The following is a 57671-nucleotide window of genomic DNA, read 5'->3' as shown; positions in this document are numbered from 1 at the left end:
GCCGGAGTAGGAGTAATCGCCGTCACTAAAATGAGCTTTCCATCCTGATGATTTTCGAGTTTTTCATATAAATCAAGACTAATTTTTGCTTTGTATTTACCATATTGTTCAATATACTCAGATTCAATTCCCAGTTTTTCCGCTACCTGTTCTATCGGCAGCATTTTGGCTGCCTGGGCAATTTCAATATCACTAAGCATTATTACATCCTCCCGCTCCTTGGTTTGCGTCTGTTTTGTATTCGTGCTGACAATTAGCTTTCCTGCTGACTGGGACTACTAAATTTTCCTTAAGCTGCCTTTAGCAACTTGTCAGATCTAATCCAGTGAATACTGGCGGTCTGTTTTGTGCACCCCTTCGTTGTCGTCAGTTAGCATACATCCGGCATGCCTCCCTCCTCCGCCTTGGTTTGCATACAAACAGCCTCGCCATTATCTTACCGTTTTGACTTGACAAGGTACTAGTCGATTTTTGGAACGATTTAACATAACATAACGCGAATAAACATTATTTTTTCGACCAATACTAGTATCAGAAAATCAAGGAGGTGATTTCTTCATGGCACGTAGCAGAAAACCTGTCAATCCCGCTTCTGAAAACGCTCTCGATCGTATGAAATTCGAAGTTGCTTCCGAATTGGGTATTGCTGAACACGTTCGCTCCAATGGATGGGCTACTATGACTTCAGCCGACTGCGGTCGCGTTGGCGGTCAAATGGTCCGCAAAATGATTGAGCAATATGAATCTAACTTATCCTAAACTGCCGGCTCCACAGTGACTGGCGGTATGCAAAAAGGGTGGCCTAAGCCGCCCTTTTTGTTTTTATCGTTTTCGGGCAAGAATGTTAAAGAGGCTGGCTCCCTGATAAGTATTGACAATATCGCCAGCAGTCAATCCCCCTTTACGAGCCATCGCCACTCCATACATCATATTATCAATTTCATCAATACCATGAGCATCCGGATTGATAGAAAATAAAACACCCTGGCTTTTAGCCTGCTGGTAAAACCGCCAATCAAGATCAAGGCGGTAAGGATTAGCATTAATCTCGATAATAGTACCGGTTTCGCCTGCAGCGCGGATAACAGCTGCCAAATCGACATCATAACCTTGACGCGCCAATAAAATACGCCCAGTAGGATGCCCAAGCATAGTAACGAATTTATTTTCCATAGCCCGTTGAATGCGACGGGTCATATCAGCCTCACTCTGACGGAATGCCGAATGTACCGATGCAATAACGAAATCAAATTCAGCTAAAATTTCATCGGGATAATCCAGTGACCCATCAGGAAGAATGTCACTCTCAATTCCGGACAACACACAAAAATCACTGTTCTCTTCATTAAATCGAGCTATTTCCAACCGTTGTTCCCGTACTGTATCCACCCGTAATCCTCTGGCATATACGGCTGTCTGACTATGATCGGTAATGCCAAGATAGTGCCAGCCTTTTCGTTTACAAGCTCCAGCCATATCTGCAACACTTGCGTTTCCATCAGAATAAATGGTATGGGCATGGAACATTCCCTTAACATCATTCAAACAAACAAGCTCCGGCAAACGTTTCTGACGGGCAAGCTCAATTTCGTCGCGTCCTTCACGCAGCTCAGGTGCTATATAAGGCAGTCCAAACCTGAGGTATAACTCTTCTTCTGAAGCAATTGGTAACAGCTTGCCAACCGAGTCGGTTAATCCATATTCATTTATTTTCAAGTCCCGCTCTTTTGCCAGCCGGCGTAATTGTACATGATGTTCTTTACTGCCGGTGAAATGATGCAAGCAGCCAATAAATTGCTCAGAGGGCACTATACGAATATCCAGATTCATACCGGTAATCAGCTTAAGACTTATTTTGGTGGGCCCTTGACTCAAGAGCTGCTGTACTCCCGGCATCACAGCTGCGACTTCGCTCACCCTTTCAGGCTGAGAACTTGCAACAACAATGTCAATATCTTTGACTGTTTCCGCACAGCGCCGGATACTGCCTGCCACCAGTGCTTGTTCAATAAAGGAATGAGCACGTAAAAATTCAGCCAGCTTTTCGGCGATCGGCAAAGCGTCACACAATAAAAACTGTCCCTGGAACTTCTTAACATATTCAATGCCTTCAAGCAGCTTGCTTTGCGTTTTTTCGCCAAAGCCCGCTAAATCCTTTAACCGGTTCTCCCGGCAGGCATACTCCAGTTCACCTACAGAATTAATTCCCAGTTTCTCGTGGAGAATCAACGCCTTTTTCGGACCTAAGCCGGGGACCTTTACCAAGTCAAAAAGCACCGGCGGAACAGCTATTTTTAATTCTTCATGATAGGCCAGCCGCCCCGTAGCAGCAAACTCTTCCACCTGCTGACCAATCGTTTTACCGATTCCTTTAACCGTATCCCACTTTAAAGCGAGCTCAGCCATATCCATATCCACTTTGTCAATTGTCCGGGACGCTGTATGATAGGCCTTAATCTTAAAAGGGTTTTCTCCCTTTAATTCTAGGAAAACGGCGATTTCTTCCAACACCCTGGCTAGTTGGTGTTTATCGGACATAGTAAAGCCTCCTTTACTTTGTTTTCGCGCGAGGCCGTCTCTCGCTATTGTTCGAATGTTACTGTTATTTCTGCGCCGCTGCTGACGATGCTGTTTGCCTCCGACTTTTGGCTGACAGCCAATCCAGTTCCGACCGGAACGAAGGCTAAACCGGCTTTAGTCAGGATCTCTGCAGCTTCCCGTATGGTCTTACCTTTTACATTAGGGACAACTACTTTGCCTTGAGGGACATCTTTTATAACAGGGCTAGCCGGAGGAGCAATCTCCACCTTTTTCGCACTCACCGGAGGTGCAACCTGCGAAACAAGCTCAGGATGCACATTCAGATAGCGCATGACTTGCAGCATAATTTCACTGAAAATAGGTGCAACTATCTCTGCACCATAGTATGTACCGACAGGATCATCAATAACAATAAGCGCCACTACCTGTGGATCTTCAACTGGCCCAAAGCCTGTAAAAGACGATATATAGTGATTGTCTTCGTATCCCCCGCCTGATTCCTTCAGCTTCTCGGCCGTACCCGTTTTGCCGGCAAACCGGTAGCCTTTAACGGCTGCTTTTATACCCCCGCCCTCAGAAACTTCCTTTTCCATCATTGTTGTCATTATCTTGGCCATTTCTGGCGCAATTACTTGCCGAACCGGTGTAGTAACACTTACACTGGCAATAGAGTCATCGGCATTATGAATTTCCTTAATGATATGCGGTTTTAGCAATAATCCGTCATTTGCAATAGCAGCAAGCGCAGTTAACAGCTGCAGCGGGGTAACCGCAATCCCCTGACCGATAGACATGGTTGCTACATCGACATCACGCATATCACCGGGATTAAACAAAATACCTTCTTCTTCTCCAGGCAGTTCAATACCGGTAGCGTGGCCAAAACCAAAGTTGCGGGCATATTCCGTTATTTTCGTACTGCCCAGTCTGAGTCCGAGCTGAACCATACCCGTGTTAATTGAATTCTTTATAATATCAACGAGTCCAATATTGCCATAACTGTCGCCACTCCAGTTTTGAATGCGGCGGCCTGACACTTCTACATACCCATTATCAACAAATCGCTCGTCAGCCCGTACTTTTCCTTCTTCAAGGGCAGCTGCCGCTACAAGCGGCTTAAAAGTAGAGCCTGGCTCATAAACAATCGAAACCGCCCGGTTCTTGCGTTCTACTTCAGAGTAGCGGCTAAATGCATTCGGGTTATAGCCGGGGCGGCTGACCATTGCCAATATTTCGCCTGTCCGGGGATTCATTATAATTGCAGTTGCTGCTTTGGCTTTTGTTTTAGCCATTGCCTTGTCCAGGCTTTGTTCTACTATAAATTGAATAGTGTTGTCGATAGTCAAATACACACTTTTTCCCTGCAGACTAGGTGAAAAAGTAAGAATGGATTTAAAAATAGGAACACCGTACCCATCTGTCTCCAATTGCTGTTTCCGGCGGTCTCCCTTAATTGTCTTGTCCAAGACGGATTCAATACCATCAAGACCGATATCATCGGTACCGACAAAGCCTAGTATATGAGCGGCCAGGCTGTCATTGGGATAATAGCGTTTACTTTCTTCTACAAACTCTAGCCCTCTAAGATGATGCTGTTTAATAAGGTCGTCCACTAACTTGGCCTTATCAGGCTCCAAGGTGCGTTTCAGCCACATAAAGCTGCTGTCAACAGTCAGTCTTTCCTTTATGCCGCTCTCACTCATTTCCAATATAGGAGCCAGCCAGACAGCAACCTCACCAGCATCTTTATTGAGAAGTTTCGGATTAACATAGAGGGATTTTGTTACACCGCTGATAGCCAGTTCCCGGCCCATACGGTCATAAATCGTTCCTCGCGGTGATTGAAGTGCTCTGCTCTCCTGCAATTGCTGCCGGGTTTTCTCAGCTAATTTAGGACCTTGCACCAATTGCAGATAGCCCATACGGCCGCCGATAACCAATAAGCAGAGTAGTAAAATGAAAAAAAATACAGCAACCCGCTTTTGTGGGGTATCTGCCAGTTTTGCCATTGTCAAACAAGCCTCCAACAGTGGGGTTAAATAGAATTATAAAGCATATTCCCCGGGTTATAGTATTCGGTAGCAAGCCAGAGTTTTCCTCTTGCTGCAGTCTGTTCTTTTGCCTAATTAAAGAAAGCAAAGCTTTCGAAAACCCGTAAGAATACCGGTTCATATTCTTCCCGTCGCTCAAGTGGAGCAGTCGCAGTTAATACATACACATCGGGATAACGGATGATCAGCATTTGTTGTACAAAATATTGCTGCTCCCAGGACAGGCTCCAGGTAAATGTCAACCGGTAGTACGGCCCAAAAGCATGTTCTACCAACTGCTTATTTTGCAGCCGGTATTGCCACAACAGCTTAGCTTGATTAACCACCGTATTATTAACATAATCCGTCAGTGTATAACTCTCTGGTATTTGTTGATGAAACAGTGTAAGAATATTAATCTCATTCTGAAGCTCGGGCGCAACAATATAAACAAGAAACTCATTGTTAGTTTGGTCCAGGCTTTGCCAGTTATCAGGCATGGCAAATTCAAGCTTATGGTTATATTGCCGATAAAACTTGGCATCAACGGCAACAGGTATCAGCAGCAGTATCACAAGAAGTAGTATTGCAACCCGGGTCATAATATCCCCCTTTACCCACACTAGCCGGCATATTCGTATCATTAGATATTACATAAGATCAATAACTTTTCCTGCGAAAAAACAAAAAAGACTTGGAATTAATTCCCAAGCCTCTAGCAAACACTGTTTATAAACTATTTTATTGCACCGATTGACTAATTTTGGACTGACCCCTCTCGGCTCTCTTAACTTTACGGTAATGAGTGGTCCACACGCCAATTCCAAGAACAGCAGCTGTAATAGCAGCTGGTATCAGCCAACCCGGCAAAACATGTTCCAGTGAAGGACCGATTTTTGCGTCACTGATCATCATTTCCCCGGCAGTCCAGGCAATAAGTCCCGCGCCTGCATAAATGACAACCGGATACTTATCCATCACTTTCATTAGTAAGTTACTGCCAAAAACAATAAGCGGAATACTAAGTGCTAAACCAGCACTCAGCAATAGATAGTTGCCATCAGCAATTGCAGCGATAGCCAGCGTATTGTCCAAACTCATAACCAAATCAGCTATAATAATCGTTTTAATCGCCGCCCAGTAAGAAGCGGATGCCTCTACATTCTCCTGATGCTTTTCCTCAACCAGAAGCTTGGCAGCAATCCAAACCAGCAGTAATCCGCCGGTAAACTGAAGGTAAGGGATCTGTAACAGCATTACTGCTACGAGTGTTAATATGACCCGCAGCCCTATTGCCCCGGCACTACCCCACAGAATGGCCATCTTTTGTTGCTTTGGCGGGAGACAGCGACTGGCCATTGCAATAACCACCGCATTATCACCACTTAGCACGATGTTCACCATCATGATACCAAATAGTGCGATTAAGAACTCCATTTTCCTGCACTTCCTTTTCTACTAGCAAATTTATAAGGATAGATCCTTTTGCTTCGCCCGATACGGCACCGCCCTTTCAATCTTAGTACCACGTACTAAATATTAGTTTAGCAGACTAACCCTCAAAATGCAAGGTTTCTTGTATCGCCAATTCATGTATACAATTTCAAAAACGTATACTTATTCTTTATATTTACATTAATATGCTGTTTTTTCAGTATAATATGTCATTCAGCAGAAACAAAAATACCACCATGCAGTACTACCTCCTTGCAGCAACTATGTAAGGCCTGCCCCAATCGCTTACAGCAGCGATCAGAGCCCAGCCTGTCTTAACAGTCAAATTGAGTAAGATCATTCGCATGGATAGTAGCCAGGACCTTATCTTCATAGTCAGGATCAGTAGCATAAATCGGTGCCAGGGCTTGAATAAATTGCTCTGCATGATCCCGATAAGCCAGGCAGCCCTCATAGACCGGTTCCTGTGTAAGGAGAATGCACCAATCTTCCACTGCTTCTTCCAGGCTGGCATAGTCCTGAAATTTAGCAGTTATTGTCAACCACTCGCCATCGATATACTCGTCTGTCACTTTTTCAATATAGGCACCGCTGCCATTGTATTTACGGCCAAACAAATTGTATTTGCCAATGCAATATTTTCCCCAGCCGCTCTCTATTGCCGCCTGAGCAACACAAACGCTAACCGGCAGCTGATAGGAGCGGCAGGTAGGCTGCGCAGCAGGTACCAGCCAGTCTATAAATTGCTCCGGGTCCATCCTTAAGCCTCCTTGCAATAGATTCCAATACAGTACATTTCTTGAATGCTTTACTTCAACTATTGAAGCTACTGTATAATATGAATCTTCTTCCAAGATAGTCAAACAGGCAGACAAAAAAACATAAGACCACCGCAGCTGCAGTAGTCTCAGCATGTAGAAAAATGTACCTAAAGGAGATTGCCGCGTCCGTTTACTCCTCGCAAAGACAATAAAGCCTAGTGTCATCGCGAGCCTAGCGTGGCGATCTCCTTTGCTGGATACTTTTGTCGACAGTCTCAGACCACTATAGTGCAGTAGTCTTATATTCTAAGGAGTCTATTTCCCAGGAAGCCAGCCTTCTTGCAGCATCCGCGCCGCAATTAGGGCTGTATTCTCGGCATCATCCAATGCAAGGTGGTAAAAGCCCTTGCGCTCTATTTGACGTTCTTCAACAGCGTGCTTTAATGAAAGCCTCCGTTCATGCAGATAAAAAGCTTTGTATTCCTCTGCTAAATCAATATAATCCGACCAGTCAAAGGGACAAGACAGTTTATATTTAGCACAGCAATTTTCCACCACTTCCCTGTCTGAGTTTCCCCAGGCAACCAATCCGGTTTCACCAGCTTTATACGGCACGGATAGTTTGGTGAGCATTTCACCTAGTGCTATACCCCCATCAACATCCTCCTGATTAATCATTGTCAAGTTCTTGCAGGCTGGTGACAAGCGGGGAAAGAAAACCGGTTTTACGAATGTCTGATACTGCCATTCATTTTTGTATTCAGGCAGAGTAAATAAGACCGCCCCTACTTCAATGACCTCCTGAAAAAATCCTCTAGGTCGTCCACACATACTATCATGAGTAGTAAATTCAAAATCAAAGACCAGATAATTCTTATAATCTGCCGGCACTATGAGACCTCCACTTTCTAACCCCTTTTTAAAGGATATATTAGCCATTTAAGAACTATCTTCCTGCTGTGCTAGTTACGGATGAGATGAGCTAAACTTGAAAAAACTAAGATACAGTCACAGGAGGTGAAAGAAATGGAGCAATCAGACAAAAATCCGGTTCCCGCCATGTCTGAACAACCAGAAGGACCCTCAAGCAAACGCCTGATTGCAGGCACTTTTTCAAGCATTTCCGATGCCGAACTGATGCTGGCAACGATGGGGACAGAAGCCGCCGATTATGAAGAAAATCAATAATAGGGTACAACGATAAAGGGAAGCCTTGATGGCTTCCCTTTATTATTAAAATTTGTAGATAAACTGCGTCTTCCAGAACGAGTAGCTGTTTTTATTATCCGTTTTGTCAGTTATGGTAGCATGCTGCAGCTTAGCAGTCATATTCTTACTAAAGGCATAACGGTAGCTGAAGTCCAGCGTTTTAACAGCATCAGAAACTCCTTCATCTACGGTATCAATTGAGGTATAGGCCGTGTAGAGCGCATTTTTCTGGTTTTCCCAGTATTGGACAGTAAAGTTCTGATTGCCTTTTTTGCTAAGTGATTGTGCGCCATAAACAGCCTTCACAGTACCAAATGCGCCGCCCTCAGTGGCCTCTTGGTTCTTGCCGTATTCGGCGGCCATTGAGAATTTATCATTAAACTGCCAGCCAGCGTACGTATAATAGTATTTTGTAAGATTTTGATTCATTTTCCAGTTTCTAAAGGAAGCAGCACCCACATTCCAGTTAAGTTTGCCTGATTTGGAGGCAATAGAAATAGAATCAACATCAACATTAGAGAATGCAGATGAGTAGGTTGCAGGAGTTTCTAATGTTCCATCATCTTTAAATTTCAACGCAGTATCCCCACTCATATTGTCAAACGCATAGCCCCGTACATCGCGAGCAAAACGGCCATGCTTGACATCAAAGCTAAGACCATTCCAGTCCCAGGCTAACTTTGCACCATCGTAACTGAAGAAAGCGCTGTCTACCAGAATGTCTTCTTTATCTAGTGCTAATGCCTGACGGCCAAGCGTAGCTTTTACAGCACCAAGCTTTGTAGTTGCAAAGAAACGGTCAACTTCCGCACCGTACGTATTTGAGCTGGAATTTCCCTGCGTACCGGCGGCGATGGCATTGGCGGCTCTAAAGTTGTCCTTTGTCGGCGCAATGTTAACAAGCCGCATACCGATAGAAGTATTTTCATCGACTTTGGCGGTACCGTTCATGCGGAACCAGGATTGTTCCGTATTGGAGCCTTTTTTAGTTTGAACATTGTCCATGGACTTCCATTTTTGCTGTACCAGTAAGGAACCAGAGAACTTAATTCCGGACTGGTTCTGCTCCACTTTGGTAAGGCGAGTATCGAGCTTATCAATTTTGTTCATTTCCAGAGCATATTCCGCACCCAGTTTATCAATCAGAGCCTTCTGTGCAATATTCGCTTTTGACTGGTTCTGCATAGCCTTATACACAATCTCAGCCATTTCGTAACGGGTTATTGTTTTATCGCCCCGAAAAGTATTATCTCCATAACCATCAATAATTCCAGCTTGGACCAAATAAGAAACCGCATCATACGACCAGTGTTTTGCAGGAACATCAACAAAATTTGCCGGTGCCGCAAAGGTTGTACTGCCAACACCAAATGCCAATGCAGCGGCAAAGGCTAAGAAAAAAGGTTTTTTCATAAAGTATAATTCCTCCTCAAAATAAATAAAAATGAATAAAAATAAATTTTTCTAATTCATTGTACAATGGCAATATTATGAAAATAAATATTTTGGTCATTGCGATCTTTCTGTTCATTTTGGTCTGCAAAAGCATAGGAAGCAAAGAGCTCTCCCCCTTGCTTCCTATGCTTTAAATATAATATTCGGATTTAAGCCAGTTACTCTTGCTATCTGCCGTTGCGTTACACCCTTCAGCTTTTTTAACTGCTGCAAGAAGCTATTCCTTTCCTGCTTGTTCATGGTTGCCAAGCGTAAAACAGGCTGTCCGTCCAGCAAGTACTCCACATGTGCCTCAAGCTCAGCATCGCTTTTTCTTTCCCGCTTTTCAATATCTAATATTTGGTCAAAGTCCTGCAGCTTCATAAAATCCTGCAGCAGCGTTCGGCCAGTCTCTTTATCGGCAGAAAAAACTCCTAAAATGTATGCCGTATCCGTTACTTCATCAATAGGCAAGGCATCTTCATAATACTCTTTACAACTGCTCCATCGATATTTCTCCGGATTTGTGACCAAATATTCCTTTACAGGGTTATTATGTATGTACCGCAGAACAGTCAGCAAATATTGGTGATCTTCAACCGGCTCACTCTTAAATCGGTCTTGAAAAACATGTCCGGTTCTTTCATATTGACTATTGTACCAGCCTGCATAGCTGACTGCGATGCGCTTCATCGTTTTTGCTATATCCTCGTTTTGCTCATGGATGAGTAAATGAATATGATTTCGCATTAAGCAATAGGCATATAGCTGAAACTGCTGAGCTGCTTTCACCCGCTTGACAATACCCAGGAAATTCAGAAAATCCTCTTCCGTATGAAAAATATCCTGCCGGTTTATTCCTCTGAGCACAATGTGATAGATACCGCTTCGTGATTTTTCTCTAGAGACTCTCGGCATCATCATCCTTCTTTCTTCACTAATATCCTTTCTTAATTTATTTTAACCAACTTTGTTGTTATTTAAAAAGGTGACAGTTACATTAGATTCTGCTAATACGTTTTTCGGTGACAAACAAAAACCTTGTCTGCGCGTACATGTTTTGTTATGCTTTATCTGTAGATTATGATTATAGGTAAGCGAGGTGACCATGATGGAATTTGTCAAAAGCCTCCAATGCGTTCACTGCGGGCAGGAGTACGATCCAGCTGTTATTGAGTTATATTGCCCCGATTGCGGTTATAACGATGGAATCCTAAATGTCGTATACGATTACGACAGTATCGGCAAACAGTTTAATCCAAGCTCCTTGAAGGATTGCCGCAGATATTCCATGTGGCGATATCTGCCGCTGCTGCCGGTTGCAGACACCGACACCATTCCCCATCTGCAGGTCGGCTGGACCCCCTTATACCGAGCGCCTTTACTTGCTGCCGAGTTAGGTGTGGCCAATTGCTATGTCAAGGATGAAGGCCGTAATCCCACTGCTTCTTTTAAAGACCGGGCCAGCTCAATTGGCGTAATTAAAGCCATCGAGAAAAAAGCGGCTCGCATCACTTGCGCATCCACCGGCAATGCGGCTTCCTCTTTAGCAGGCTTTGCAGCTGCTGCCCAGCTGCCTGCAACAATTTTTGTGCCTAAAACAGCACCGGAGGCGAAAATTGCTCAGCTTTTGATTTACGGCGCCCAGGTATTTGCCGTTGACGGTACATATGATCAGGCGTGGGAGCTGTGCATGGAGGCCAGCGCCGAGTTCGGCTGGTACAATCGCAACTGCGCCGTCAACCCTAACCTTATAGAGGGAAAGAAAACAGTATCACTTGAACTGGTAGAACAGATTCTGGCTTTAGGCGAAGCGATGCCGGACTGGGTAGCTGTATCAGTAGGTGATGGCTGCACGGTAGGCGGTGTTTACAAAGGTCTGTGGGAAATGGTTCGACTGGGCTTTATTGCAAAAGTTCCCAAAATATTAGGTGTGCAGGCTGAAGGCTGCCAGCCTTTCGTTACGTCCTGGCAGAATGATGCTCCACTTATTCCCTGCGAAGCACTGACACTGGCTGATTCAATTGCTGTTGGTCATCCTCGTAACTTTGCAAAAGGGCTGCAGGCTATCACTCAATCAGAAGGTGCCTACATAGCGGTAACAGATGCAGAAATACTAGCTGCGATGAAGCTGCTTGCCCGCAAGGCCGCCGTCTTTGGCGAACCCGCTGGAGTTGCCGCCGCTGCCGGAGTACAGCGTGCTGTTAGTGCCGGCATCATTGACAAATCAGCCACTGTCGCTATTTTAGTGACTGGAAACGGCCTTAAAGACATTAAGAGCGCCGTCAAGGCAGCGGGATCACCGATTATTATCCCTCCGTCCTTAGCTGCCGTTAAAGCTGCTGTCAAGTAACTTTCATACAAAACTTACTTAACGATTTGCCATCCGGCAGGATTACTAAATGGATCTCGCCAATATACTTTAGAAATTGTTAGCTTGCTTTAAGCAAGACATAAGGGGGAAGACGAATGCCGAAAATTCCGTTTGGACCAACATATGATGAAATGCTGTCACCTGAATTAATCGCTCCCGAAGTGCGCTCCAAAGCCCTTACTGCACTACAGGATAATGAATTGGACCCTATTAATTTGTTTAACATTACCTGGAAGGACCGTACCAATAAAGTACGAAAAGTCGTACTTCCTCCTGCACTTACCGGTATAGATGCCAACGTCGTGGTTATGCTGGGAACAGGCTTTCCTTCGGGCTCCCATAAGGTCGGTCCTGCCTACGCCACTTTGATTGAAGGTATCGTAGATGGTGAAATAACTGCTGAACATACTATCCTTGGCCCATCAACAGGCAATTTTGGAATTGGTACTGCCTATATTTCTAAACTGCTGGGCCTGAAGGCCGTCATAATCATGCCTGACAATATGAGCAAAGAGCGCTATGAGCGTATAAAAAAATACGGCGGAGAACTTGATCTGACTCCTGGCTCAGAATCAGATGTTATTCTAACGCTGGAGCGCACTCATAATTTGATGAAAAACCCTCAGAACAAAGCACTTGCTCAATTTGAGCTGATGTCCAACTACCGTTTCCACCGCCACGTGACCGGCGGCAGCGCGATTGCTGCTGTAGAAGGGGTCGGCAATGGCCGTATCGCAGGCTTTGTATCAGCACCTGGCTCGGCAGGCACGATGGCTGCCGGTGATCAAATCAAGTATGCCTTCCCTGAGGCCAAAATTGCCGCTTTGGAACCTTATGAATGCTCTACCCTGGCTAATGGCGGCCGCGGTCAGCACCGTATTGAAGGAATCGGCGACAAAATGTGTACGCTTATTCATAATCTCCTTACTACCGATTTCGTTATTTTGGTCAAGGACGAAGAAACAATTCAAGGCTTGAAAATATTCCATGACGGTCTGGAAACACTTGTCGGCCTGGGAGTCGACCGCGAATTGGCGCAAACTCTCCAGACTGCTTTCGGTCCTTCAGGTCTGTGCAACGTCATTGGTGCTATTAAAATGGCGAAACACCTCAATCTGGGACCTGGGGATAATGTCGTCACTGTTGCTACTGATGGGTTTGACCGCTACAATTCCGTCTTAGCTGAAATGGAACACCGTTATCTGGAGATGGCTCCCTTTGTTCTGGATCGCTGGGCTAAAGATATTTTTCTCGGCGCCCAGCCTGATCAGGTTTTTGATTTCCGCCGCAGCGACAAGAAAGAACAGCTTTTTGCACAAAAAGAACAAGACTGGATCAAGTTTGGCTATTCCAAGGAGTACTTGGACAGCATGCGCGACCAAAACTTCTGGGATAATGAATACGCAAAAATCAAAGGCTATAACGAAAAAATTGCCGCACTCCGCTAACGCAAAAATGCCGCCACTACTAAGTAGTGGCGGCATTTTTGCAGTTTTTTCGAGAAATCCCGTTCCCAAGCCGTTCAGAAAGTCCCAGATGCACGATCTCCATCTCAAGTGTTTACTTTATGCAACAAAGAGCTGTGGGCGCGGGGAATTCCGAGGAAGCGAGCGAAGACAGTACAGCGCGGGTACGACGAGCGAGCTCCCGCAGGCCTGAATGCGAAGTTCTTGGTGCTTTAGCACCCTAGTACTTCGGCTTACCCTTTACGGGTACAACGCAGATGGGGCTTTATCAACGGCATTTTACTTTATCTGTTATTTTTAAAGAACTCAAGGGCTACCTCAGGAAAGAGTGCATAAGACAGCACATCTTCCATTGAAGCATTCGGATAACCCTGCTCTGCCAGAGCCTTGCGCAGATTTTCCAGCTGAGGTGCAATATCATCTGCAGGACGATGAGTAATAACCGGCTCGTCCCCCACGATAAGCTTACGGAACTCAGGATCAATCGGAGCCGGCGTACGGCCATATTTACCGCGAACAATATCTTTAATTTCACGGGGCACTACTTTATAACGGCCCAGCATGACATTAAAGGCTGCCATCGATCCGGTGATCTGACTTGTTGGGGTAACCAGAGGCGGATATCCGAGATCTGCTCTTACCCTAGGCATTTCTTCCAGAAGTTCAGGATAACGATCAGCCATCCCCTGCTCTTTCATTTGATTAAGCAGGTTAGAGAGCATCCCACCCGGGATTTGGAAGGTAAGAACTTTTGTATCAATATCAATTGCCGTATTGAGCTTGAAGGTTTCAGCCAACTCCTTCTTTACACCCCGAAAATGATCGGCAATGGGGTAAAGCAGCTCTTTCTTGATTCCAGTATCCCATCCGGTTCCTTCCAAAGCTGCAACAATAGCTTCAGTAGCAGGCTGAGCTGTTCCCATGGCAAACGGAGAAAGTGCACAGTCAACAATATCAACACCAGCTTCAATGGCCTTCAAATATGTCATAGACGCCATACCACTGGTATAGTGGGTATGCAGCTCGATAGGCACCTGAATATCAGCTTTCAGTGCTTTGACAAGATCATAGGCCGTGTACGGAGCCAATAAGCCTGACATATCCTTAATGCAAATTGAGTCGGCCCCTAATTGCACCAGGTCTTTCGCTACCTGCAGGAAATTCTCCTGTTTGTGATAAGGACTGATCGTATAAACAAAAGCACCCTGCACATGTGCACCGGCAGCTTTAGCAGCCTTCATTGCCACTTCCAGGTTACGAACGTCATTGAGAGCATCAAATATCCGGATTACGCCAACGCCATTATCAACGGAACGATTCACAAACTCCGTTACTACGTCATCGGCATAGTGATTGTAGCCGAGCACATTCTGTCCCCTGAGCAACATCTGAATCGGCGTTTTCTTAAGATGCTTTTTGAGTGTGCGCAGCCGCTCCCAGGGATCTTCATTGATGAACCGGAGACAACTGTCAAACGTCGCTCCTCCCCATGCTTCGAGAGCGTGAAAGCCCGCCTCATCCAATTGCTCCAGGACAGGTATCATGTCGTTTATTCTCATCCGCGTTGCCGCTAACGACTGGTGACCGTCCCGCAATACAGTCTCAACAATTTTAACCGGTTTATTATTCATCATAGGCCTCCCTCTCCTCAATCTGTTATTGACGTTAACCGCGATTTCGCCGCTCCAAGGCAGGATTTTTGCATATGAAAGCGGTGTACGGGCCTTCCCACTGCCAAATAATCAAGTGTGCGCCTTACCTGTCCCTGCTCAACCAAATACTCCAGATAGCGGCGAGCTGTCACTCTGGACAGTCCCGCTTTTACCGCTATTTCTTCAGCTGATTGCGCCGAATGCTGGCCAACCAAAAAATTGATAATTAAATCCCGCGTCTGGCTGTTATAATTTTTCGGCATTTTGCTCAGCTCTACATTCATTCTGCCACTGCCTCTGGCAGCCAGCGAATCAATCTCCGCTTGTCCGAGTCTTTTTTTCTTACCTGTCTGAAAGCGGAAATCCCGGTATGCCTCTAATACGGAGCGATATCGCTCAAAGGTAAACGGCTTGGTAATATAGGCGATAATCCCTTGCCGGAAAGCTCTCGTCACCGTATGAGCATCATCAGCTGCCGTAATCATAATAACATCAATCGGCCATTCATCACGACGAAGCACATTTAATATTTCAAGTCCAGTTTTTTCAGGCAGATAATTATCTAAAATAACCAGGTCAGGGCGTACCCTGGGCACCTGTTCCAGTGCCTCATCGCCTCTACGCACCATTTTTACAACGGCAAAGCCTTTTACTGCTTCTGTATATTTACGATTGATCTCGGCAACCATGGGGTCATCTTCTACGATTATTACGCGAATATCATCCATGCCTCGCATCTCTACTTACAGCCAACATTAAAGAGGCTTACGGATGACATCAATAATTGTGCCGTCCCGATATTCAACAACACCTACGATTTCCTCACTAAGCTCAATTGGCTCTGGTGTACCGGCCAAGTCATAGGCGATTTGTTTTAAATCATAAATCGACATCAGTGGCAGACCCGATTGCTGTAAGTTCGCTATCAAATCCTTTCGCAGCGGATTAACAGCAATGCCGCGCTCAGTGACAATGACATCCACCGTTTCACCGGGAGTGACAATGGTATTAACCCTGTCAAGCACCATTGGCAGACGGCCCCGGAGAAGCGGCGCTACCACGATAGCAAGATTTGCTCCCGCTGCCGTATCGCAGTGACCACCGGACGCACCCATGATTGTGCCATTAGAGTCAGTGATAACATTAACATTAAAGTTAACATCCACCTCTGTTGCGCTTAAAATAACAACATCCAGATTATTGACAACGGCGCCGCCATTATGAGGATTTGCATAAAAAGATGCAGACATCTCCTGGTGGCGGGGATTATTTTTTATAGACTCAATGGATGGAATATCAAAATCCTGCGTATCAAAAATGGTATTGATTAAGCCTTGATCAAGCATTTCAACAAACGGAGCTGTTACACCGCCTACACCAAAGCTTGCCGTAATTTTTTGAGCAAGCATTTTTTCTTTGATGAATTTTGCTGCCGCCAGGGATGCACCGCCACTGCCCAGCTGCAGGGAATAGCCATCTTTAAAATAGCCTGAGTATTCAATAACTCCGGTTGCATATTCAGCAATTAAGAGTTCCCGCGGATCGCGGCTGATGCGCAGCGCTCCCGAGGCTATGCCTTTTGGGTCGCCAATGCTTTCCAACTCAACAATGAAGTCTACATGTGTTTGGGGGATACTGATTCTATAAAGAGGTTGTGCAACCAGATTGTCCGTCAGCGCCACAACCTTATCGGCATAGGCAGCGTCAACCATCGCATACCCCATAGATCCACAGGCGGATTTTCCTTCGATACCGTTAATGTTTCCATATATATCGCAGCAGGGCGCACCCAGGAAGGCTACATCAATATGCAACTCACCGCACTCGATTGCTCTGGCGCGGCCGCCATGAGAACGGATAATAACCGGTTTTTCCAATTTTCCTGATGTCATCAGCTTGCCAAGCTTACCCCGGCCGCCGCTTGTTTCAATGGACCGGATTACCCCTTGCTCAATAAAAGGAATAATTTTATCATTCACATCATTGAGTGAACTGGGTGCCAACGTCAGGCCTTTGATTCCCTTACGGGCAATAGCCTCTACTACCAGATTCAGTACATAATCACCATTGCGAAAATGATGATGAAAAGATATCGTCATACCATCTTGAAGTCCCGATGCGTCAATAGCCTGATCAATGGACTTAAGCAGTTTTTCTGATTTAGGTCTGCTAGCCCGGATTTTTGGACCTACAAGACGGCCTTCCGGCACATATGCGAAAGGACCGGCATAGGGTTTAACCTTTGCTATACCTGTTATCGTCTCTGGAATCACTCGCCCAGCTGTGTTTATCATAAAGTGATCTCCCCCATTCTATCGTTTCAGAGCCGCTGCGTAGGCCAGCACTCTTTCTGCTCTGGTCACAATCGGCCCGTCAATCATTTTGCCGTCAAGCGCAATAACGCCGGATTTTTTCTCCAAAGCCTCTTGATAAGCTGCCAGTATCCTTTTGGCCTGGGTTATTTCTTTTTCGGTCGGCTCAAATACTTTGTGAATGAGGCCTACTTGCCGTGGATTGATAACCGATTTACCGTCAAAGCCCAGCCCTTTAATCATCATCGCTTCTTCAACAAAGCCTTCTTCATCATTGACATCAGAGAATACGCTGTCAATCGCCTGAATACCAGCAGCACGTGCTGCCAGCAAGAGTTCCGAGCGAGGAACAAACAGTTCCCTGCCATGCTTGCTGCGTGTAGTTTTCAAATCAGCAATAAAATCTTCTCCGCCAATTGCCAGGAAAGTCATCCGCTTGCTGGCAGTAGCAATTTCATAAGCCCTTCTAAGGCCAATCGCAGTTTCAATTGCTGCACCTATTTTAATGGTTCCTGGTTCAAATCCATTGTCCGCTTCAGCCTGACTGATAATTTCATCAACCATCTTGATTTCATCTGCCGACTCGGCTTTGGGCATCCGGATTAAATCGGGTTTTGCAGGCAGAACAACGCGAAGGTCGTCCTTTCCGAAAGGAGTCTGGATGTGATTAATCCGTATTGCAACTTCACAGGGATAATTGATATATTTGACCGCATTATACACCAAATGGCGGGCAGCATCTTTTTCGGTAATGGCAACGGCATCTTCTAAACAGAAAATCACTGAATCGGCACCATAGACGCCCGCATTTTGCAGTTTGCCTGGATTATTACCCGGCACAAACATCATACTTCTCCGCAGTTTTTCCATTTAATTCCCTCCCTCTTGCAGCGCTCTGGCAACAGCAGTCTGAACTCTCGCCCTGATTGTACAGTCAAGCGCTCCTTTATCATTGGCCTGCACAAAGGCTTGCTGCACACCGGCGTCTGCCAGTGCTTCAGCAATAACCTCCCGTATCCGTTTTCCATATTGCTTGATAACAGGGCTGGTAAGCTCGATAACGATACCGTCTTCGGCAGTTGCTGGTGCTACGGTTACAACGATGTCGTTCGACTCGAGTGTACCAGCTTGGCCCGGCTGAAGTAATTTCCCCATATTTACACCTCCATACGAATAGACAATGGACTCGCCATTATCGCATTAAAAAAATCAGTTAATTAGAGAGTACCATTGTACAGCCATAATGAAAACTATTTGGTCATTTCGTTCATTTTACCCCTTCTTATTCAACTTAACACTTGTAGTCCTTTTTTGTTCATAATGAACATAATTCTAATACTCTAAAGCGGCACCACACCTTATAAACCTAGGATTTATAAGACTTTTCCTCCTCTATTACGTCAATATTGCAGCAGATTTTATAAACAAAATGATCAAAATGAGGGCTTTTTCACCTAAATATGCTACTCTTTAAACAAGCGATAATTTTCCGATTTTATTACAATCTTGTGTTATTCAAAAAAGGAACGCTGCGAGGAGGGATATATTGCGCCGGCTACTGGCCTGAAGTAGCATAATATTCCGATAAATTACACAGGAGGTAACAACCTTATGACTTTAATGGCTTCAATGGGTTTCTTAATGGTCGCGGTCTTTATGTATTTAATTATGTCCAAACGCATGTCCGCCATGGTAGCGCTTATGCTTGTCCCTGTAGTATTTATGCTCAGCCTGGGCTTTGCTCCTCAGCTTGGCAAATGGGCTTTTGATGGAGTTAAACAAGTTGCACCTACCGGTATTATGATTTGTTTCGCAATCTTATTTTTTGGTGTCATGATCGATGCAGGCCTTTTTGATCCACTTATTAAAAAGATTTTACAAATGGTTCATGGTGACCCGGTTAAAGTCGCTGTAGGTACTGCAGTGCTTGCTGCTATTGTTTCCCTTGATGGCGACGGTTCCACCACTTATATGGTAACCTGTTCAGCAATGTTGGCCGTTCATAGACGAGTAGGTTTGAATCCGCTTATTTTGCCCGCTATTGCAGTTATGCAAAACAGCGTAATGAACATTATTCCCTGGGGCGGCCCTACTGGCCGTGTACTAGCTTCATTAGGTCTTGAAGCAAGTGAGGTTTTTGTTCCGCTTATCCCTTGTATGGTTGTCGGTTCCCTCTGGGTATGCTTCCTCGCTTATCGCTGGGGCATGCAGGAACGGAAAAGACTGGGCATTCTGACTCTTGACAACACGGCTCATGCGGAGCTTGCTGCATTGGCTGAAGATCCAGAAGTAGAAAAGCTCAAACGTCCAAATATGTTCTGGGCTAATCTTACCTTGACTACCATCCTGATGGCCGCACTGATATACGGCGCTCTCCCATTGGCTATCCTGTTCATGATCGGTACTGGTCTTGCCCTGCTGATCAACTACCGTACCTTAAAAGAACAACAGGAACGGATTGTTGCTAATGGTGCAAATGCTATGCCAGTCGTATCCATGGTATTTGCCGCAGGTATCTTCATGGGCGTTATGTCCGGCAGTAAAATGGTTGATGCAATGGCTAAAGCACTTATTGCTGCCATTCCGCCTGAACTGGGACCTCATATGGCCTTTATCTCTGCACTTCTCAGCTTACCCGGCACATTCTTCCTTACAAATGATGCCTACTATTTCGGTGTTCTTCCTGTACTTGCTAAAGCAGGTGCCACCTATGGTGTCAGTGCTGCTGAAATGGGCCGCGCCGCTTTAATTGGTCAAGGCGCACATCTCTTAAGCCCGCTTGTTCCTTCCACTTATCTTCTGGTAGGTCTGAATAAAGTTGAGTTTGGTGATCTCCAGAAATTTGCATTGCTTCCCGCTATCGGCATATCCCTGTTTTGGCTGCTGACCTCTGTAGTCTTGGGTAATATTTCTCTCTAAGCCGATAGTCGCTCTATTCACTGAATGTATCAAGGTCGGCAAAGTACTGTAAATGGTGCTTTGCCGGCTTTTTTAATCCCTATAATAAAGGAAAGGAAGCGAAATGATGAGTATTACAATATGTACGGTCGGCGGAACACAGGATATTGCTGACGAATTGTATTTGGCAGCTAAGCACGTTTTCGTGAATGGATTTAATGGAATTGCCATAACGCAAGATAAGCTCAGGAACGACACGTTCGGTGATATCTATATTGCGATGCCCACGCGCATCGATGAACTGGCACGTGTTGTCCCCCGCTCACAGATAATTGGCTTCGAGATTATTCCCTCAAGAGCTTTCTACACCCATATCGCCCGAATTCCCGAAGGTTCAGAAGTCCATATCTTTCACCACAACCAGCGAGGCGGCGAAACCTTTGCAAAAAACTGTGTTAAGTTCGGTATTGACCACCTTACTTTTACGGTAATTCCCTTTCAGGAACTTTCAGAATCCAAGCTGATTGCCGCATTAAGCACCGCCCGGTACATTGTTGGCACTACCCCTTTAGTGGACAAGAACAGTATTTTATTCGCTAAATACCGCAGCCATCTTAGAGAGGATATAAAAATCATTCCTGCTGACCGCATGCCGACTCTAGCGTCGGCATCAGCACTCATGAAATGGGCTACAGCCTATGAGCATGCTCAGCTAACACAGCAAGTTGTTGCAATCGTTCATACTCTATCCCAGAAAATGCAGCAAATTCTAGCTGCCGCCAAGCTGGCTTCCGGATCTGTGGACTTTGTAAGTACTTCACTTGCCAGTTTACAAAAAGGACTCCAGTCTGAAGTAAAACGAACTGAAGCGACTCTGACCATTTCTCATTCATTGGAGAACGGTGCCCAAAGCATTGGTACCATTGCCGATTCAATAAAGCGAATCGCTGAACAAACAAATCTATTATCGTTAAATGCCACCATTGAAGCCGCCCGTGTTGGTGAACATGGCCGCGGTTTTGCAGTTGTGGCAAAAGAAGTGGGAAAACTGGCTGCCGACAGCAGACAATCTACTGAAAGCATTCGTAAGACCATATCAGAGGTACAAACAACCGTAAATCAGCTGGCTCCCGCTTTAGAGTCAATGTGTAGTGCCATGATTACATATCAAAATGAATTTGCCCAGGTTGTTGCAGCTTCAGACGAAGAATGCGCAGCCTTAAAGAATATTTTCACCGCTCTTGACACTATCAACGAGCTTGGTGAGCAATTGCTTACGGCAGTCGAAACACTAAGCTGATTTGTTATAACAGCTTTCCATTCTAGGAAAAAAGTAGCCGGCTACATGCCGGCTACTTTTATTTGTTACAAATTAATTTTTAGTGGCGCTTACTTGTGCTGCAGCTTCATCAATCTGCTTAGCTAGTCGTTTATAAGACTCGCGTCTTTCAGCAGCATCTTTTTCTGTCTTCACAAAGAGTTGCTCTGCCAGCTCAGGGAACTGTTTCTTCAAGGATGAGTAACGAACTTCGCCCATCAGGAATTCCCGGAAATCAGTAGTAGGCTCTTTGGAATCAAGTGTAAACGGATTTTTGCCAGCCTCTTTTAATGTAGGATTGAAGCGGTACATGGACCAGTAGCCGGAATCTACTGCCTTTTTGGCTTCCAGTTGGCTATTACCCATACCGGCTTTCAAACCATGGTTAATGCAAGGTGCATAAGCAATAATGAGGGATGGTCCCGGATATGCTTCAGCTTCAGCAATTGCTTTTAATGTCTGATTCTTATCAGCACCCATGGAGATTTGCGCGACATACACATAGCCATAGCTCATCGCCATCATGCCAAGATCTTTCTTCTTAGTGCTCTTACCGCTGGCAGCAAATTTAGCAATAGCTGCAGCAGGAGTTGCTTTGGAAGACTGACCACCAGTATTGGAATATACTTCAGTATCAAAGACAAATACGTTTACATCTTCGCCTGATGCAAGAACATGATCCAGACCGCCGAAACCGATATCGTAAGCCCAGCCGTCGCCGCCAAAGATCCAGTGCGAACGTTTTACAAAGAAGTCTTTGTTTTCATAGATTGTTTTCAGTTCAGGATGAGCAGCAACTTCTTGTTCAATCAGTCCGATTAGTTTATCGGCTCTTTCCCGAGAATTGGTGCCATTGTCCTTATTGTCCAGCCATTCTTGCAGAGCTGCTTTAAGATCGGAGCTAATTGCAAGCTGCAATGCGGCTTCCATATCGGTAGCCAGTCTGGCTCTCACTTGTTTAACGCCAAGATACATGCCCAAACCATACTCAGCATTGTCCTCAAACAGCGAGTTTGCCCATGAAGGACCATGTCCGCGATGATTGGTAGTATACGGAGTTGCTGGTGCACTGGCTCCCCAGATGGACGAGCAGCCGGTAGCATTGGCAATCATCATCCGGTCACCAAATAATTGTGTAATCAGTTTAGCATACGGCGTTTCGCCGCAGCCGGCGCAAGCACCGGAGAATTCAAGGAGCGGCTGCTCAAATTGACTGCCTTTAACCGTTAATGGATTTGCAGGATTGGCTTTTGGTGCAACTTGCATAGCATAGTCCCAGAGCGGAGCCTGCTCAAGCTGTGTTTCCAAAGGCTTCATAATTAGTGCCTTTTCCTTCGCAGGGCAGACCTGGGCACAGTTGCCGCAGCCGGCGCAATCCAGCGGGGAAATAGCAAGACGGAAGCTAAGTTCTTTGGCACCAATAGCAGGTTTCACAGTAAAGCCTTCTGGCGCTGCCTGAGCCTCTTCAGCATTAACCAATATCGGTCTAATGGTAGCATGCGGACAAACGTAGGAGCATTGATTACATTGAATACATTTATCCATTTGCCATTCAGGTACGTCAATCGCAATACCACGTTTCTCATAAGCTGCCGTTCCTGCAGGGAAAGTACCATCTTCCATACCAATGAAAGCACTGACTGGTAATTTATCGCCTTCCTGACGATTCATAGGAATGAGAATATTTTTAATGAATGCAGGCACTTCAGCAGAAGCAGCTGCCTCATCCTGTACACTGCTCCAGAGTGCAGGCACATTTACTTTGACAATAGCGCTGATACCCTGATCAATAGCAGCATTGTTCATATCAACAATTTTTTGGCCTTTATTGCCATAAGATTGCTCAACTGCTTGTTTCAAATACTTAACAGCAGTTTCAACAGGAATAATGTTGGCAAGCTTGAAGAAAGCGGCTTGCATGATCATGTTAATACGTCCGCCCAGCCCCAGTTCTTGAGCAATTTTAACGGCATCCAGCGTGTAGAATTGAATGTTATTATCAGCAATATACCGTTTCATTTGAGCAGGCAGTTTCTCTTCCAGTTCCTGCTCATTCCAAATACAGTTCAGCAGGAATATGCCACCTGGCTTCAGGCCTTCCAGTACGTCGTATTTGTTAACGTACGATTGGTTATGACAGGCTACGAAATCAGCCTTATTGATGAGATATGGCGAACGAATAGGCTGCTTGCCGAACCGCAGATGCGATACGGTAATACCGCCTGATTTCTTCGAATCATAGGCAAAATAAGCCTGTGCATACATATCTGTATAATCACCGATGATTTTAATGGCGCTTTTGTTTGCTCCGACGGTACCGTCAGAGCCTAAGCCCCAGAACTTACAGGCAGTTGTACCTGCAGTGGAAATATCAAGATCCTGCCCAATTGGTAAGGAAGTGTGGGTAACATCATCTACAATGCTCACAGTAAAACGGTTTTTCGGTTTGTCCAGTTTAAGGTTATCAAAAACAGGAACAATGTGAGAAGGAATCACATCTTTCGAACCCAAACCATAACGGCCGCCGACGATTACAGGCTGCCATTCCTTGCCGTAAAAAGCGCTTTGCACATCAAGATATAAAGGCTCGCCAATAGAACCAGGCTCTTTTGTGCGGTCAAGAACAGCAATCTTTTTCACTGTTTTCGGAATATATTTAAAGAAATGTTCCAGTGAGAACGGACGATACAGATGAACAGTTAATAGACCGACTTTTTCACCTTTGCTGTTCAGGTAATCTACAGTCTCCTCAATAGCATCACATACTGAACCCATAGCAACGATAATTCGGTCAGCGTCTTCAGCACCGTAGTAGTTAAACAGGTGATATTCCCGTCCGGTCAGTTTGCTGATTTCAGCCATATAGCCTTCCACAATTTCAGGAATAGCTTCATAATAGCTGTTAGAGATTTCTCTTTCCTGGAAGTAAATGTCGGGATTCTGAGCAGTACCGCGAACAACCGGATGGTCTGGATTTAATGCTCTCCGTCTGAATGCATTCAATGCATCCTGATCAACTAACTTGCCCAGCTCATCATATTCGAGTACTTCAATTTTTTGTACTTCATGGGAAGTTCTAAAACCATCAAAGAAGCTTAGGAAAGGTACTCTGCTTTTGATAGCTGCCAAATGAGCAACGGCACTCAGGTCCATAACCTGTTGAACACTGCTTTCAGCTAACAATGCAAAGCCAGTTTGCCGTGCAGCCATGACATCTTGGTGATCGCCAAAAATATTGAGTGAATTGGCAGCAAGCGCCCGGGCGCTAACATGGAATACACCCGGCAGCAGTTCACCGGCAACCTTATACATATTAGGAATCATGAGTAAAAGACCCTGTGATGCGGTATAAGTGGTCGTTAATGCCCCAGCCTGCAAAGAGCCATGTAAAGCACCTGCAGCGCCTGCCTCGGACTGCATTTCAACTACTTTAACCGGTTGACCGAAAATATTCTTCCGGCCCTGCGCAACCCACTCATCCACGTGTTCTGCCATGGGAGACGATGGAGTAATAGGGTAAATTGCCGCAACTTCGGTAAACGCGTAAGAAATGTGAGCAGCTGCAGTGTTTCCATCCATTGTCTTCATTTTTCTCATCAGGTACACCTTCCTTTTTTACTTCAAATTAGTAGCTTAAACACTTAAAGCAGCAACCGCGGACGGTTACTACAAAAAATGCAATTAAAAAGTTGTTCACCCGTTAGCGCTAATTCTCCTGGTTTTGTTACTAAAGTAGATTAAATCCTTTAGAAAAGAGAAATGAAAAAATATTCCAACAATTTCCCGCGAGTCAGAAATTAATTCATTATTTGCATCAGAAAAATCTCGCTAAATCTTAGTTTACACATGCCTATTGCACAAGTAAAATATATAATAATGATATTTACTATGACTTTTATAGATAGTAGAATAGAGATAGGGGGTGGCCTATGGATATTCATCATTTAAAATACTTTATTGAAGTTGCTCGCCAGAAAAGCTTTAGTAAAGCTGCAGTTGCTGCTCACGTATCACAATCAGCCATAAGCAAAATGATTAAGGATTTGGAAACAGACCTGGGGGTTACTTTATTTAATCGAAACTCTAAATCGGTTCAGCTGACCGATGCAGGCGTTATTTTTCTCGGTCAGGCCCAGCAGGTAGTTTCTATGTTCAACAATTTGACGACTGAATTCGAGAATGAATTTAAGCTTGAAAAAGGCAGAATATTAATTGGCCTTCCACCAATTACTGAGGCTACTGTCTTTGCCCAGCTGCTTGGCGAATTCCGCAAGAAATATCCCCAAATCGATATTGAATTGTATGAGCATGGTTCAAAAAACGTTGAACTCCGGGTTCAGGAAGGTACGTTGGATATTGGGGTAGTCTGCAGTACTCCCGACGCTGCAGTATATGAATCCTTTTCACTTACAAATGATCCACTCAAAGTTATCATACACTTGGACAATCCCTTAAGCCGTCTCTCTGAAATAGACTTAAAAGATCTAGCCAATGAATCTTTTGTTATTTATCGCGATGATTTCAGTCTCCATGATGAAATTATTGATCACTGCAAAATGGTTGGCTTTCCACCCAGAATTATCTTCGAAACCTCGCAGAGAGAACTCATGGTTCAAACAGTCGCAGCTAATTTAGGAATAGCATTTTTACCTAGTAAGCTTTGTGCTGAGCTCAGTTCAAAGTCAATTACCTCTATTCCCCTGGCAAGCCCGCAAATTTGGCATCAAATGTCCGTCATTTGGAAAAAGGGGAGGTACTTGTCTCACGCAGCTCAATTGTGGCTTAGCTTCGCTAAAAAGTCACTTTTGCAGGAAGAATCCATCACTGGTAAATAACAATTGTACAACTTCCTCTAAGAGGGTGTTCACCAAACACTCCTCAACTTCCTGTATTTACAAGTAAATATTTTCAATTCACATATAAAAAGTGCCGGAACGATCCGGCACTTTTTTTACTTGAATTTTAACTTGTAATAATTCATCTTTTGCAATAATCCCGGTCGCCCATTCGGAACGACAATTTCACGCATGATTTCATCGTACGAAAGCCCAAGCGATTCGCCAGCCGTTACCTCATCCATTGATAAGGGGCTGATTTTTTCGGCATTATTAGCTACCGCCAATCCAATCAGGGCTCCCAAAAAAGGCACCCCAATCCAGGGCAAATAGGGTATACCGCCACCGGCAATGATAAAAATAGCAGTAAGCAGCACCGAACCAACTAACATTCCATAGAGACAATCCGGTGCCGCGAAGGTATGACGGAAACCCTGTACCATCCGCCGCCATCCTTTTTCTTTATTTATCTCGCTTCTCCCTTGCCTGCAAAACATCGTCATTACCGCCGTATGGTCAAGCACTAAAAACAGGATAGTGGCGACCAGCGCAACCATTGCCGCCAAAATAGCTTTAACCTGCGTAAGAATCATCATGACTTGTGCCCGGGGATCTTGCTGAATAGTTCCCATTTCAGCAGTGTATATTGACAGGTTCTCATGCCCTGCCTCCCGGTAAATGATCGGGGCTATAAAATCAGCATTGATATTGCTGTTAGTCATAATTTGAATACGTTGGCTGGGAATCACCTGACCACCGATAATTTGGTCGAAAAGCTGCTCTGAACGACTGATTTCATCATCTCTCATATTCGGTACAGCTGCCGCCAGGTACTGCAATTGTGCAGCTACCACGGGAGTATTAAACTGCTGCACTTCTGTAAGGCGTCCGCTTAAGGTCGCTAAGTCCTGACGGGCTCCGGCTACATTGAAAGCACGTACTTCAGTTAAGGTATTATTTCCTTCATCAACAATTGTACTAATAGATGCCTGCGCATTACGGGCATTAGCGGCAACCTGATCAAGCGCAGCAAGGCCTGTCTGCAAGCTATCCAGCGTCTGCCCCGTCGCGTTCAATTCGGCAATTGAACCGGCCGCCTGGGGATTCACCAGCTGCAGAACTTGCATTGTCGCAGCAAGGCCGCTAAGTGCGCGGGAGGAATTGCCTAACTGCGCCTGTAAGCCTTCCGTGCTCAAATTAGCCATAGCTCCGGTAGCTGCCTGAATGGTAGTACCAGCAGCTTGAAGACTAGTCAATGTTTTCTCAATTGCTCCAACACCGTTGTTATAATTATCGAGCGTATGAATACCGATGCCAGCCATATTTTGCGTATCTAAAGCAAGGCCGGGAATCTGCCCTACTAATTTCGATGTCTCTGTCAATGCATTTGCCAGCTGCTGCCGGGGATTGCGGTATGCCGCAGTGGCAGCCGCCCCAGCAATAACATTATCCTTGAGCACATGGCCCACAGTATTATTCAGCTCAACCGCAGTTCCCTGCGTAATGGTACCTTCGGCACTTCCATTGACTCCTACTGTTTTCACCTGCACCAATACATTGCCTGCAGCAGGCATGGTACCGGCAAGGAGGGGTGCTGCTGCACTCCCCTGGAATGCAACAACATCACCGGGAGCAAGCTGGACACCTGCCTGAGGAGCAAGGGTTACCTGCGTCGCATAAGAGCTAAGAAAACGTTTAAGTTCGATCATCGTACTTACCATATAAACCATTTCGTTATTTTTTGAGTCCACCGATACGTTTTCCGCTACAGTAACTGCTTTCTCCTGATGAATAGCGGCTGCAATTCTGTCACCTAAACGAACGGCGTTTTCCGGCTCACTGCCAACAGGAAAAGTAATCTCAATGATTTGCTGCTCATTAAGCAGCTTCTGAATTTCTTGATTCACATACGCCGATTTATCAATCGCCGACAAAATAACGGTAACAGAGCTGCCATCGCGGAAAGCAAATAATACGCCATCAATATGCATAATATGCTCTACTAATGTATTTTTGGCACCATCCGGTACCCCCTTAATGGTTACACGCGGTTCCGTCATGATACTAATGCCCGACTTACCGGTAACACTTGCAAAGGTATTATCCAGTTGTTCATATGTTTGTTTCGTTTTATATTCAGCAGGCAGCCCAACAAAAAAGCTGGTCAAACCGGTTATTGTCGGTCCTGTTTGCATTTTAGCACCGGGATAAGCTTGCTCAATAATCTTTTGTATTTCGACTTGCCCTTCTTCTCGCTTGTCCTCACGAACATTTACAATTACGTCAAACTCACCATAATCGCCGACAAGAGAAGTTAACGTCTTACCAAAAAAAGTGTCCGCAGCCACTGAGATTGTACCGGCAATAAGCGATGCTAGCAAAATGCTGACAATCAACTGCATCACAATGTCACGATTAAACGTATTTCTCCAAAAAGTACGACCGATTATTCTTTTCACAGCAGTGAGCCATTTGCCCAATTTATTCACCTCTTTTCTAAAAGAAAAATACGTAAGGAACCGCCCTAACGTTACAAACATCGTTAGGACGGTTCCTCTTCATTTTGGGCTTGCTTCTTATCATTATCCTTTTTTTGCCGTCGACCGTTTCTTCCAGAAACTGAATTTGCCGTTTTTCACATCATCAAGCAACGTATATACTACAGGAACAACAATCAACGTCAGAACCGTCGAAGTTATCAGACCGCCAATAATCGCATGAGCCATTGGTGCACGTGACTCTGCGCCTGGTCCAATACCAAGAGCCAGCGGCATCATACCCGCGATCATAGCTAGTGTAGTCATGATGATTGGACGCATACGGGTTACAGCAGCTTCCACTAACGCCTGGTTGCGCTCTACACCTTCTGCGCGTCGCTGTTTGGCAAAGTCAATCAGCAAAATCGCATTCTTGGTTACTAAGCCCATTAGCATGATGATCCCAATTAAAGAAATGATGCTAAGCGTGCTCTTCATCACCAAGAGGCCGAGAATAGCTCCGATAATTGCCATCGGCAATGCCAGCATAATGGCAAACGGATCAAGATAACTTTCAAATTGTGAAGCCAAAACAAAGAAGATAAACAATACAGCCAATGCCAATGCCATCATCATACTGGTTACAGCCTCATTCATTGACTTGGACTGACCGGCAGCCACAAAGCTGTATCCTTCTGGCATGGTAAAGCCTTTCATCTTTTTATCATATTCTTTGTTGAAATCACCAAGTGTTATACCCTCTAAATTAGCTGAAATTGTAATTTGCGGCTGATTATCGTAACGTTTTATCTGAGCCGGACTTGTCGCATATACCGTATCGGTTACCTGCGACAGCCCTACCATAACGGCTTGACCATCTTGGCTGCGATTACTGCTGGACAGATAAATATTGTTAATACTGTTTAAGCTGCTGCGGGTTGCCGGATCAAGCAGCACTTTTACATCAAAAGCATCATCGCCTTCTTTGTAGGAAGATACAACTTTACCGTTAAACATTGTCTGCAGCGTATCAGCAACAGAAGCAGCCGAAATACCCAGATCTGAGGCCTGATCCCGTTTTACAACCACCTGCACGTCAGGATTCCCTGCCTCATAACTGGAAGACACGTCTATTGCTCCCGGTACATCTTTAACAATTTGCCTAACCTTCTCTGCTACATCAGCAAGAGTTTCCATTGAAGGTCCCTGAATAATAAGGGATACAGGTTTACCGCTGGACATACCAGACTTTTTAGATACACTGACGTTAACCCCTGGAATATCACTTAAATTCTCACGCAAATCTCCAATAATCTGCGTATCACTTATCTTACGCTCATTCTTGGGAGTAATTTCAGTCAATATATTAATAGTCGTCGCATTCGCTATACTATAGGTCATTTTGACCTCAGGGTTGTTGTGAATAATACCCGACATTTCATCGGCAATCTCACTTACTGCTTGTACACTCATCCCCGGATCAACTTTAGCCTCTACAGTAATCTCACTAGAGTCGGCATCAGGAATAAATGTCGAGCCAAGAAAGGGCACCAGCGCCAGACTGCCGACAAACATAGCTACTGCAACAAGCATTACTGTACGGCGATGGCCTAAGATCTTCGCTAGAAACTTACCGTATTGCGCTGTCCAAGTATCGAATTTATTGTTCCATTTTAACCATAAGCGTCCTAATTTGCTTGTTCCTTTTATTTCCGAATGCTCCAGATAGTAGGCTGACAGCATCGGTGTTAAGGTAAAGGCAACAAAGAGCGATACTAAAACGCTGACTGCAACGGTAATCCCAAACTCTTTAAAAAACTGGCCAATGATACCATTCATCATGCCGACCGGCAGGAAAACGGCGACCAGCGTAAGTGTTGTGGCCATAACGGCCAAGCCAATTTCACTTGTTCCCTCAAGAGCGGCATCAAATTTATTCTTACCCATTTCCAAGTGACGGACAATATTCTCGATTACAACAATCGCATCGTCAATCAGCAATCCGACTGCAAGCGACAGCGCTAAAAGAGACATGGTATTCAGCGTAAAGCCTAATACCTTCATTGCCAGGAAAGAGGCAATAACAGAAACCGGGATAGCAATACCGCTGATAATGGTACTGCGCCAATTGCCTAAAAACAGGAACACGATGGCGACTGCCAATACCGCCCCAACGATTAGGTTAAACTGTACATCCTCCAGTGATTCATGAATCGTCTTCGAGTTGTCACGGACAATTGCCAGTTCAATACCGGCGGGAAGTTCCTTCTTAATGGATTCCAAGTGAGCCTTAACATTATCCACTACTTGTACCGTGTTACTGCCGGACTGTTTCATAATGTCAATACCAAGAGCTGGTTTGTCATTTAGTTTAGTAATTGCTGAGACATCTTCCGTCGTATCTTCTACAGTTGCTACATTTTTCACATAAAGCTGAACACCATTACGCTGTCCAACAGGTATGTTGAGAAACTGGTTTGTTGATGTCATATTGCCTACTGCTCTAAGACTTGTTTCCCGCTTACCGTCGGTAACTTTACCGCCAGGAGCGTCAACATTCTCATTGCGCAGACTATTTAATACTTCCGGTACAGTAAGCTGGTACGATGACATTTTATCACTATCCAGCAGAATGCGGATTTCACGATCGACACCGCCCTTTACCTCAGCCGATGCAACACCATTTGCCGTCTTGATGCGTTTTGTTACAATATCTTCGGCAATAACGGTTAATTCACGCTGGCTGACGTTACCGGTAAGTGCGAGCGACATAATAGGAGTATCTGAAGGGTCAAAACGGGAAATAATCGGCGCTTTTACATCTTGCGGCAAAGAGGCCTGTATAGCGCTGACTTTATCGCGCACGCTTTGCGACGCCGTATCCGAGTTTGTTTCCATCGTAAACTGAATTACCGTTGTTGAAGATCCTTCACTTATCGTTGAAGTGATATGCTCAACACCGGCCACCGTATTTACGGCTTCTTCAACCTCTTGCGTTACTTTTGATTCTACCTGCTCCGGCGAAGCACCGGGATATAAAACGGTAACGGCAACAACTGGCACTTCAACATTGGGATATTCATCCACATTTAACGTCATGTAGCTGAACAAGCCCAAAACTACCAGTGCCAAAATAAGCATTGTGGCAAACACAGGACGCTTAATACTGATCTCAGTAAGTTTCATGGCTTTCTTCCCCTATTCTATTGCGCTACTCTCACAGAGTCGCCATCATTAATTCTGTTAACACTGGTGATAATCACCTGTTCGCCAGGCTGCAGCCCGGCAGTGATAGTAATGGTACTGCCGTTTACTTCACCAATTTCAATTTGACGGCGTACAGCTACACCATTATCTACCGTGAATACATAATATAAACCCTGCTTTTGGACAACAGACGACTGTGGCACAGTTAATACCTTTACTGTCTCACCGGTTTCCAATTGTACTTTGGCGAACATACCGGCTTTTAAATCGCCGTCGTTATTATCTAATTTAATTTTCGTTCTAAATGTTCTGCTTGCAGAACCGGCTTCCGGGTTCATAACCTCTACTGTTCCGGCAAAGACCTTCCCTGGATAAGCATCAACAGTAACCTTTGCTTTTTGGCCTGTTTTTACCCGTCCCAAATCTTTTTGCTCAACATTGATAACTGCATATACCTGATTAATATCCTGTACAGCCATCAGTGCCGCTCCCGGTGAAACTACCTGTCCTACAGTAGCCGTTTTATTAGCAATAACACCATCAACAGGCGCGGTAATCACACCATAACCGTATTGCTGATCGGCACTGCTTTGGCTGGATTGGGCACTGGATAAATCGGCTTCCGCCGTTTTTAATTTGGCCTTTGCATTATCTAGCTGCTGCTCTGAAACAGCACCTTTATCGAATAAAGTCTGATACCGGCTAAAGTCATTAAGTGCCAGCTCATAATTAGCCTGAGCCTTGCGGACTCCGTCCTGAGCCTGCCGTGCCGAGTTGGCCAGTTCTACCGACTCCAGGCGAATCAAAGCATCGCCGGCTTTAACCTGCTGACCTTCTTCCACCATAATCTGCTCGATCCGTCCGGCCAGCTTGGCACTAATTGTAGCCGATGTCCGGCCCTCCAGCGATCCATTCAAGGAAATTCCGGGTACACTGTCAATATATTGAGGCTCAGTTACCTTGACACTTAGGCCGGTACTGCTGCTTTTAGCCTGTTCTTTATTTCCGGCAAAAACACCGCTATGCACTACTGCGATGCTGCCAATCAGCAATACCGCTAGTATAATTCCATACTTTGACTTAAGCTTTTTCATTTAAGCTAACCTCCATGTATTTCCCCTTAATTTTCCATACCTACTAGTCGGTATGTGGTAATTAAAATTTTTTTATTTTTTTAATTAGTTATTTTGTATCAGCTGCCACATGTTATCTGCCAGCCGCTTACGCATAGGCTCTGTCTGAAATTGTTCCCCTAAGGACTTATAACCGCTAACCATTGCTAATATACTAACCGCTAAAGCATAGCTGTCAACACATTCCTTCAGCTGGCCTGCTTGAACTGCTTCCTCGATTTTCTTGGTAAACAGTTCACAAAACGTAGCATTAATTTGCTCCATTCTTGCCAGAACACCGGGGATTTTTCTTACAATTTCAATACCTGAATGAGCGTAGTCAATATTGTATTTATCTTCCGTCCCAAGCAGAGTGGCTACATATTCCTCCTGCTCCTGCTTTACCAGTAAGCACTCCAACGTATCCTGGATACTTTTATTTTTGTTTAACAAATTAATATACTTCTCTTCAAAACGATCAAGAAAGAAGTATATAGCGACATTAAGCAATTCTTCTTTACTGGAAAAATAGTGGTAAATTCCGCCTTTGGTAATACCAACCTCTTTTGCAACATCGATTAGGGACACTGAAGTATAACCCCTCATTAAAAACAACCGCAAAGAGGCAATAATAATGTTTTCCTTGGTCATGGTATCATCCACTTTCTGTAAACTCCCCTCCCGGATACCTACCGGTCGGTATGTTTAATTATTGCTTAGAAATGGCGAATTGTCAAGAACTATTTATTGCTTTGCTAACGTCTTACCGCCAGATTAATATTGATAGGTAATTAGCATAATAGTAACACCATCTTGTGCACGACTTTTGAGGGGGTTCTCTTATGGATAAAAAGCAGCGTAACTTTTCCACCTGGTATTTACTTGGGGCATTACTGCTAGCCTGGTTGTTTAACGATATGATTTATAAACCATTTATCATCCGGGAAACAGAAGTTAGTTATAATGTTTTTTTAAAAGATCTTCAGGAAGGAAAAGTCGATACGGTTATCCTGTCGGGAGACCGCATCATATTTTCGCTGAAAACAACTAATAACCAGCCCGAAGCTGCTGCCAATGCGGTTATTGTCAATGATCCAGCCTTAGTTGACCGGCTCATAGCCTCAGGCGTAACATTCTCAGCTCAGGCTCAAACCAAAGGCCTGTTGGCCTCTTTGTTAGGTTGGATATTACCGCTGCTGCCGCTTGTTCTGATTTGGTACTTTCTCTTTAAGCGTATGGGCGGCGCAGGCAATAATGCCATGTCCTTAGGGCAAAGTAAGGCCCGGGAAATTGAAGGAGAAATGATTGGGGTCAAGTTTAAAGATGTCGGCGGTGTGGGAGAAGCGGAAGTTGAACTTAGGGAAATAATTGAATATCTGACCACTCCGCAAAAATTTTTGCATATCGGCGCAAAGCTGCCAAAAGGAGTTTTATTGGCAGGTCCTCCAGGCACAGGCAAAACATTACTGGCTAAGGCCACTGCCGGAGAGGCAGGCGTACCCTTTTTCTTTCTCACCGGCTCCAGTTTTGTGGAAATGTTTGTAGGGGTAGGTGCAGCGCGGGTACGGGATCTTTTCCAGCAGGCACAGCAGAAAGCACCCTGCATTATATTTATTGACGAAATTGACGCTATTGGACAAGCGCGTTCGAGTATTGGACATATTGGTACAAACAGCGAGCAGGAAAATACGCTTAACCAGCTGCTGGCAGAAATGGACGGGTTCAAAGCTAATTCGGGAGTAGTCATCATGGCGGCTACCAACCGCCCGGAAATTCTTGATCAGGCCTTAGTCCGACCAGGCCGTTTTGACCGCCAGATACAAGTCAATCTTCCTGCCGAATCAGGCCGGCTGGAAATCCTCACTATTCATACTCAAACCATGCCGTTACACGATGATGTTGATCTTAGCCGCATCGCCAAAGTGACCTCTGGCTTTTCCGGAGCTGAATTAGCTAATATTGCAAATGAAGCATCTCTCCTGGCAGTCAGGCGCAATTCAGTCACCATATCCATGGACGATTTTGATTTGGCCATTGAGCGGGTGATTGCCGGCCTTCAGCGCAAAACGCCGCTTGCTGGCGATATTCGCAAAAAAGTTGCCTATCATGAAGTAGGTCATGCATTAGCTGCCTATTACCTTACCGGCACCGATCCGGTACATAAGGTCAGCATCATACCTACTGCCAAGGGAGCTCTTGGCTATACGCTGCAAATGCCGGAAGAAGACCGTTACCTCATCGGTGAAAGCGAATTAAAATCCCGTTTGGCTGTCATGCTAGGAGGACGGGCAGCCGAGCTGCTGATTTTTGAAGAAGCATCTACCGGCGCTTCTAATGATTTAGAGAGGGCAACTGAAATGGCAAGGCGAATGGTCACGGAGTTTGGCATGTCAGAGAAATTAGGTCCTGTTCGCTATGCCGCTTCAGCAGCGACTTATTTACAAAGCAATGTTTCCAGCCGCAATGACCTAAGCCCTGCCACGGTATCTGCTATTGACGAGGAAATACGTGCCCTCTTAAGCGATGCCCAAACAAAAGCAAATACCATTTTGACCACTCACCTTGCTGTGTTACATGAAGTGGCTGCGGTGCTGCAAAATGAAGAAGTTATATCCGGTGACCGGATTGCCAAAATTGCTAAAGATATTGAGCAGCAAAACACTTAGTAATTGCCGCCAAACAGGTCCATGCTTTCAGGCAGACTTCTGTTTATAATACGATTAATTTCAATATTACTTTGACCCGCTTTTAGGATTATCTCAGCGCAAGCGGCAGCATCACTTTGGGCTTCATGGTGATTAAGTTCTATATTCAGGTGTTCTGCCACCGTTGAAAGCTTATGATTTTTTAACCCTGGCCAGGCTTTTCTCGCCGCAGTCAGAGAGTCAATCACATAAAACTCGGGAACATAGAGCTGATAATGAGCCAAAACAGCAGTTAATACACCCATATCAAAGTCTGCATTATGAGCAGCAATTATTTCATTTGTCACAAATGGCTTAACCTCAGACCAAATATCACCGAATGTCGGCTGTTCTTTAACCATGCTGTACGTAATTCCATGCAGATAGGAAAACGTAAATACTTTGGTTGGTGGTTTGATCAGCCATGATTTCTGCATAACAATTTGTCCATTGCTTACTATGGCAATACCAAGCTGGCAGGCACTGTTGCTTTGATAATTAGCAGTCTCAAAATCAAGTGCCGTAAAGCACTCCTTCACATTCATCAACTCCTCGTATGGGTTTGCTGCATCTTATTTCTATTTGCCAGTATTCGCTTTATGGCATAACAAGACCTTCTATGATAATCGTTCTTCTTTACCATAGAAGGTCCGGTAACTCCAGCTGCAATGGCTCAGCTACTTATACTGAAGTTTAATTTCCCTGACTGCTTGCTCTAACGCCTGCTCCACACTCTTATAGCCTCTTCGGGATACCTGTAATGGACCTCTTTCATTATTATTGGCAGTAATACTGTAATAATGTTTATTATTACGGTCCGCCACGATACGGATCCGCAATCGGTGCTTACCGGTACTCACATCCCACTCGCCAGCCGTAAGATAAACTTCTTCAAATCCATCACCATCAAACAGCTCCCACATACTATCACTCCAAAGACTGTTCATTCATATTACATAATATGAAATTTATTTTGCCGTGGTACCTATCACTTTAACGGCAGCCCTGTTTTGTCACTAAATTATATTGTAAAGATAAAGGAAGTGCTTACTGTGTATATTTCACATGACGTGATATATCGGATATTTTCTGTTGAGCTTGTTGTAAAAGAGGCTGTTTCTACTGATTTAGAGTTATTTAAGGCCGTTACTGCGCGGTTATTCGAACATAAAGTAATGACAACCATTAACATCGACAATGTCGAACATTATACAGTTGACGGAAAGCGGCTGTCCCGCTTCGATATTCATTTGTGCAATACACACAATCCAGCCCTCGTACGCCTTACTAGTGTAACAAAGGCGCTGGAAGGTCTTGTTGATGATCAGGAAAACTATTCAGAGCTTAAAGTTACGCTGAATTAAGCAGAATACACAAGACATACACAAAACCGCATTATTTATTCTAAATTTTTCTGTGTTTGTGTGTTTTAGATCACATATTTTCCCTATTGCTTACTCTATAATAGCTGGGAAGGAATTTCGTAAGCAGGGGGATTCTATGAAACTCAAGCTGGATTTACGGCAAGCCAGTCAAATTTACTTTATTATTTTCTATCTGGTTACAGGTATTTTTTTCTATCAGGCAGTACATTTGCTGCCACTTCTCGGCGAAGCAGCTCTTCAGTACCGGTTTCCGGCAGTAGAGGCCTTTTTGCCCATATCAGCTCTACTGGCTGCTAAGCAATGGCTGGTTCTTGGTGTTTGGGACAGTATCCACCCTGCCGGCTTGACCATTCTGCTGCTGGCAATTAGTTCTGCATTATTATTTAAACGAGGATTCTGTAGTCATCTCTGTCCCGTGGGAACAGCGTCAGAACTGCTCGGCGAAGTATGTCAGCGATTACCCGTACAAATGCCTCCAATTAACCGAACATTACACTACATGCTGTTTATTCCAAAATACCTAATCCTAGGATTTTTTTTATATGTAATCCTCTTAGGAATGCCTATCGAAGCGGTCGTAGCATTTCTCAATTCGCCCTACAACACCGTATCGGATGTAAAAATGCTGCAGTTCTTTCTAGTGCCTTCTTCCCTGACACTTCAGGTTATCACCGTGCTGCTGCTGCTCTCGCTGCTAGTTAAAAATTTCTGGTGCCGTTATCTTTGTCCTTATGGCGCCTTACTTAATCTTTTCGCTGTTTTTTCTCCGCTTACGATTAGGCGCGATTGTGCTGCCTGCAGTTCCTGCCGGCAATGCGACAGTTCCTGCCCCAGTGGAATACGAATTTCATCGGCCCATACCATTACATCGCCCGAATGCACATTATGCCAAAAGTGCCTAAAAGTTTGTCCCGAGTCTGGTACCTTATCCATTCGATCCCGGGTTGGTGGAATGATTTTGAAGCCTTTTCACTATTCGACTTTGATAATTGGCTTTTTCATGCTCGGTATTGGTCTCGCCAGGCTGACGGGCTACTGGGAGTCTCCCTTATTAGCTCAGTTTTGGATCAAGTTTGTCCCCATGCTCCATTCACTGGGCCATCCGTAAATAACGGGCTGGCGCGAGGCTTATCGATAAAATAAAAAAACGGTCCAGAAATCCTGGACCGTTCAGCGTATAGACAAACGTACCTGAAAGGAGATTGCCGCGTCGTTTTACTCCTCACAATGACAGTAAGGTCGGGTATCATCGCGAGCGTGGCGATCTCCTTTGCTGGATTACTTTTGTCGACAGTCTCAAAGGTCCAGAATCCTGGACCTTTTTTATATGTTAAATTTTAAAGTGACGCACTTCTTCTTTTAACTTATCGGCTTCTATCAACAACCGATCTGCCGTTGCCGCAATCATCTCTACCGAGGCACTTTGTTCTTCAGTAGCTGCTGCCACTTGCTGAGTAGCAGCAGCACTCGCTTCAGCCACCGCGGCAATATCACCAATGACAGTAGTTACTTCTGCAGTTTTGGCAGTTATTTGCTGGCACTGGCTGGTCACCTGTGTAAATTCACTTACTATCGTGACAACAGCTTGCTCGATATGATCAAAAAACGTCTTTGTACTGCTCACTGCAGCTTCCTGACGAAGTACCAGCGTACTGGCTTGTTCCATTTCATGTACGGCCTGATCGGTCCCGGCCTGTACCTGAGTAATTAAATCGGCAATCTCCTGGCTGGAAGCAGCAGCCTGCTCAGCTAGGCGCCGTACCTCATCAGCTACTACGGCAAAACCCCTGCCTTGTTCGCCAGCCCTTGCCGCTTCAATTGCAGCATTAAGAGCCAATAAATTAGTTTGCCGGGCAATTGAGCCAATCGCCTCCGAAATTTGTCCAATTACTTGTGATTTTTCAGCTAGCAGATTAATCGCCTGTCCAACATTTCCTGATGCTACTTTATTTTTCTCCATAAGATCGAGCTGCTGATTAACAGCATCAACCCCCTGATCCAAAGCTTCCTGCACTACAGACAAACGGCTGGCGGCACTGTCAGCCGCTCTGGATATTGTCATTGCGGCCGAACTGGTATCCTGTACCATAGTCGATCCTTTTTGTATGGAGTAAGACTGGTCAGAAGCTCCTCGGGCTAAATCACTTACTGTTACCGCCACTTGCTCCGAGACCTGCCCCGCTTCTCTGGATGACGTTCCCAGTTCCGCTGCAGCAATACCGACTGACTGAGCAGAATGGTTAATTTGTTGGATTAAACTATGTAAATTATCGCCCATTTGATTAAAGGCCCGGGCTAAATCGGTTATTTCGTCTTGACCGGAGATAACCGCCTTCACTGTCAAATCCCCCTCAGCTACCTGATTCGCTTTGGCAGCAAGCTCAGTTAACGGCTTAACAAGGCGCCGTGCAAAAATCATTGCAGCTATGACAACTGCCCCTATTGCAACTAAATCCAAAATAATAAAGGTCAGACGCAACGATTGGAGCGGCTGATATACGATCGCTTCCGGCACAGTAATCGCCAGTGTCCAGCCAGTAGCCGGCAATTTACGGTAAATAAGCAGCGATTCTGCTCCGTCATTTTGATACTTTGTCGATCCGACCTCTTTCGTAAGCATATCAGCGGCAACCTCTTTGAAGCCCGGCAAATCAGCTAACTTCTTAGCAATACTTTTTTCGTCAGGATGAGCAAGTATCACCCCATTGGAATCTACCAGAAAGCCGAATCCCTGCCCATGCAGATTAACATCCCTAACAGCTTCAGTAAGCTTTGTCAGTAATATATCTTCACCCATAACACCAATTACAGTTCCTGACTGGTCCTTTAGCGGTATAGCAGCAGATACCACATATTGCTTAGTGGATACGTCAACATAAGGATCGGTGTAAATCAAAGCCCCTTTGGCTATCGCACCAGCATACCAGCTGCGCTTACGCGGATCGAAATCTGCTGGCGGAATAAAGCCGGTACCATCCAGAAAGCGTCCATCTCCAAAGCCGATGTAAATATCTGTAACCGAATTGTCATTCTCAAAGGCCTTTAAGTAACTGGCCGGCACTGTCCCGCCAGCCACATGCTGAGCAGCAATATTGCGGCTGGTTGTCAGCATTTCCGTTTTAGCTGCGAGCCAGCCTTCGAGTTTAAATGTATGAGCATTTACTTCCGTGTGCATTTCGCGGTTAATATTGTCTTCCATCATTTTTTTTGAGTAATTATAGCCGGTTATGGATACAGCGAGCAACGCTATCCCTACAAGCAAAGCAAATGCGCTAAGCAGCTTTGTGCGCAATTTCATTCTTTCGCCTACTTTCGACAAAATTCTTTTTTTCCGAATAACATTCTACCATGCCTAAGATTGTCAAGCAATGTCACTGACTCATGTATTTCTGTATTTTTTATGTACGAACTGAGAAATTTTTCACTTTGTTGACGTATTTTTATTGATTGAGGTATGATAAACCATGATCTTCGGTAAAAGGGAGGCACTTTTCTAACATGCTGATTGACCAAAAAAGTAACTTTGACAAGCAAGATCTAACCTTCAATGAGTTAGATGAAGGATTTACTACTCGTGAGGCTATCTCTGAAGCAAAAAGGTGCCTGAACTGTCCTAAGCCATTGTGCCGCACAGGCTGCCCTATAGAAAATGAAATCCCCGGCTTTATCCAGTCGCTCGCTAAAGGCAACTTAGGAGAGGCTAGTGCAATTATTTCCCGTCGAAGTAATCTGCCTGCCGTCTGCGGGCGGGTGTGCCCTCATGAAAAGCAATGCGAAGCGGCCTGTATTCTCAACAAAAAAGACTGTGGTATCAAAATCGGTAAGCTAGAGAGGTTTATTGCGGATTTTGATACGGAAATGGACATTAGTGCTGTTGCCAAAACAAAGAATGCCATTGGTAAAGTAGCGGTAATCGGATCAGGACCGGCTGGCCTTACCGTCGCCGGCGATCTGGCTAAAGCCGGTTTTGCAGTTACCGTTTTCGAAGGTCAGGCCGAGCCTGGCGGGGTTTTAATGTACGGCATTCCGGAATTCCGCTTAAATAAAGATGTTGTGCGCCGTGAAATCCGCAAGATAGAGCAGTATGGTGTACTCTTTCAAACAGGAGTATTAATCGGCCCGGACATAACGGTCGACCAGCTGTTTGCGGATGGCTTTGATGCCATTTTTATGGGTACAGGAACCGCTCTGCCGCGGACGCTGGAACTGCCGGGCAACACGTTGCCCGGTGTTATTCAGGCTACCTATTTTTTGAGCATGGTTCAATTGGCCAACAACGGAGGCCTGCATCAGAAGGAAGTACCTGTCCATACTGGAGACAAGGTCATTGTTATTGGTGCCGGTAATGTAGCAATGGATGCTGCCCGTACGGCACTCCGTGTAGGTGCCGCAGAGGTTACCGTTGTATACAGACGTACGGAAAAAGGCATTACGGCTCTTCAGTCAGAATATGAAGAGGCTAAGCATGAAGGTGTAAAATTCCAATGGTTAGCCAGCCCTACTGCTTTTGCCGGCAAGGGGAAAGTAACTGCATTAGAGTATGAGGTACAGCAAATAGACGAGAATGATAGGTTACTTGGTACAGGACAAATGGCGGCCTTACCCGCAGATAAGGTCATTTTAGCGATAGGCCAGCGTCCCGCCGCCCGGATCGTTTCTTCCACTACAGGCATTGAAGTCAACTCCTCCGGCTATGTCATTACTAAAGAACGCCCTTATGGTATGACGACCCGGAAAGGGGTTTTTGCTGGTGGCGATGTGGTGCATGAACCGGCAACTGTTGTCCTGGCAATGAAAGAAGCCAAAAAAGTAGCTGCCGGTATTGCCCAGTATGTTGAAGCCAAAAAGCTGATAGAAGAATGCTAAAGAAATTACCCCGCCTGATATAGGCGGGGTTTATCTATTCTTTGAGCATGGAAAGAAAGTAGCGGTGAATACGGTCATCATCGGTTAATTCTGGATGAAAGGCCGTTGCGAGCAGGTTCCCTTGGCGGGCAATAACAATTTTTTCTTTTACACTTGCCAGCACTTCTACCTCCGGTCCAACACCTTCAATAAACGGTGCACGAATAAAAACTGCTCGTACAGGTGCCTCGCCAAACTCTGGAACATATAAATCCGCTTCAAAGCTTTCCTGCTGACGGCCAAAGGCATTGCGCTGCACCACTATATCCATCAAGCCCAGACGGGGTTGCTCGCTGTCAATAATGTCCTGGGCAAGTAAGATCATGCCGGCACACGTACCATAAATCGCCATGCCTTGTCCTGCCCGCTCTTTTATCTTATCCATCAGGCCCCAGTCAGTCATCATTTTGCCAATGACCGTACTTTCACCGCCGGGAATAATGAGCCCCGCCACAGCTTTCAATTGTTCCGGTTTCCGTATTTCTACGGCCTGCGCTCCCAGGTGCTCAACCATCCGGCAATGCTCGCGAAACGCCCCCTGCAGCGCCAATACACCAATTGTTATCATTGTCTTATTTCCTTTACCAGCCTCGTTCCTGCATTCTTTCATGCTGTGCAATCGTCGAAATTTCAATTCCTACCATCGGTTCACCCAAGTCCTTAGATATTTCAGCTAGCACGGCTGCATCTCTATAATAAGTGACAGCTGCAACAATGGCTTTTGCTCTCTTGACAGGATCACCGGACTTAAAGATACCTGAACCGACAAAAATGCCGTCGCACCCCAGCTGCATCATGAGCGCAGCATCAGCAGGAGTGGCAATACCACCGGCAGCAAAATTGACTACCGGTAAGCGGCCCTGTTTTTTTGTTTCCCAGACCAGCTCTACGGGAGCTGCAATATTTTTCGCAAATGACGATACTTCATCCTCCGGCAAATTCTGCAGTATACGAATTTCACTCATTACCATACGGATATGTTTGACCGCTTCCACTACATTACCGGTTCCCGGTTCTCCCTTTGTCCGGATCATTGCTGCCCCTTCACCGATACGCCGGAGTGCTTCACCAAGATTTCTTGCACCGCAGACAAAAGGCACTTTAAACTGATGTTTATTAATATGGTATTTATCGTCTGCCGGAGTAAGTACTTCACTCTCGTCAATATAATCTGCTCCTAATGCTTCTAAAATCTGCGCTTCAACAAAATGACCAATACGGGCCTTTGCCATAACCGGTATGGTCACAGCCGCCATAATTCGCTGCACAATGGACGGATCTGCCATACGGGCTACTCCACCGGCGGCACGGATATCCGCGGGTACCCTTTCTAAAGCCATAACTGCGCAAGCACCGGCTTGTTCTGCAATTTTGGCTTGCTCTACAGTTGTAACATCCATGATAACGCCGCCTTTAAGCATCTCTGCCAGTCCGGCTTTTACACGAAAGGTTGCTTGCTCCATAAAAAAACCTCCAAATATAAAATCGTAGCTGTATTATAAAACGGATTTGATCCTTTTAAAATATACAGAATGTGCATTCTAAATAGGTACAGTTCTGTTTATATTCAATGTGCTAACTCCAATTAGGATAAATTGCGAATAGGAATTACGAAAAAGAATAACGTCAAGTGTACTAATTCCTACCAGAAAAAACCTATGCAAAAAAGGAAGCTATCAGATACTGTCGAATTAGATAAATTTATAGGATAAATAGTGTGTGTTTTATAAAAAAAATAAAAGGAGAATGAACGGGAACTTATGCGAATTTCATTACGAGTTAAGTTACTTAGCGGTTTTTTCTTGCTAATTGCCATTCCATGCGCTGTACTTGGTCTTTTGTCTTACCAGCAAGCAGCTACAGCTCTGCAAAACACGATTGAAGAACAGTTAGAAAGTATGGTTCAAAGTGCGGCTGCACTGGCAGTAGTATCCACCGAGTCAACACAAAAGCTTGTCGAAGTGGCTGCAAATGATGCCACCTATACCACTGCCCTCAACTTAGGCAGCGGTACTGCTGCACTGAGTGCACTTCAATCGCTCCAGCAAAAAAATCCTACTCTCATGGAAGATGTAATATTATCAGATAAAAACGGCCAAATACTGGCTTCTGCAAAACAAGGTACTTCCTCCAATATTAGTATTAAGGACCGGGCCTACTTTACAACGGCAATCTCAGGCAAACCAGTAGTCAGCGATGTCGTTATTTCGCGAACGAGCGGACGTGCGTCTATCATTATTGCTCAACCCATTCGTTATGAGGGACAGATTGTCGGCGTACTCGCCGCTCCGATAGATTTTTCTGCTATATCGCAAAAAGTAGCCGATATAAAAGTCGGTGATACCGGTTATGGTTATATGATTGACCACAGTGGCTTAGTTGTCTACCATCCCGATACTGAAATGATACTACGGGATAATTTATTGCAAAACAGCAATGAAGATCTGCGTAAAGTTACACAGTCTATGGTAGCCGGTAATAAAGGAAAATCATTCTATAATTTCCAGAATACGTCCAAGCTGCTCGCCTATGCACCTGCGGGCCAGTTTTCTGTAGCGATGACCGTTCCGGTAGCCGAGTATATGGCTCCTGCCAAAGCTATTCTTCGCAATACTATTATTATTATGCTGATTGCCATTGCTATCGCATTATCGCTTGCTTTCTTCCTTGCACGTTCAATTGTCAATCCTGTAAATGAATTGCGCAACATGATGTCCAAAGCCGGCGATGGTGACCTCACAGTACGCAGCCAGATTACGGTAAAAGATGAAATTGGAGATCTGTCAGCTTCATTTAATACAATGATCAATCATCAGAATCATATCGTAAGGGAAGTACGGTTAGCCTGCGAACAGTTATCTGCGGCATCGGAAGAAATGGCCGCCGCCTCGGAGCAAGTAACTTCTACCAGTTCTGAAATCTCACGAAATATGCAAAGTGTAACGGTAGATGCTGAGAATGGCAATACAGCCATGATTGAAGCCTCGCAGGCACTTGTCCAACTATCCTCACTCATCCAAATTGCCCGCAGCAAAGCTACTGGAGCTACCGATATTTCGAAAGAAACAGTAACGGCTGCCGAAGAAGGCCTTCGTAAGGTCCAAGAAACAATCAATAAAATGAACTCCATTAAAGAACAGACGCAGACCACTAGTCACGCAGTGGGTGAGCTTAATCAGTACTCTCAGCAAATTGGTCAAATTATTGATACCATTACCGCAATTGCTGCTCAAACTGATCTATTAGCCTTGAATGCAGCGATAGAAGCTGCACGGGCAGGTGAACATGGACGAGGCTTTGCAGTCGTGGCTGAAGAAGTGCGCAAGCTGGCTGAACAGTCGCATCATGGCGCACAGGAGATTACCAGTCTTGTGCATAAAGTAACGGAAAAGACCGAGCAAGCCGTTCAGGCGATGGAAAAAAATGTTGTTCAGGTAGAAAGCGGTGTGACGACAGTCAATGCTGCCGGCGCAACTCTTGACCGCATATTGGATGCCGTCTCTAAGACGGTTACAGACATTAATTCCATCAGCGAAATCACTGCCGAAGAAGTGGCCAGTTCTGATCAGATTGTAAAATTAATTGACCAGCTGTCGACAGTCATCGAGAATGTGGCTGCCAGCACAGAAGAAATAGCATCTTCTTCTGAACAGCAAACAGCCGCAATGGAATCAGTTGCTGCTTCCGCAGAAGAAACCAGCGCGATGGCTAATCAATTGCAAAATACCGTATCTATCTTTCATGTATAACCTTTAGATTGTTGATGAAAAGAAAGAGGTCTAGGCCACAGCCTAGACCTCTTTCTTCATTTTTACTTTTTGGGCAACTTCTTGTGCAAAGGGCCCAAGATCATTGTTTGCGTACGCTTTCAGAATACCTGCTCCAACCTGGCTGATGGCACTTTGAATCATTACAGGATCATTATAACCTTCAGCCTTTAAAGTCTCCTCAATTAATACACCTGCTTCCACTGCTTTCTCGGCAGCAATTGTATTAATTGCAGTGACCATATCAGCTTGCCCTACAATAACATGGCCTACTGGCTGAAATAAGAGGGTTACTGCCTGAACCTGATCTTCAGGATATTGATTAACAATAATAACAGGATTAAAACCTAACGACATTTCACCGGCATGACCGACAAACTTGACACTCGTGCACCGAACTGGCCGAATTGCGGCTTGCTCTGCAACTGACTGAGGCATATTGGTAGCCATATTAATGACAAGCATTTCACGCTTGAATGAGTTTAATTGCTGAATGCAGTTAATAATTTCCCTATCGGGTAATGCCAGTAAAACCATATTGCATCGAGCCACTTCGTCCAAGCTGCCCGCCGCTGAAATGCCATACAATTGAGCGATAGAACTGACTAATTCTGGATTGCGATCATATATGACAAGCTGATGGTGTTTAGCAAGACGGGCAGTTACTATTTTTCCCAAGCGCCCAAGACCAATTAAACCAATTCGATAACCATTCTGCATCCTTTTTATTCCTCCTAGCAATAAGTCTTCCTATTTGCTCTTATCCTAAATCCTTCAATTTACCGAGAACGTACATTTCCTGTGGCAGGATATCAGCAGTTTTCTTTCCACGCTCAAAAACAATTACCCGGTTGGCAATTCCCATCACCAGCCTCATCTGCTGCGCAATTAACAAAATTGTCACTCCTTGTCTTTTCACTTCATCGAGCACCTGCAAGAATTCGTCAAGTTCCTGATGATTCATGCCAGCTGCCGGTTCATCCAACAACAGCAACTGAGGGTCACCAGCTAATGCCCGAGCAATTTCTAAACGACGCTGAGCACCATAGGTTAAGCTCTCAGCAAGTCTATCCCGGCAGCTGGATAACCCGACTAGCTCCAAGAGCTCACTTACCTTACTCTCATTTAACCGTTGTTCCTGACATATCCGCTGGCTGTAGAGAAAACCATCCATCAAACCGGATGAGGCCCGGCAATAGCGGCCAATAATAATATTATCCCGGGCAGTCAGATTATCAAACAGGCGGATGTTCTCAAATATCCGCGTTATACCACGAATATTTCGGTCGTGAGCCTTTAGATCCGTTATATCATGATTGTTATAAAAAATGCGCCCCGTTGTAACCGGCATAATTCCCGTTATAAGATCAAGAAAAGTTGTCTTTCCTGCTCCGTTTGCCCCAATAATGGCGACACATTCACCGGATTCCACTTGCAGATCAACATTGCTAACAACCCTAATCCCATTATTATCCTTGCATATCTTCTCCGTCACCAGCAGCATACTATCCTCCCCATCTAACCATCCAGACTTATCTTTCACTGTATGTGCCTGATTCGGAACTTATGCAAAATAGCCCTACCCTTTTAAGGTAAGGCTATTATTTATGAGATTGGGCGCTGCAGCTTCCAGTTAAACCACAGATCCCCTTGGCCACACTGCTGCCAGCCTTGTTCGGCTAGTTTAGCTATCAAGGTTTCAAATGCAGCTTTGTGTTTTTTATTTTTCTGATTCGGCCCCTCTGTATTGAACTTTTCTAAATCAAACTTTACTGACTTCGTGATCGTAAGGTCCTGGTTTTCTCCTTGCGCTACGATTTGGAATTGTGCTGTTTCCTTAGGAAAAATTCCCCACTTTTCTTCAACAATGACATAAATAATTTCACAGGTTTCCCAATTCATCTTGTGAATTACCTCCCTACCCATTTGTGCCAGAAAAAGATGGACATGTCCATCACCTCGCAGATAACGACAACGCCCATAGCCAACGCTACCAATACCCGCTCGAGCATGGAAATCCCCTCCTATTGTATCCATCCCCGTATAATAGGAACAACATACGGATCGTAGAAAAAATGCAAAAACAAAAATAAACCTAACCCAACCACAGCCCCGACAACCGATCCATTTATTCGTATCCAGGCTAAGTCATCCCCGACTTTTTCCTCAATAAAACGACTGATAGCTTGCTCCGAATACGTAGATAAAGCATCCCGGGCAACGGTACCAATAAAGGAATGCTCCCGTTCAATTATTTTAATTAATGCTTGCTGCAATCGCTGATCCAGCCATTCCTGCATTTTCTCATCATTCTTAAAAATATTCCAGTAAGTCTTGGCTTGGCTAAGCCCCCATACAAGCAGCGGAGAATGATATAGGCCCTTCTTACCTGATAACTGCTCCGAAGCTAAGACCGCCTCCACTAAGGGTCCGATAAATTGATCAAGCGGCAGCCGAAGAATTACCTGCTGTTTCCATTCCTCTAGCGACTGGGCTAACAGTTGATCCTGTTCAAGGCGTTCCAAAAAATGAAACATCCTTTTACGCGCCCAGCGTCTAATGGGGTGTCGCGGTGATTGTAATCGAATTAGCGCCGCCGATACATCCTGCTGCAATGCTTTTGCCAATTCCTCTAAATTCAGACTGTCCGTATGCTCGCCAAACCAGACTGCCAGCTTTCCCGCCGGATTTTTCGTCACTTGCCGCTGGTAGCTTTTGAGATACTGCAGAATGGTCTCACTGCCTTTATCCTTGTTGACAAGCTCAACTAATTCGGCAAAAAGTATGGTAAGCAGCTGCTCATCCTTACCTTCAACCAATGCCCATCGTCCCAGACTTCTTACTTGCCGGTTAAGGGAAGTGTGATTTAAATACTCTTTGCATAGAGTGGTAAGATAGGCGGCTAATTCACGCTTATCCAGATGGTCCAAAATATGTTCCATATAATTGACCACCAGATTTGTAAACACCTGTTTGCCCCGGTCAGTTTCAACCCACTCAATAAGGTGTTTTGTAATGCGAATATGCGCTAGTTTGCTTCTTACCATTTCAGTACTCAATAGTTCCTGCTCTATCATATTGACTATTGCTTCGATGGTCTTTTCTCTATTCCGTGGTATCAGTGCAGTATGCCAGGGAATGCCTAACGGCTTTTCAAATAATGCTGTCACGGCAAACCAATCAGCCAGCCCCCCTACCAGTGAAGCTTCGGTAACGTGAAACAACAAATCGATCCAGAATACGTCTACATAGCGATATTTTAAAACAGCAGCAATTCCAAAACTAAATAATACAAAGAGTAGTACACGATTCGCAACTATACGGTAGCGCATTTCACCACCTCACCATAACCAGTAGGTACCAATATAAATAATCATGCCAAGCAAACCACCTACTACCGATCCGTTTATGCGAATCATTTGCAAATCATCACCGGCTCTTTCCTCAACAAAGGCCACGAGCTCAGCAGTAGTAAATTGCCGCAGCCGCTCCAAGACCAGCATCCCAATCTCATCATGACGCTTATCCAGCCACTCGGTCATTACTTTCTTAACTTGATCGTCCACCTGCTGCTGCAGTTGCTCACTGTTCTGAAAAGACGCTACCCATTGATCAATTTTTTTGTCAATGAGTAATAGTAATCGGGATTCGAGCGGTTGCTCATCCCCTATATGATAAAACTGATTAATTAAAGCAACGCACTGATCCCGCAATTTCCAATGAGCAGCTAGCTGCTCCTTTTTCCATTGTTCTACTTTCTGTTGTAATTGTTCATTTGTCTTTAAATCTTCCACCAAGCTTAGGAGCCAGCTTTGCAGCTTTTTTCGCAGCGGATGATCAGGCTCTTTCAATTGCTCCAGCAGTTCTACTAATCGGTGCTGAATAATAGTTCCAAATCTAAGTGGCGTAATATCCATGATCTGCTCAACTAACTTATTGAATATTTTACGCCTGGCCATTCCTCTTTCGTAAGTGGATTGGGCCTCTAGAACTAAATCCCCCAATAGCCGCGGCGTTTGCTCATTTTTAGCTAAACGGATTGCTTCATCTAATATAAAAGTGATAATTTTATCTCCGTATCCCCAATGAAGGGACCATTCAATACCGGTTGCCAATAGCGGAGCCAGCTTAATCTCCGCACCTTCTTTGTGCAGCAGCAACTCCAATGTACGCCCTAACTCTTCGGCATCTACCGACTGAATAAATTGTCTGCCTGCAGCAGATAACACAGTTTTAGCCTCGTCCTTACCACCATGCTCCTGCAAATAGTCCAGTACGAGCTGCGCTATAGAATACCGCTTTAACGTTGCTTTGATATTCGAGGAAGTTAACAGCTCTTTTTCCACCATATCAGCCATAATCCTAAATATTTTTTCCCGGTTACGTGGAATAAGGGCTGTACGGAAAGGAAAGCCCAACGGTTTACGAAATAAAGCTGTTACTGCAAACCAGTCTGCCAATGCACCGACCATGGCCGCACCACAAGTACTGGATATCAAGCCGCCGGTAAACGTAGCGCTAAAAGGATAGCTGGAAAAATAACCTGCAGTTACAGCAGCAAGTGCCCAATTTGCTTTATGTCGATTCGCCATTGTTTCACCTTCTCTAAAGTACTATTTCCACTATTCGTTACCGTTGCTGGTAAACCCTTGTAATCGTATTAACTAGTATATCTTATGTATCCAAGAATTAAGTTGTTCATTCTGTCTTTGGTTACCCCTATGAAAAAAGCAGCCTTGCCAGGCTGCCGGACAACACATCATTTATTCTGGACCGCCTTTCATGCCTCTCTTTGGCGGCAAATGAATAGCCAGATTTTTTGTAGCCAGCGCAGCTTCACCGATAGCCTCGCTAATAGTAGGATGAGCATGAATAGTAGTAATTAAATCGTCAACTGTTGCTCCCACACGAATCGCTAATGCACCCTCGGCGATGAGATCAGTCGCCCTTGGCCCCAGCATATGAACGCCAAGTACTTTGCCTGAATCGGAATGGGCCAAAACCTTTACAAAACCAGATTGACCTTCCTCAATTAATGCCTTGCCATTCGCAATCAATGCAAAACTTCCTGTCGAGTAGGAGATTCGCTGCCTTTGTAACTCTTCCTCCGTATAACCAACAGATGCCACCTCCGGCGTGGTATATATGCAGGAAGGAATGGTTCCGGCACAGTAAGCAGCAGTCTCACCAAAGGCATGCTCTACTGCCGCTACCCCCTGCGCAGAGGCGGCATGAGCCAGCATGACTGATCCATTGCAGTCTCCTACAGCATAAATACCTGGAAGATTCGTGGCAAAATGCTGATCGACAATAACACGTCCCCGTTCCATTGCAACGCCTGCTGCTTCCAGTCCAATACCCGCTGAACGAGGTCTTCTGCCAACTGCTGCTAATATATATTCTCCGTCAATAGTTTCCACCTTATCACCTGTTAAAACTCTTGCACAGTACATGCCTTTATTCGCTTCAACAGCTTCCACACTGGCCCCAGTCCGGAACGTTACACCCCGCCGGCTTAGTTCCTGACGAAGCTTAACAGCAAGCTCTTTATCAGTAACAGAAAGAATTTCGCTGGCTAATTCAACTACAGTTACCTCTGTACCGACTGATGAAAACAACGCCGCAAATTCAACGCCAATCACACCACCGCCGATAATGACCAATGACTTAGGTATATCCGGCAAGCTTAGCACTTCCGTACTGTCGATCACACCTGGCAAATCGGAACCGGGAAAAGAAAGTTTTACAGGTTCCGAACCTACGGCCAGGATAATAATATCGGCAGGCAATGACTCACCATTCACTTCTACACCCGCTGTCTTTGTTAAAGAAGCTTTACCCGCTATTACCGTCACTTCATTTGCTTTTAGCAAGGAATCGACACCTTTGACCAGCCGGGTTACTAAATTTTTTTTCCTGTTTTGCAGCGCGGTCCAGTCAATCCTGAGATTATCCATCTGTAAGCCCAATGTCTTGCCTTTTAATAAAGTACGATATAGTTCTGCCGTATGCAGCAGCGTTTTAGTAGGTATGCATCCAACATTGAGACAGGTGCCTCCCAGCTTTTCTTGCTCAATTACAGTTACCGCTGCGCCAAGCTGGGCTGCCCGGATAGCAGCAACATATCCGCCTGGTCCGCCGCCAATGACAACGACTCGTTTAGTCATACTTGCAGCCTCCCTCTATTCTACGCTGTCATACGCCTGAATAGCGGCCGGGAGTGATTGTATAACCCCATTCCCGACCGCGGGCAGTCCAATCAGAACGGCACTTATGATTTCTTCCCGCGTAGCGCCCAGTTGCTTGGCACTGCGCACATGAAACGGTATTCCACTCTCGAGTCTTGCAGCCGCTAAGACAGCAATATAAGCCAGTTCTTCCGTTTTGCGGTCAAGAGCACTCGCCTTGTCTACATTCTGAACAGCTTCCATCCAGCCTTTTGCATGCCCTGGCGCCTCCTTAAAAAAGAGTTGAAAAGCATTACTCACCTGATTATCCATCTCCATACCTCCCTTTTCATCATCTACAAAATTATTCCATATACTGTAGAATATCCCTGCTGTGAATAAATATTACTGACAGTGGAGTGTTAAGGCTGAATCACCATAACTCTAGAGGCAGTATTATTTATTAATTGATTAATCGATTGCGCATTAGCTTGACCGGGAGCCAGCTAAGTACGATTACCCACATTGCCAATACCGCTACATGAGGCAGTAACCCCATTGAAACATGTCCGAGAACCAAGGAACGGCATACCTCTACACTGTGATACAGTGGATTTAGCCAAATAGCTGCTTTCCCTAGTAAAGGCATGGAGTCAAGCGGAAAGAATATGCCGGAGAATAAATAAACCGGCGTAGAAAAAATCGTAATATAATAATTAATATGGTCAATATTTTTGATAAAGCCGGTAAACGATAGTGCCAGCAGTGCAAAGACCATACCCGGTAATGCCAGAAACGGTAATATTAAGATAGACCACCAGGATTGTACAAGCCCCAGTAATGCAATTGCAGCTAATATTACCGTTCCATAAAAAAAGCTTTTTACCGTTGCATACAGTATTTCCCCCCATACTACATCAGCCACCGTCAGTGGTGCTGCCAACATCGCGTGAAGTGTTTTTTCAAACTGTAACCGGACAAAACTGCCATACGTACATTCAAAAGTAGATGCCCACATTCCTGACGAAGCAATAAAGCCAGGCGCAATAAACTGGGCATAGCTGATACCATCAATACTCTGCACATAAGCACCCAGTCCAAATCCCATTGCCGTCATATACAAAATTGGCTCTAGAAAGTTAAACATCGTATTCGTCCACCATATACGGCTAAAGACCTTCATATGACGCCTAAGAACTCTCCACATAAGGCTACTCCTCCCTCCGCCCTGTTAACTTTAAGAATACATCTTCCAAATGAGATGTTCTTAAATAACAGGCCCGCTGTGTTAACCCCCACTCAGGCAATTGCTGCCACACCGTTTGCCCGTCTTCTGTATAAATAAATAATCCATCTGCCATATATTCTACTACTCCGCCGGCAGCTTGTACCTTAGCGGGTAAGTCAGCCGGAATTACTTCTAATGGCAGCCGCACCTCAATGCAATAGGACATTGCATGCTGCCGCACCAGCTCTTCCGGATGTCCCTGAGCCAAAATCAATCCATCATTCATGACTACCAGACGGTCACATAACTGCGCTGCCTCTTCCATGTAATGTGTTGTCAAAATAAGGGTTACCCCCTGCTCTTTTAGCTGCCGCAGTTTTTGCCACACAAGCCTGCGGCCCTGCGGGTCGAGCCCTGTAGTAGGTTCATCCAGTATCACGATTTCAGGATTATTAATCAACGCCCTCGCAATAACCACCCTGCGCTGATTACCGCCGGACAGCGAAGCTACCCGCGCACTGCCCCGATCCTCCAGTCCCATAAAATCCAGCCATTCACGACCGCGCTGCCGTGATTCATTGGCAGACAGTCCGAAGAATCCCCCATATACCTCCAGGTTTTCCAGCACTGTTAAATCAGGATCTAGGCTATCTTCCTGAGGAACCACTCCCATACGCGCCTTTATCCTCGGTGGGGTCAAAGAAATTTGCTCACCAAAAACAGTCAGACTGCCTTGCTGCACAGTCGATAAACCATAGATCATTCTCATTGTTGTTGACTTGCCTGCGCCATTATGACCAAGAAAGCCAAAGCACTCCCCCTTATTAATCTCAAAGGAAATGCCCTTTACAGCCTGAAAATCACCATAATATTTCATTAAATTGCGGGCTTGTACCACAATGCTCATCATAGCTCTCCTTTAACCAGTGCTTTTTTCATTATATCCAGTTCTATTTAATTTCTGCAAATTAAATAGAACCTCCGCTTATCCTGCAGAGGTTCTTCTCAATCAGCATTTATGATGCTTATCGGCCTCCGCCAAAAAACATCCATCCCAGCAAAGCGAGCAATGCAATATTCTCCATCATTCTACTCATAATTCCAAGGTCCCCCAGTACATTAATTGCCGTGAGACCGCCTAAAAAAATCATAGAATGTCGCATATCAATATAGGGCTGACGCCGTAAAATAAGGTAGGCAACACCAAGTACAGCCAGGTCTATAACTACCCAAAACAAGGGATTAGGCAAAAGATATTTCACCATGCTGCCGACAATCATAACAGCCAAAATATAAAACCACGTTCGATTCATATATTCGCTCCTTTCGGATTGTGATTTACTTATTATCTTATTCGTTCATAGGGCTTGTCATCCCTGCTAGAACAACTAAATTCTACTTGAAAATGAAAAAGCACTCACCCGATGAGTGCTTTTCACCTATTTGAGTACGCTAAGTTTATCTCCTGGGGTGTTGGGACTCCAGGCAGCTACAGCCGGGTGAGTTGTAATAAAAGTCTCATCAGGTATCCACGCCTGCCCGCACAAATGCATAGCTACTAATTGCCGGACATTCGTCCGTTTACAAAATTCCCTGACGCCAAGCTCGCGGTACTCTTCCAGGCGGCTATCCACTGGAAAGAAGGCCACATCGAAAGACTGTCCGCCGAGTTTATCCATTTCCCGGAAAAATCCGTCCTTTGCAAATTGAAGATTCTCCTCAGTATCGCCTTTCCAGTGCCACCAGTTTAAATCACCTGCATGAAAGATTCGCCATCCGTCTACCTCAACTAAAAAAGATATTCCCTCATCAGTAGAACCGAAGGTACTGATCTGCAAGTCCCCTTGATTATTCTGCTCATCCTGGTTCATGTAAATAAGCTTATCAGCTGCGACATTGCTTAATCCTCCTGCCTGGCGAATGTCACTGCTCAATATATACTTCGTTACGTTATCCTGCCAGGCAGCAATTTGTGGATTAAAATGATCAGCATGAGCATGAGAAGAAAATATCCACACCGGTTTTCCCTTGGTTAGGTGCTCAGGTGTAACTTTGGCACTGTCACGATAATAATCAAAAACCAGCACCTGCTGCTCGGTTTCCACAATAAAGCCACTATGATCCAGGTAGGTAAGCTGCAATTCAGATGACATAATGCTCCCCCTTTGCTTGCTTTATCCAATATACTCTTAATTTTTCGCTTTAGATTAGCTAATTTCCTTTTATATCCATACAAGTAACCTCTTGCGGAAACATATATTTTGAAAATATGCTGTTAAACAGCAAACCAAGGAGGTGTAAAGTGTGACTGGGATTTTGACGATTGTGACCGGTGTAACCATGCTGCTCAGCGGAATATTTACTATTCGCTATGGGCTGAAGCTGCTGCTGTGGAAAAGGCTGCAGCTTCTCTTGCGCACTGCTACCAACACTCCCTTGCGAGGTATCTTGGTAGGTACTGCGGCTGCCGCACTTTTTCAGAGCAGCACTGCCGTCTCTCTAATTACGATTAGTCTGGTCAGTGCCGAGTATTTATCTTTTCGCAATGGGCTGGGTATTATTCTGGGAGCCAACATTGGAACCTGCTCTACTGTTCAGTTGCTAACACTCTCCTTGCCGGTAGAATACCTTATCCCATTTCTTGTTCTTTGCCTGTTATTATCTATCCCTAAACGCTCCCGTTACGTTGGCTTCACATTAACCGGTTTGCTCAGTATGTTCAGCGGTCTATCCTTGCTTACGCTGGGTCTTGGCAGCTTGCCGGATATGGATACATTACTCTATGTAATCTCGCTCGCCGAAACGAATGCCTTTCATGGAATTACTGCGGGAATCTTAACAACCTTTCTCTGTCAATCCAGCAGTGCAGCAACTGCTATACTAATGGCATTAGCAGATGAGGATTTAATCAATCTTACAACAGCGGCTTATATTGTGTACGGGAATAATATCGGCTCCTGCCTTTCTTCAGTAGTAGTCAGTGCCGTAGCACCTACCGCAGCTAAACGTGTCGCTTTGTCTCATGTATTATTAAATGTCCTGGGAGTACTGCTTTTTTTACCGTTAACTGGCATAATGACAACGCTTACTGCTCGCTTCTCTTCTGACTTTCCTAGTCAAATTGCCATGTACCATACACTCTTTAATGTCATTTCCTCCTTATTAGTCCTTCCTTTTTTGCGCCAGTTCTCCCGCTTGATTGAAATACTGATTCCTGCAAAAAAGAACTGGTAACATACGCAGGAATCAGAAAATCCCGAAACGAAAATACTACTATCTAAGCTATTTATTGCACCAAAGGAGTGGACTTGTTGGCTGAACTAGTTATACCTGGTTTATACCGTCTAGAAATTCCGATTCCAAAGAATCCGCTAAAAGCAACGAATTGTTATATTATTAAAGGAACTGAACGCAGCCTGGTAATTGATACAGGACTACGGATACCGGAAGCTTTGCAGGCTCTACGCACAGGGCTGGAAGAGCTGCAGGTTGATCTCTCACTAACAGATATTTTTATTACTCATATGCATTCCGATCATTCAGGCCTGATTCCTGATATCAAGGCTCCCTCTTCCGTTGTCTATGCCAGCGCTGCTGATGCTGCAATTATTAATCAATTTGCTACTGTTAAATCAGGATGGGACAATTTATTTAATGCAGCCTGCCGCAACGGATTTTCTTCTGAAGAAGCACGGCAAGCCATTGAACGCCATCCCGGCTACAAAGGCTCATTAGCAAAAACAATCGACTTCACCATTGTAAAAGATGGCGATGTAATTACCATTGACGACTTTCATCTGACCTGTATCGAAACTCCAGGTCACTCTCCCGGACAAGTCTGCCTATATGAACCCAATAAAAAACTTCTTTTCTCAGGCGATCATATTTTAGGCGATATTAGCCCTAATATTACGCATTGGTGGGATACAGGCAATCCGCTAGGAAGTTTTCTCGATTCCTTGAATAAAATTGAACCTCTTGCCATCAAGCTTGTATTACCAGGACATCGTCGCGTCTTTACCGACTGCCAGGGAAGGATCACCGAACTAAAACAACATCACCAACACCGCCTTGATGAAGCTTTTACTATCTTGTCGGCTGGCCCCCTCACGGCTTATCAGGTAGCCGGACACATGACCTGGGACATGAGCTACCGTTCTTGGGATCAGTTTCCCCCGCCTCAAAAATTCTTTGCCACCGGCGAGGCTCGTGCCCATCTACGGCATCTTGAAGTGCAGGGACTTATCTGCCAGGAAATCATTGATGGTGTCAATTATTATAAGCACTGCTAAAAGAAAGGCTCTGATGCAATCCATCAGAGCCTTTCTTAATCATTTGCGCCAAGCAGCTACGCTCTTTACAAAGCAAAAAAGCACTTACATTCGTAAGTGCTTTTTTCAATCAGCGACTTCCTATCCTCCCAGGCCGTTTCCAGCCAAGTACTTTCGGCGTAT

The 57671-nt window shown here is 45.0% G+C and carries 49 protein-coding genes (1 of these 49 running past the window's edge); 14 read left to right on the top strand and 35 right to left on the bottom strand.

The annotated features are described in order from the left end of the window. A protein-coding gene (locus RTR76_RS13085; RefSeq protein WP_312521353.1) for a formate--tetrahydrofolate ligase crosses the window boundary here: on the bottom strand, window positions 1-200 show its start. The gene continues 1471 nt to the left of window position 1, outside the view; only the first 200 of its 1671 coding nucleotides appear in the window; its start codon is at window positions 198-200; its stop codon lies off the left edge, out of view. A 358-nt stretch (window positions 201-558) separates the two neighbouring features. On the opposite strand from RTR76_RS13085, the gene RTR76_RS13080 reads away from it, so the two are divergent. Beyond that, complete coding sequence (locus tag RTR76_RS13080) at window positions 559-759, top strand: alpha/beta-type small acid-soluble spore protein (RefSeq protein WP_312521351.1); 201 nt, start codon at window positions 559-561, stop codon at window positions 757-759. A 63-nt stretch (window positions 760-822) separates the two neighbouring features. Here the strand turns inward: RTR76_RS13080 and polX are convergent, their stop codons facing one another. The 6 genes from polX to RTR76_RS13050 form a co-directional block, all read right to left on the bottom strand. Beyond that, window positions 823-2538, bottom strand: a complete 1716-nt coding sequence (polX, locus tag RTR76_RS13075) for a DNA polymerase/3'-5' exonuclease PolX (protein WP_312521349.1) — start codon at window positions 2536-2538, stop codon at window positions 823-825. Between the two features lie 44 nt (window positions 2539-2582). Then, a complete protein-coding gene (locus tag RTR76_RS13070; protein WP_312521348.1) occupies window positions 2583-4550 on the bottom strand; it encodes a penicillin-binding transpeptidase domain-containing protein in 1968 nt (655 codons plus the stop codon). A 113-nt stretch (window positions 4551-4663) separates the two neighbouring features. Beyond that, window positions 4664-5173: a DcrB-related protein gene (locus tag RTR76_RS13065; RefSeq protein WP_312521346.1), complete on the bottom strand. Its 510-nt coding sequence runs from the start codon at window positions 5171-5173 to the stop codon at window positions 4664-4666. A gap of 139 nt (window positions 5174-5312) precedes the next feature. Continuing rightward, entirely contained in the window at window positions 5313-6008 is a 696-nt protein-coding gene (locus tag RTR76_RS13060; RefSeq protein ID WP_312521344.1) for a TerC family protein, read from the bottom strand. A gap of 332 nt (window positions 6009-6340) precedes the next feature. Further along, window positions 6341-6784, bottom strand: coding sequence for a glucosaminidase domain-containing protein (locus tag RTR76_RS13055; RefSeq protein WP_312521342.1), 444 nt, complete (start codon window positions 6782-6784; stop codon window positions 6341-6343). Window positions 6785-7102: 318 nt separating this feature from the next. Beyond that, window positions 7103-7678, bottom strand: a complete 576-nt coding sequence (locus RTR76_RS13050; RefSeq protein ID WP_312521341.1) for an exonuclease domain-containing protein — start codon at window positions 7676-7678, stop codon at window positions 7103-7105. 135 nt (window positions 7679-7813) lie between these two features. Here RTR76_RS13050 and RTR76_RS13045 point away from each other — a divergent pair, with 135 nt between their 5' ends. Further along, entirely contained in the window at window positions 7814-7975 is a 162-nt protein-coding gene (locus RTR76_RS13045) for a hypothetical protein (protein WP_312521339.1), read from the top strand. A 45-nt stretch (window positions 7976-8020) separates the two neighbouring features. Here the strand turns inward: RTR76_RS13045 and RTR76_RS13040 are convergent, their stop codons facing one another. Together RTR76_RS13040 and RTR76_RS13035 are read right to left on the bottom strand one after the other, a co-directional pair. After that, entirely contained in the window at window positions 8021-9409 is a 1389-nt protein-coding gene (locus RTR76_RS13040) for an S-layer homology domain-containing protein (RefSeq protein ID WP_312521337.1), read from the bottom strand. 165 nt (window positions 9410-9574) lie between these two features. Beyond that, window positions 9575-10354 carry a transposase gene (locus RTR76_RS13035; RefSeq protein ID WP_312521336.1) on the bottom strand — a complete coding sequence of 260 codons (780 nt, stop codon included), beginning with the start codon at window positions 10352-10354 and terminating at the stop codon, window positions 9575-9577. A gap of 184 nt (window positions 10355-10538) precedes the next feature. On the opposite strand from RTR76_RS13035, the gene thrC reads away from it, so the two are divergent. Beyond that, the gene (thrC, locus tag RTR76_RS13030) at window positions 10539-11783 is read left to right on the top strand and encodes a threonine synthase (RefSeq protein WP_312521335.1); all 1245 of its coding nucleotides are present in this window, start codon (window positions 10539-10541) and stop codon (window positions 11781-11783) included. A 116-nt stretch (window positions 11784-11899) separates the two neighbouring features. Continuing rightward, the gene (locus tag RTR76_RS13025; protein WP_312521333.1) at window positions 11900-13252 is read left to right on the top strand and encodes a pyridoxal-phosphate dependent enzyme; all 1353 of its coding nucleotides are present in this window, start codon (window positions 11900-11902) and stop codon (window positions 13250-13252) included. A gap of 302 nt (window positions 13253-13554) precedes the next feature. Here RTR76_RS13025 and RTR76_RS13020 read toward each other — a convergent pair whose 3' ends face one another. Genes RTR76_RS13020 through citD form a run of 5 tightly spaced genes read right to left on the bottom strand, consistent with a single transcriptional unit; the run spans window position 13555 to window position 18389 of the window. Next, window positions 13555-14901, bottom strand: coding sequence for a pyruvate carboxylase subunit B (locus RTR76_RS13020; RefSeq protein ID WP_312521418.1), 1347 nt, complete (start codon window positions 14899-14901; stop codon window positions 13555-13557). A gap of 17 nt (window positions 14902-14918) precedes the next feature. After that, the gene (locus tag RTR76_RS13015; RefSeq protein WP_312521331.1) at window positions 14919-15650 is read right to left on the bottom strand and encodes a response regulator; all 732 of its coding nucleotides are present in this window, start codon (window positions 15648-15650) and stop codon (window positions 14919-14921) included. A 27-nt stretch (window positions 15651-15677) separates the two neighbouring features. Next, window positions 15678-17216: a citrate lyase subunit alpha gene (citF, locus tag RTR76_RS13010; RefSeq protein ID WP_312521329.1), complete on the bottom strand. Its 1539-nt coding sequence runs from the start codon at window positions 17214-17216 to the stop codon at window positions 15678-15680. Between the two features lie 18 nt (window positions 17217-17234). Beyond that, window positions 17235-18104: an aldolase/citrate lyase family protein gene (locus RTR76_RS13005; protein ID WP_312521327.1), complete on the bottom strand. Its 870-nt coding sequence runs from the start codon at window positions 18102-18104 to the stop codon at window positions 17235-17237. Beyond that, window positions 18105-18389, bottom strand: coding sequence for a citrate lyase acyl carrier protein (gene citD, locus RTR76_RS13000; protein WP_312521325.1), 285 nt, complete (start codon window positions 18387-18389; stop codon window positions 18105-18107). 456 nt (window positions 18390-18845) lie between these two features. Here citD and RTR76_RS12995 point away from each other — a divergent pair, with 456 nt between their 5' ends. Next, the gene (locus RTR76_RS12995; RefSeq protein ID WP_312521324.1) at window positions 18846-20153 is read left to right on the top strand and encodes a citrate:proton symporter; all 1308 of its coding nucleotides are present in this window, start codon (window positions 18846-18848) and stop codon (window positions 20151-20153) included. A gap of 103 nt (window positions 20154-20256) precedes the next feature. Then, entirely contained in the window at window positions 20257-21432 is a 1176-nt protein-coding gene (locus tag RTR76_RS12990; protein WP_312521322.1) for a methyl-accepting chemotaxis protein, read from the top strand. A 72-nt stretch (window positions 21433-21504) separates the two neighbouring features. Here RTR76_RS12990 and nifJ read toward each other — a convergent pair whose 3' ends face one another. After that, window positions 21505-25047: a pyruvate:ferredoxin (flavodoxin) oxidoreductase gene (nifJ, locus tag RTR76_RS12985; RefSeq protein ID WP_312521319.1), complete on the bottom strand. Its 3543-nt coding sequence runs from the start codon at window positions 25045-25047 to the stop codon at window positions 21505-21507. Window positions 25048-25379: 332 nt separating this feature from the next. On the opposite strand from nifJ, the gene RTR76_RS12980 reads away from it, so the two are divergent. Then, entirely contained in the window at window positions 25380-26285 is a 906-nt protein-coding gene (locus RTR76_RS12980; protein WP_312521317.1) for a LysR family transcriptional regulator, read from the top strand. 116 nt (window positions 26286-26401) lie between these two features. Here the strand turns inward: RTR76_RS12980 and RTR76_RS12975 are convergent, their stop codons facing one another. The 4 genes from RTR76_RS12975 to RTR76_RS12960 form a co-directional block, all read right to left on the bottom strand. After that, on the bottom strand, window positions 26402-28774 hold the full coding sequence (locus RTR76_RS12975; protein WP_396145050.1) for a hypothetical protein: 2373 nt from the start codon (window positions 28772-28774) through the stop codon (window positions 26402-26404). A gap of 93 nt (window positions 28775-28867) precedes the next feature. Continuing rightward, window positions 28868-31948, bottom strand: a complete 3081-nt coding sequence (locus RTR76_RS12970; RefSeq protein WP_312521312.1) for an efflux RND transporter permease subunit — start codon at window positions 31946-31948, stop codon at window positions 28868-28870. Window positions 31949-31965: 17 nt separating this feature from the next. Continuing rightward, a complete protein-coding gene (locus RTR76_RS12965) occupies window positions 31966-33063 on the bottom strand; it encodes an efflux RND transporter periplasmic adaptor subunit (RefSeq protein ID WP_312521311.1) in 1098 nt (365 codons plus the stop codon). A gap of 84 nt (window positions 33064-33147) precedes the next feature. After that, the gene (locus RTR76_RS12960; RefSeq protein WP_312521309.1) at window positions 33148-33744 is read right to left on the bottom strand and encodes a TetR/AcrR family transcriptional regulator; all 597 of its coding nucleotides are present in this window, start codon (window positions 33742-33744) and stop codon (window positions 33148-33150) included. 179 nt (window positions 33745-33923) lie between these two features. On the opposite strand from RTR76_RS12960, the gene ftsH reads away from it, so the two are divergent. Further along, window positions 33924-35747, top strand: coding sequence for an ATP-dependent zinc metalloprotease FtsH (gene ftsH / locus RTR76_RS12955; RefSeq protein ID WP_312521307.1), 1824 nt, complete (start codon window positions 33924-33926; stop codon window positions 35745-35747). Here ftsH and RTR76_RS12950 read toward each other — a convergent pair. Both RTR76_RS12950 and RTR76_RS12945 read right to left on the bottom strand, forming a co-directional pair. After that, window positions 35744-36304, bottom strand: a complete 561-nt coding sequence (locus tag RTR76_RS12950; protein WP_312521306.1) for a 3'-5' exonuclease — start codon at window positions 36302-36304, stop codon at window positions 35744-35746. The genes ftsH and RTR76_RS12950 overlap by 4 nt on opposite strands. Before the next feature lie 138 nt (window positions 36305-36442). Further along, window positions 36443-36688, bottom strand: a complete 246-nt coding sequence (locus RTR76_RS12945; protein ID WP_312521305.1) for a hypothetical protein — start codon at window positions 36686-36688, stop codon at window positions 36443-36445. A 129-nt stretch (window positions 36689-36817) separates the two neighbouring features. Between RTR76_RS12945 and RTR76_RS12940 the strand changes: the two genes are divergently transcribed. Further along, window positions 36818-37129, top strand: a complete 312-nt coding sequence (locus RTR76_RS12940) for a hypothetical protein (RefSeq protein WP_312521303.1) — start codon at window positions 36818-36820, stop codon at window positions 37127-37129. Window positions 37130-37265: 136 nt separating this feature from the next. Continuing rightward, window positions 37266-38258 carry a 4Fe-4S binding protein gene (locus tag RTR76_RS12935; RefSeq protein WP_312521301.1) on the top strand — a complete coding sequence of 331 codons (993 nt, stop codon included), beginning with the start codon at window positions 37266-37268 and terminating at the stop codon, window positions 38256-38258. Between the two features lie 222 nt (window positions 38259-38480). On the opposite strand, the gene RTR76_RS12930 is transcribed toward RTR76_RS12935, so the two are convergent. Beyond that, a complete protein-coding gene (locus RTR76_RS12930; RefSeq protein ID WP_312521299.1) occupies window positions 38481-40448 on the bottom strand; it encodes a methyl-accepting chemotaxis protein in 1968 nt (655 codons plus the stop codon). 200 nt (window positions 40449-40648) lie between these two features. Between RTR76_RS12930 and RTR76_RS12925 the strand changes: the two genes are divergently transcribed. Continuing rightward, window positions 40649-42016, top strand: a complete 1368-nt coding sequence (locus tag RTR76_RS12925; RefSeq protein WP_312521297.1) for an NAD(P)-dependent oxidoreductase — start codon at window positions 40649-40651, stop codon at window positions 42014-42016. 34 nt (window positions 42017-42050) lie between these two features. Here RTR76_RS12925 and pdxT read toward each other — a convergent pair whose 3' ends face one another. Continuing rightward, complete coding sequence (gene pdxT / locus RTR76_RS12920; protein WP_312521416.1) at window positions 42051-42620, bottom strand: pyridoxal 5'-phosphate synthase glutaminase subunit PdxT; 570 nt, start codon at window positions 42618-42620, stop codon at window positions 42051-42053. 16 nt (window positions 42621-42636) lie between these two features. Beyond that, window positions 42637-43518 carry a pyridoxal 5'-phosphate synthase lyase subunit PdxS gene (gene pdxS / locus RTR76_RS12915; protein ID WP_312521295.1) on the bottom strand — a complete coding sequence of 294 codons (882 nt, stop codon included), beginning with the start codon at window positions 43516-43518 and terminating at the stop codon, window positions 42637-42639. A 297-nt stretch (window positions 43519-43815) separates the two neighbouring features. On the opposite strand from pdxS, the gene RTR76_RS12910 reads away from it, so the two are divergent. Further along, complete coding sequence (locus RTR76_RS12910; RefSeq protein WP_312521293.1) at window positions 43816-45804, top strand: methyl-accepting chemotaxis protein; 1989 nt, start codon at window positions 43816-43818, stop codon at window positions 45802-45804. A 42-nt stretch (window positions 45805-45846) separates the two neighbouring features. On the opposite strand, the gene RTR76_RS12905 is transcribed toward RTR76_RS12910, so the two are convergent. From RTR76_RS12905 to RTR76_RS12855, 11 genes are all read right to left on the bottom strand, one after another. Then, entirely contained in the window at window positions 45847-46542 is a 696-nt protein-coding gene (locus tag RTR76_RS12905) for an NAD(P)-binding domain-containing protein (protein WP_312521291.1), read from the bottom strand. Between the two features lie 40 nt (window positions 46543-46582). Beyond that, the gene (locus RTR76_RS12900) at window positions 46583-47326 is read right to left on the bottom strand and encodes an ATP-binding cassette domain-containing protein (protein WP_312521290.1); all 744 of its coding nucleotides are present in this window, start codon (window positions 47324-47326) and stop codon (window positions 46583-46585) included. Window positions 47327-47427: 101 nt separating this feature from the next. Further along, window positions 47428-47724: a hypothetical protein gene (locus RTR76_RS12895; RefSeq protein WP_312521288.1), complete on the bottom strand. Its 297-nt coding sequence runs from the start codon at window positions 47722-47724 to the stop codon at window positions 47428-47430. 122 nt (window positions 47725-47846) lie between these two features. Beyond that, on the bottom strand, window positions 47847-49154 hold the full coding sequence (locus RTR76_RS12890; protein ID WP_312521286.1) for a DUF445 domain-containing protein: 1308 nt from the start codon (window positions 49152-49154) through the stop codon (window positions 47847-47849). A 9-nt stretch (window positions 49155-49163) separates the two neighbouring features. Continuing rightward, window positions 49164-50414, bottom strand: coding sequence for a DUF445 domain-containing protein (locus RTR76_RS12885; RefSeq protein WP_312521284.1), 1251 nt, complete (start codon window positions 50412-50414; stop codon window positions 49164-49166). A gap of 171 nt (window positions 50415-50585) precedes the next feature. After that, window positions 50586-51989 carry a dihydrolipoyl dehydrogenase gene (gene lpdA / locus RTR76_RS12880; RefSeq protein ID WP_312521282.1) on the bottom strand — a complete coding sequence of 468 codons (1404 nt, stop codon included), beginning with the start codon at window positions 51987-51989 and terminating at the stop codon, window positions 50586-50588. Between the two features lie 15 nt (window positions 51990-52004). Next, window positions 52005-52322, bottom strand: a complete 318-nt coding sequence (locus RTR76_RS12875) for a carboxymuconolactone decarboxylase family protein (RefSeq protein WP_312521280.1) — start codon at window positions 52320-52322, stop codon at window positions 52005-52007. Between the two features lie 130 nt (window positions 52323-52452). Next, the gene (locus tag RTR76_RS12870; RefSeq protein WP_312521278.1) at window positions 52453-53196 is read right to left on the bottom strand and encodes an ABC transporter permease; all 744 of its coding nucleotides are present in this window, start codon (window positions 53194-53196) and stop codon (window positions 52453-52455) included. A gap of 4 nt (window positions 53197-53200) precedes the next feature. Then, complete coding sequence (locus tag RTR76_RS12865; RefSeq protein WP_312521276.1) at window positions 53201-54124, bottom strand: ABC transporter ATP-binding protein; 924 nt, start codon at window positions 54122-54124, stop codon at window positions 53201-53203. 118 nt (window positions 54125-54242) lie between these two features. Next, on the bottom strand, window positions 54243-54530 hold the full coding sequence (locus RTR76_RS12860) for a hypothetical protein (protein ID WP_312521274.1): 288 nt from the start codon (window positions 54528-54530) through the stop codon (window positions 54243-54245). A 126-nt stretch (window positions 54531-54656) separates the two neighbouring features. Next, a complete protein-coding gene (locus RTR76_RS12855) occupies window positions 54657-55370 on the bottom strand; it encodes an MBL fold metallo-hydrolase (RefSeq protein WP_312521272.1) in 714 nt (237 codons plus the stop codon). A 151-nt stretch (window positions 55371-55521) separates the two neighbouring features. Between RTR76_RS12855 and RTR76_RS12850 the strand changes: the two genes are divergently transcribed. Beyond that, complete coding sequence (locus RTR76_RS12850; protein WP_312521270.1) at window positions 55522-56451, top strand: Na/Pi symporter; 930 nt, start codon at window positions 55522-55524, stop codon at window positions 56449-56451. Between the two features lie 77 nt (window positions 56452-56528). Further along, window positions 56529-57509, top strand: a complete 981-nt coding sequence (locus tag RTR76_RS12845; RefSeq protein ID WP_312521269.1) for an MBL fold metallo-hydrolase — start codon at window positions 56529-56531, stop codon at window positions 57507-57509. Window positions 57510-57671 lie beyond the last annotated feature (162 nt).

The sequence above is a fragment of the Anaerospora sp. genome (assembly GCF_032013335.1).
Taxonomy (GTDB): domain Bacteria; phylum Bacillota; class Negativicutes; order Sporomusales; family DSM-15969; genus Anaerospora.
This window is presented reverse-complemented; position numbering and strand designations above follow the sequence as displayed.

Bases quoted from the DNA above. Each gene is read 5' to 3' on its own strand.
- RTR76_RS13080 (WP_312521351.1), top strand. From the start codon at position 559: ATGGCACGTAGCAGAAAACCTGTCAATCCCGCTTCTGAAAACGCTCTC.
- polX (WP_312521349.1), bottom strand. From the start codon at position 2,538: ATGTCCGATAAACACCAACTAGCCAGGGTGTTGGAAGAAATCGCCGTT.
- RTR76_RS13070 (WP_312521348.1), bottom strand. From the start codon at position 4,550: ATGGCAAAACTGGCAGATACCCCACAAAAGCGGGTTGCTGTATTTTTT.
- RTR76_RS13065 (WP_312521346.1), bottom strand. From the start codon at position 5,173: ATGACCCGGGTTGCAATACTACTTCTTGTGATACTGCTGCTGATACCT.
- RTR76_RS13060 (WP_312521344.1), bottom strand. From the start codon at position 6,008: ATGGAGTTCTTAATCGCACTATTTGGTATCATGATGGTGAACATCGTG.
- RTR76_RS13055 (WP_312521342.1), bottom strand. From the start codon at position 6,784: ATGGACCCGGAGCAATTTATAGACTGGCTGGTACCTGCTGCGCAGCCT.
- RTR76_RS13045 (WP_312521339.1), top strand. From the start codon at position 7,814: ATGGAGCAATCAGACAAAAATCCGGTTCCCGCCATGTCTGAACAACCA.
- RTR76_RS13040 (WP_312521337.1), bottom strand. From the start codon at position 9,409: ATGAAAAAACCTTTTTTCTTAGCCTTTGCCGCTGCATTGGCATTTGGT.
- RTR76_RS13035 (WP_312521336.1), bottom strand. From the start codon at position 10,354: ATGATGATGCCGAGAGTCTCTAGAGAAAAATCACGAAGCGGTATCTAT.
- thrC (WP_312521335.1), top strand. From the start codon at position 10,539: ATGATGGAATTTGTCAAAAGCCTCCAATGCGTTCACTGCGGGCAGGAG.
- RTR76_RS13025 (WP_312521333.1), top strand. From the start codon at position 11,900: ATGCCGAAAATTCCGTTTGGACCAACATATGATGAAATGCTGTCACCT.
- RTR76_RS13020 (WP_312521418.1), bottom strand. From the start codon at position 14,901: ATGAATAATAAACCGGTTAAAATTGTTGAGACTGTATTGCGGGACGGT.
- RTR76_RS13015 (WP_312521331.1), bottom strand. From the start codon at position 15,650: ATGGATGATATTCGCGTAATAATCGTAGAAGATGACCCCATGGTTGCC.
- citF (WP_312521329.1), bottom strand. From the start codon at position 17,216: ATGATAAACACAGCTGGGCGAGTGATTCCAGAGACGATAACAGGTATA.
- RTR76_RS13005 (WP_312521327.1), bottom strand. From the start codon at position 18,104: ATGGAAAAACTGCGGAGAAGTATGATGTTTGTGCCGGGTAATAATCCA.
- citD (WP_312521325.1), bottom strand. From the start codon at position 18,389: ATGGGGAAATTACTTCAGCCGGGCCAAGCTGGTACACTCGAGTCGAAC.
- RTR76_RS12995 (WP_312521324.1), top strand. From the start codon at position 18,846: ATGACTTTAATGGCTTCAATGGGTTTCTTAATGGTCGCGGTCTTTATG.
- RTR76_RS12990 (WP_312521322.1), top strand. From the start codon at position 20,257: ATGATGAGTATTACAATATGTACGGTCGGCGGAACACAGGATATTGCT.
- nifJ (WP_312521319.1), bottom strand. From the start codon at position 25,047: ATGAGAAAAATGAAGACAATGGATGGAAACACTGCAGCTGCTCACATT.
- RTR76_RS12980 (WP_312521317.1), top strand. From the start codon at position 25,380: ATGGATATTCATCATTTAAAATACTTTATTGAAGTTGCTCGCCAGAAA.
- RTR76_RS12970 (WP_312521312.1), bottom strand. From the start codon at position 31,948: ATGAAACTTACTGAGATCAGTATTAAGCGTCCTGTGTTTGCCACAATG.
- RTR76_RS12965 (WP_312521311.1), bottom strand. From the start codon at position 33,063: ATGAAAAAGCTTAAGTCAAAGTATGGAATTATACTAGCGGTATTGCTG.
- ftsH (WP_312521307.1), top strand. From the start codon at position 33,924: ATGGATAAAAAGCAGCGTAACTTTTCCACCTGGTATTTACTTGGGGCA.
- RTR76_RS12945 (WP_312521305.1), bottom strand. From the start codon at position 36,688: ATGTGGGAGCTGTTTGATGGTGATGGATTTGAAGAAGTTTATCTTACG.
- RTR76_RS12935 (WP_312521301.1), top strand. From the start codon at position 37,266: ATGAAACTCAAGCTGGATTTACGGCAAGCCAGTCAAATTTACTTTATT.
- RTR76_RS12930 (WP_312521299.1), bottom strand. From the start codon at position 40,448: ATGAAATTGCGCACAAAGCTGCTTAGCGCATTTGCTTTGCTTGTAGGG.
- RTR76_RS12925 (WP_312521297.1), top strand. From the start codon at position 40,649: ATGCTGATTGACCAAAAAAGTAACTTTGACAAGCAAGATCTAACCTTC.
- pdxS (WP_312521295.1), bottom strand. From the start codon at position 43,518: ATGGAGCAAGCAACCTTTCGTGTAAAAGCCGGACTGGCAGAGATGCTT.
- RTR76_RS12910 (WP_312521293.1), top strand. From the start codon at position 43,816: ATGCGAATTTCATTACGAGTTAAGTTACTTAGCGGTTTTTTCTTGCTA.
- RTR76_RS12905 (WP_312521291.1), bottom strand. From the start codon at position 46,542: ATGCAGAATGGTTATCGAATTGGTTTAATTGGTCTTGGGCGCTTGGGA.
- RTR76_RS12900 (WP_312521290.1), bottom strand. From the start codon at position 47,326: ATGCTGCTGGTGACGGAGAAGATATGCAAGGATAATAATGGGATTAGG.
- RTR76_RS12895 (WP_312521288.1), bottom strand. From the start codon at position 47,724: ATGAATTGGGAAACCTGTGAAATTATTTATGTCATTGTTGAAGAAAAG.
- RTR76_RS12890 (WP_312521286.1), bottom strand. From the start codon at position 49,154: ATGCGCTACCGTATAGTTGCGAATCGTGTACTACTCTTTGTATTATTT.
- RTR76_RS12885 (WP_312521284.1), bottom strand. From the start codon at position 50,414: ATGGCGAATCGACATAAAGCAAATTGGGCACTTGCTGCTGTAACTGCA.
- lpdA (WP_312521282.1), bottom strand. From the start codon at position 51,989: ATGACTAAACGAGTCGTTGTCATTGGCGGCGGACCAGGCGGATATGTT.
- RTR76_RS12875 (WP_312521280.1), bottom strand. From the start codon at position 52,322: ATGGATAATCAGGTGAGTAATGCTTTTCAACTCTTTTTTAAGGAGGCG.
- RTR76_RS12870 (WP_312521278.1), bottom strand. From the start codon at position 53,196: ATGTGGAGAGTTCTTAGGCGTCATATGAAGGTCTTTAGCCGTATATGG.
- RTR76_RS12865 (WP_312521276.1), bottom strand. From the start codon at position 54,124: ATGAGCATTGTGGTACAAGCCCGCAATTTAATGAAATATTATGGTGAT.
- RTR76_RS12860 (WP_312521274.1), bottom strand. From the start codon at position 54,530: ATGAATCGAACGTGGTTTTATATTTTGGCTGTTATGATTGTCGGCAGC.
- RTR76_RS12855 (WP_312521272.1), bottom strand. From the start codon at position 55,370: ATGTCATCTGAATTGCAGCTTACCTACCTGGATCATAGTGGCTTTATT.